The sequence below is a fragment of the Acinetobacter sp. 479375 genome, assembly GCF_000581715.1.
In the GTDB taxonomy this organism is placed as follows: Bacteria; Pseudomonadota; Gammaproteobacteria; order Pseudomonadales; family Moraxellaceae; genus Acinetobacter; species Acinetobacter ursingii.
Genome location: NZ_JEZN01000020.1, coordinates 1 through 51,160, shown reverse-complemented (window position 1 = coordinate 51,160; position 51,160 = coordinate 1). Strand labels below are relative to the sequence as shown.

The window sequence follows — 51,160 nt, the reverse complement described above, 5'->3', positions numbered from 1 at the left end:
CGGATGTAGGTAATATCAGTCACCCACGAGGTATCAGGTGTGTTTACAACAAACTCTCGATTTAAATGGTTAGGTGGCACAATCTGCGGACGACCACGACCATAGCTTTTATGCTTCTTATATCCTCGAACAGCGGCAATGGCATTGTTCTTCATGATCTTCAGCACACGATTAGGCCCACAGTTTTCACCTAGCTCTTTAAGATCCAGTGTGATGCGACGATAACCGTAGATACCATAACAGGCATCATAAGAAGAACGGATGAGCTGTAATAAGCGCTTATCTTCAATAGTCCTGCCTGATTCAGGTTCATGCAACCAGGCGTAATAGCCAGCACGAGCAATCTTCAGAACCCGACACATCGTTTTAATCTTAAATTGATGGCTGTATTCAAGGATAAACTGATACTTTACTCGGGCAGGCTTGCAAAGTACCTTGCGGCCTTTTTTAAGATATCCCGTTCCTCTTCAGTTTGTTTGAGCTGACTTTTAAGGCGTAGAATTTCTTTCTTTGCTTCGAGCAGTTCATGTTCATCAGAGTTATTATGTAAAGGCTGTACTGCCTTTAGCCATTTATAAATGCTGTGCTGTGATACACCTAAACGTTCTGCAACATCGGTGACAGAATATCCACGTTCAGTAATCAATTTGACAGCTTCATCTTTAAATTCTGGGGTGTATCGTTGTCCACTCATAAGGTTCTCTCCTATGCAAAAAGAATAGACGATATTTGTCTAGGAGAATGGTGGCAGTCCAGGATATTTTTAGGCATAAACCATAAAAACTACTGGTTTTTATTATCACATCAGTAGATCAGCCGACTACATTACAAAACAGTGCGAAAATTTCGGAATAAGTGATCTCGCCCTTGCAATGAAAACGGAGCAATTTTGTGAGTCTTATTTTTAAAATATGGCTTGGGCTGCGTAGTTGTACTTGTGAAAGCTGTGCATTGTTGTATGGGTGAAATTAGGGAATAGATAAAATTTAGAGTTACTGTCGTAATAGAAAATGCGTTGTTCAATCATAGTAGTTATGTATTGCTGGGCTTGTTCCTGATTCAGTATGAATTTAACCGTCAAGTCTTGGATTAGGTCATTAGGCTTAACTAGCGCATTTTCAACTGAGCTATTGATTTTGCGTAGGTTACTGCGGTGACGTTCTAAACGGTCAAAATAGGTCTGAATGATTTCATGCTGGACATATGGATCTAAATCATTTCTGGTTGTAGCTGTATGACTCAATATTTCTATGATTTCTGCTTTAAGCGCTTTCATCTTGCGAATATCAGTATCCGTCAAGCGTTCAGCATGATCTAAGCGTAACCGATCAGGGCTAATCAGGTGAATCTCTGTACCTTCAATCCGAACATATTCCAGTAGCTGATATGCTGATTCAAGTTGTACACGGCGTATGATCTGCGGTTTGTATTTACGTAATAGATCGGTTAAATATGCTGGTAAATTCTGTGCATGATGTAGTTTTAAAGTTTGGTGATCTATTAATTCAAGGCTTGCACCATAATGTTGTAGGGCATGATTCAGTAATTGGGCGATATTCATAACGTGTACCATCATTCATAAAAAACCGTATGAATTGGATAATCCATACGGTTGAAATAGGTTTAAATTTCGATGCTTGTGCCAGTGTTTAAGTCATCTATATGAGGATTGGTAGCTTTCTCAATGTCATAACTAAACATTGTGGTGTTGAACACATATAGCCAAACTGGATTTTTACTCTCAGGCGTGCGCTCCTGTTTAGTGGTTTTGCCATTGGCACAATCTAACCAGCCATGTTTTTTCAGCACTTTAGCCACTTTTTTAGGGTCAAAACCTGTGCAAAGTTCTTGTTTAAATTGCTCTTTAAAGAACAAATAACGTAGGGTTTCACGCTGTTGGGCATTCACCACCTTGTAACCGACTCGATAGATCGTTTTTTCTCTAAAACTCTTGGTATCCGTGCTGTTATCATCTGCATGATCTTGGTTGCCATAGCTTGCACGTTTATTACCCTCAATCAAGGTATCAAAACGGCTATTTCCGTTCGCCTCAAAAAATGCCCGGACTTGCTGAAGTATTTGCCGATCCTCAAAATCTCCGACCATCTCAAAATTATTGAGCCATGTTTTAAACACGCTATTTACGGCTTCAAATGCTCGTCCTTTCTTCCAGCCCGTGATATTGGCTTGGGTTGCCAATTCACCAGCCACGGCGACCACGGCAAAACGCGAAGCAACACGGGCAATATGACCTTGTGCATGATCAGGTGTAATTTTAGCTTTGTATTGTTGATACAGCTTTAAAGCGGTTTCAGTAATACGACCTTTATCGCTAGTCAAATATTCAAGCCATGCCTTGCCAGCTACCCCATAAGCATTGATCGCATTTTCATACAGCATATTGGCTTGCTGTGATGCATCAGGGGCAAAGTCCACAAGATCAAAGACACCATATTCACAAGCATCTAAACTGATTTCAGGCAATCGAATCTCTTGACCCAATTTAGCCGTTTGGCCAATCTCGTTGAGAATCTCTTTAAAGGTCTTTTCGCCACTGGATAAGAATAAAACACGCCACTGTTGCGGTGCTTTAGCGGTTAAGCTGCGTCCCATACGTGCTTTACCTTGACCATTGGCAAGCATATACACGGTTTGACCAATATCCTTTGCCGATGCTTCGCCAATTTCATCCAGTACCAAAAAACCATCATTGTGCATGAATGCAGTTTGTTCTAAAGCATTGCCTGTTGATCGCCAAGTACGGTAATACTCTTTAGGGTGTCCCCATACACTACAAGCCAGATAAATAGCCGTACTTTTGCCCTTAGAGGATGTCCCATTAATATGAAAGCCACCACCTTGTTGATTTAATGGTTCAAGTAATTGCCCAGCAAAGGCGCACGCCACGCTAAATACCAGCTTAGAGTGACTTTCTAGCAATAAACTTACGCCATTTTTCCACGTATCTAACTCACCTTTGAATTGAAAACGGTTATCTAGCCCATCTGTACGCTGATAGACAATAACTTCATCGTGTTGGGTAGCTGAATTGCTATAGGTTTCAGTTGGCAATACATAGCGGTGACCATGCCAGCCTACGCTATCCACACATAAGGCAAATTTATCAACTGGATAGCTCATTAAGTAGATTTGAAAAAGCTCTCTGCCTCTACGGTCTGGCGTGATGATTACCCCCTGATTCGATAAGGCTTTTCGTGATTCTGTCCCATCACCTTGAAATAGCTCATTTGGCACTGCCCAATTATGGTGAGTAAATGCGTCATCTTGCCACTGCAATAAACGTCCCCAGTTGTTACTGGTGTTATCTCTTGTTTTAGCAGTCACCAAAATAGGACTAGAGATAAATCGTTCCCGATATTCACCATTTTTGAGTTTTTCGATGTAGAAAACACCTTTATCATGCACCTCAAAACTGCCGTTTTCCCATTCCATAGGCTCGGCTAACATCCCATCAGGTAACGTGCTTTCTGGTGATGGTGGTTGATAGGCTGCTGTGATTAAGGCTGTTATATCCCTTGCTGTGGTGTCTAGTCCGTTTTGCTTGCGTATCTCTACCCAATCCATTACATCGGCTTTCTCAGGCAGATTTAGCCCATCTAGCAAGATATAACGCACGTTACAGCCTAATTTATTTAGTTCACTGGCAATTTCATTGAAAAACTTAGTTCCAGCCTTGTCATTATCTGCCCAGATGACAATATCACGGCGTGCTAGTGGTCTAAGATCGGTTTTATCTGTATTGCCACTACCTCCGCATGTCGTGGCATATAAACCCAAACTATTGAGATAATCAGCTTTTTGTTCACCCTCAACCATGTAGATTGAATGTTTATCAGGGGCAAAAAGTACTCGTTCTAATGCATATAATGGCTTTTTGCCCTGACCTACTGGATGCACCTGGTTAAAATCAGGATCACCAAATTTAAAACCACGTTCGCCACTGGAAAAAACACGAATCCATTTATCACCTGTATGGTGGTTTTTAGCGCGGACTTTCCAATATACGGGCATACCGTGACCATCGGTATAACAGAACAAATATTCAAACTGAAAGCCGTTTTTAACCTCACGTTCCGCCAGCTTTTGGGCATGGGCAAAGGCTTGTTCTTGTACTTCCTGATAATCTAAAAAGTCAGTCATGCGTGATCCTCCCATGCGCCTAAATCCTTACAAGCCTCAATAAATGGCTTACCTGTAAGCAACTGGTGAAATGCAATCAGATCACCGCCTTTGGCATCGCATGCCATACATTTAAAACAACCTTTACGGCTGTTGATACGTAGGCTTGGGGTACTGTCATCATGAAATGGGCAAATCATCTCACGCCATTCACCACGACCTTTGACGGCGTAGCCTCTGGCGGTTAGATATTCGATAGGATCGGGCAATAACGCACGATTTAAGCCAAATTTCTTTGGCTTATCGTTGCGGTTGCCATGCTGTTGATTTCGATATTTCCCTAGCGTAGGGTGCGCTTTTTTCATAGGTCTACACCTCAACTTTAAAGATTGTTGGGTATAGCTGTCCTAGAACATCACACTCGGCGAAAATATCGGATTGTAATTGGATAGTCATGCGTTGGATGGCACTGACCAAAAGTTGAATCACGCTAATTTCAACACCAGCCGTATTAAAATGAGCTGGATTGATCTGTAAAATTTCTTCATTTGCGATTTTGGCAAGGTTTGCTAGATGCTGTACGTCTACATCAAGTTTTTGAAAATCGCTGTAAATTGCGTAAATTAAAGTGGTTGGATCTTCTGTTTCCTCAATACCCATAATGGCATTGGTTTGTTCATCCAACTGTACAATCCACGGGCTGATGATTTGCAATGAGCCATGCAAAACCGAATGTACCGTTTGAATCTCTTTTTTAAATTGTGGATTGCTTTCATTGCCAATGAAGTGAATCACGGCGTTATGTAGTGCATGAATTTCTTTTAGACAAAAGAAATAATCTTTAACAGGTTTATCTAGCTCTGTAAGAACTTGAAAGGCTTTATTTTGAGAAGTTGTAGTTTGATTAGGCATGATTATGCACTCCTTGTAGAAATAGGAGCTTTGCCATTCACTTCCAAATGAGGGTGGCAAAGCTGAAAAGGGTTGGAAGACAGGACTACAAGGTTTCCTGTACGCTCGAAAGCGTCCCTCTCCAGCTTCGCCATAAAATGCGAACGCATAGAGATATTACGCGCAAAAAAAGTCCAGATAACGGACTGTGCGCCTTGTAGTTTATAGCCTTCCACAGCTAATCCAATGATTTTGCATTGGACGGATTCAGAATATAAAGCTTTGAGCTGGATTGCAATGTAATTTTGTAATAGTGCAATGATTGCACACGTCAATAACTGTATGGAAAGCATTAGGTTTGCCCTCCTTGCTGTTGATTTGCAATCGCTTGGCGTATGCTTTCGCTATGGTTGTAACTTTCAATTACCCATGTGGCACTTTCCTTATTCGGTATATCGCCTTTTTCAAAGTCATAAGGTTTTTCTATATCAATCTGTGCTTTTTGATACTCCTGTTCTTGGTTATCTTTACCAATCAAGATACAGCCTTGAACCACCAGAGTTTTAGGATTGATATGCCAATTCATTTCCTTAATATCTTTAAGGGCCTGCTGTGCTTGGGCTTTGGTGTAGTGATTTTGATAGTCAAAACGTGCATGTTCTGTATCACAATAGGTATAAAGCTGATACGTTGCCCAATAATCCCCAGCATGTCCCAATACATCACTGTTGTGGGGCTTTAATAGCTCAACGTGATCAAGACGTTTATTAATCTGATATTTTGCATTCTCTACAGTGGTTTTTTCGACTTTCAAAAAGCCTGTATTTGTGCCGATGGATAGTAGGAAACCCACAACATTTAAAACACACTGTAAATTACTGGTGAAATAAAGGTGACTTGGTGAATATTCAGCTTCATGTGTCACCATTTCAGCTTTTCCGTCCTCATTATCAAAACGATAGGCCGTGACAAAGTAAACATGTTCTCTATCATATTGAAATGGCTGAATTAAATCACTAGACAGGGCAAAATCATTGTTTTCTGCCGTGAAATAGGCAAACTCAGGTAAATTGTCGTAGCCGTCCATTAATAAATTATTTTGGATCATCACCTGTATGGTGCAAGGTTGCTCTAAATCATATTTTAGGTTGGCAAATAACTTATTAGCATCATATAGATGTGCTTGATCTATTTGCTTACATGTAATGCCATGAATAACTTTATCGGATAATTCAGATTTACATGCCTGATAGGTCGCTGTTGAATAAATTGTCATACTTCAATGCTCCGATCCTTTTGTTTCATCCATTCCGCAATATCTGAGGCACGCCATACAGTAATGGTTGGGCTTAGTCGAATTGGCTGGGGAAACTCACCTTTACGCACCCATTCCCATAATGTCTTCTCAGATACTCCAATTAGCCCTTTACTGGCTTGGCGTGCGCCTATGACCCGAACCTTGCCTTTGTTAATCCCTGATTTATACATATGAGTACGTGCTGGACGTTCGGGAATATTGGCAAGGTCTTTCATACGGTAAAATTGTTCTGTCATTGCCTGTGCCTCCGTTTAAACCGTATGTACAGCATTGGTTTGTTTCTGGTTGTTATGCCATTGCACCAGTTCCGCATAGTCGAAATAAACAGGACTTTGCCGTGTGTTGCCAGCCTTATATGACTTTGGAAAGGTTGCATCTTTTGCTATTAGTTTGCGTAATCCCTCTGGTGAGAGGTCTAGCATTTGGCAAGCTGTTTTTTGAGATACCCGTATTGGGATAGGATGGTTAGGTAAATTAGTGTCTTGCATATACTGCCCCTATCATTGTGTTACATGATTAGCTATTGCATGACATTGCAACGCTGATAGGAGCTATTCTTATTTTTCAGTTAATTAAAGTCATTTCATTAGAAAATTTATAATTTCAATGAAATAGAATTCAATACTATTTATTATTTTTCAATTGCTTATAAAAACTATTTGCTACAGCCATAATTTTAGAAGTCTGGCTAAATGATAAACCTGAAATATCACTATTTTCCTCTTCAATATCCTTGAGTGTTTTATCTTGCGTTCGTACTCTTGGTTTTTCTGCTCTATATTTTGCAAACAAGGTAGAAATTAATAACAATTGACTATTAGAATTGATTTCAATGCCTGTTTTTAATTTAGATATTTCACTTTCTAGGTAATTTTTTTCTTGTTGTAGTTTTTCAATCTCTGCTTTTAGTTGTGCATTTTCATCCGCCAAAGCTTGTTGGCTATTATTACGCTCTAATACTGAAACAAGTTGGGCATGACGGTCTTGTTCTAATTTTTCTTTACGCTCTCGTTCTTCTTGCATTGCTATCGAAAATTTTTCAGATTGTTCATTCATTCTATTGATTCTGTTCCTTTCTGATTTTTCAAATTGTTCTGAAAAATTAAAAAAATCAGATTTACCAACCTTTTTCCCATTTAGTTCTAAAGTAGCGTTCATAGATGATAAAAGTGAGGGATATTTTTGCTCTAAATCTAATTTTTCCGCTTCTGTTGATTGTTCATATTTTTCAAGAAGAGCACCGTATGTATTATTAGGATCAGAATCTTTGATTTGTTCTAAAATTTTAAGTGTAAGTTTACCTAAATTCTTTATTTCTTTTTTTTCTGTCATTTTCTGTTACTCACAATAAAATAATTCCGATGCAAATCTTTTGACATAAAAGGCTATTTAGTATTAGCAATACTTTTAACCAATAAAAACAGTCGCAGATCTGAATCACTGGCTGCAAAAAATCCAAACTTTTTATAAAAATCGGCTACATCTGAATTTTTTGCATCAATCACCACGACTGCTATGCCAATCGTATCCGCAAGACGTTTAATCGTGGTCAATGCGTGGGCTAATAGATAACGCCCCACACCTTGCCCTTGATGCGCTTCATTAATCGCTAATCGCCCGATTAACGCTGCTGGGATCGGCTGATATGCTGAAAACTGCTTAAACTGATCAGGGGATTCAGCCCGATGCACCTGAGTCGTAGATAAACTATAAAAACCAGCAATACGCTCATGTTCATCTATGGCTAAATAGGTACGGCTCACCATTCGCTTTTGTAATTGGCTTGCCTGCTGCTGTAAAAAGATATTCAGTAATGGCTCACCACAGTCAAATGCGTTTCGATCATATTTACCGCTTAACGGCTCAACTTTAAAAAGCAATTTAGACAAGTTGTTCACCCAGTGCCATTAATGCTTTTAATTCCTCATTTGCCTCTGCTGGGTTCTCAAGTGCTTGGTTCAATCGTTCCCAATCTGCTGCATTTAGTGTGATCCGTTGTTGTTGTTCAATCAGGTTTAATGCCTTTTCATAAGCGTGCTGCAACATAAAAGCACTGAGTGTAGTCCCTGTAAGGGCTGCTGCTTGCTCAATTACCTGTTTAGCTTCACGGGTTGCACGTAAATTAATACGCTCTATGGCAGTACTCATAAACTTACCCACATGTACATTAATATGAAGTACATTTTAGAACATATCACGGTATAGTGCTATATGTGGGTATATATTGGTTACTTTTTGGCTAAAAATGTTTTGACCAATAACATATTTAAAAAATATATAAAAACAGGAATACTAAAATGTCATTTTGGTCAATCAATTGAGGAATTTCAGAGGCTTTTCTTGCCTATGCTGGATTACACCCCAGCGTAACAGATTCTGATTTTTATCTATTCTCAAGAAATTCATGCAAAAAACAGGTTACAAAAATAGTTACCGCCATAAAATATAAATAATATTTTATAAAACAATAAATTATTAGTATTTTTATAACATTTAAAGATGCTCTATCAGTCTTTTAAAGGTGTTACAGCTTCATCTTGCATCCATATAATTTTTAAAAATATAAATAAAAAACAATGCTGTAACCTATAAAATTAAAGGTGTTACAACTTCTAAAAATTAAATCCTTATAAAACAAAGATGTAACCTGTAACAAGTGTAACACCTAAAAAACCAGCATATCTGCAAAATAAAAAAATAGAGTTATAGGCAAAATAACCAATAAGCACAAATTCTCAATTGAGCCATTTATGCTATATGAGAATTTGTCATTTCAGCCAATTTAAGCTTAATCAACTTCGCATATTTAATATTCAGAATGCCTTGCTTGGCTTGTTCAATTAATGAGAGGCTAAATTCCATCGGGCTGATAAATTTCTCTTGGTTAGCCTCTAGGTAATCGCTCCACCAGCACAGCATCATCCTACGTTCTTCCATAAATTCAGCATGGTGCATATAAGCCAATCTTACGCCGTTGCGCTCTTGGTGGCTCATTTGCTTCTCTACTGCATCCTCAGTAAATAATGTGCTTTCAATTAATGCACCGCATGCCATACCTCTAAAACCATGAATGCATACATCCTCCTGTGTGCTGTACCCCATACGCCGTATCATGTCATTGACTGTGTTCTCACTCAGAAAACCACCCATATCTACGCTATTGGGGAATACATTTAAAGAAATACCGCTATAAACCTGTGTTTCTTTAATAAGTTTCAAGGCTTGTGGGGATAAAGGAATTAGATGCTTTTCTTTCATCTTTGCGCCTCTGTGAGAATCTTTATAACCAGCAATTAATTCCCTTGTTGGCGGTATCGTCCACATCTTTTTATCAAAATTAAACTCGTTCCAGCGTGCAAAGCGTAGTTCGCTGGATCGGGCAAACGTATGTAACGCAAATTCTAAGCACAGCTTGGTAATTGGGTTGCCCCCGTCATTCCTTAAGCGGCTGAAAAACTCAGGTAAGCGTACCAACGGTAATTTAGGATAGTGTTTTGTTTTTCTTGTAATGGTGATTGCATCACCCAATGCCACTGCTGGGCTAAGTTCAATATATCCCTGAGTAATGGCATAAGCGAAAATACCTGAAAACCTTTGACGAGTTTTACTCACAATTTCTAAATAACCTTTTTCCTCAATCTTGCTTAGGACGCTATATAAATCTCGGGTTTTTATCATGTCTATTGGTTTAGTACCAATGATAGGGAAAACATACATTTCAAAGTTGCTTAAGGCTTTTCTAGCGGTATCCTCATTCCATTTACCTGTTGCTTATAAGCTGCATGCCAAGCCCTAGCAATTCGTTCAAAACTAAATTCATCACTGTTTTTCGCTTCTTCAATCTTTATTTGATTGATTGGATCAATATCATTGGCAAGTTGATTTAAGTAAATACCACGCCGTTCTCTGGCTTCCTTAAGTGTAAGTGCTGGATAGTTACCTAATGTCATTAATCCATCTTTACCATTAGGACGTTTATATTTGAATCGCCAGACTTTAGAGCCATTTTTACGGACAAATAAAATCAAACCTTGACCATCGTATAGGCTATAGTCTTTTTCTTTGGGTTTTGCGCTTTCGCATTGAGTTGAAGAAAGTGGCTTAATCTGTTTTGCCATAAGGGTTTCACTCAGAATAAGGATACGGATGTTGACCGCAGTCAATATATCCTCAAATGTATCCTTATTATTCCACGTTGTATAGTGGTATATGTTGGCATATAGAGGTATGAGATTTGGATTAAAGATCTGTATTTAAAAGAGAATTACCGATATGTTAGTGTATATTTTTATTATAGTGGTCCCGAGGGTCGGACTCGAACCGACACGTCATCGCTGACAGTGGATTTTGAGTCCACCGCGTCTACCAATTTCACCACCTCGGGAGAGCTGATGCTTGCTTTGTGTTGCGTATAATAGCGTGTTTTAAAAACTTGTCAACGACAAGACTTTAACTATTGCCTACTTTTGCAGCAAACAAACTTTTATCCGGATAAAATCATCATGACTCCCTTCCAAAAGCCAAAAAGACTATACTAGGCGCAAATTTTGTAATGTCCCGTATTATGCAGCTTTCAGACTTTAACTTTGATCTTCCAGATGAACTTATTGCTCGTTACCCACTAGAATCACGAAGTGCTTCGCGTCTTCTACATTTAGATGCACAAGGTCAATATCACGATCGTATGTTTACCGAGATTGTCGATTTATTAAATGAAGGTGATTTACTGGTTTTAAACGATACCAAAGTCATGAAAGCGCGTTTAAAAGGTAAACGTGCAAGTGGTGGCGCCGTTGAAGTTTTGGTTGAACGTATGCTGGATCAAACCATTGCCCATTGTCACATAAAAGCTAGCAATACCCCCAAAGCGGGCGCAGAGCTATTTATGGGTGAAGATGGAGTCAGGGTCGTTGTACAAGGCCGTCATGAAAATTTATTTGTGGTGGAATTTTCGCAACCTATATTGTCAGTCTTAGATCGTTATGGACAACTTCCCATTCCCCCCTACTTTAATCGCGAAGCGGAAGCCATTGATACAGAACGCTATCAAACCGTATTTCATGATCCCGAAAAAATTGCCAGCGTTGCGGCACCAACTGCAAGTTTGCATTTTGATGAAGATTTACTCAAAAAACTAGAACAAAAAGGCATTCAAAAAACGTTTGTCACTTTGCACGTCGGTGCGGGAACATTTATGCCTGTACGAACGGATGATATTACAAATCATACTATGCATAGTGAATGGTGTGATGTACCAGATGCCACTGTCAAGTTAATTCGTCAAACAAAGGCACGTGGCAATAAAATCATTGCTGTTGGAACGACTGCAACTCGTGCATTGGAAAGCGCAGCACAAGCACATCAGGGTCAGATTGCGGCTTGGACAGGCGATACTCAAATTTTTATCTATCCAGGTTATCAGTTTTGTATGGTAGATCGCTTGATTACCAATTTTCATTTGCCTGAGTCGACCTTATTGATGTTAGTTTCGGCACTCTCAAATCGTGACAATATCCTGAAAGCCTATGCCCATGCAGTCGAATCAAAATACCGTTTCTTTAGTTATGGCGACGCCATGTTGATCGATCAGGCTCAATAAGGTAAATCATTACAATGCCAATTGAGACTGTACAACGCGCATTACATATTCGTCGTAAAAAAAATGCGCATGTATTTCGTAATATTGCACGGCTTTGGGAGATTGGCGAACAAGTCGAAACGCATCAGCAAATTTTGGATCAACTGCATCCGTGGGGAGATCATCCTACACTCCGTTTTGACAATGGTTTACCCAAGTTTCTGATGCTGCTAGGTGCGCTCAGTTTCTTTGCCATGTTTGCTTTGCCCAGCATAGGTTTGCCTTTTATTTTTGGGTTTTTTAGTAGCATTGTTTTATTGTTTTTAGCTTTTATTCTTTATGAAACAGATGATGCTATTCAAGAAGTTGTTCGATATCTGGAAGAAAAGTCGATTGAAACACGCTACCATTTAAAATTTGGGCGAACTCCTGAACATTTACCTTTAGGCATGAGTTCAACCTTATTGATTAATCAACTCAAAAATAGCTTTCCCCTGTTTAATAAAGGTTCCACCTCCAATCAAATTCCGTGGTATGCCAGTGCAAATATTAGTGATGATGAGAACCATCAATATCCTGCTTTTATTTTCCAATATACCTACATCGAAGAAACGCATATTCATGATGCAGATGGAGACAAAGTTACTATTCGTCGTACAGAAAAAAATCAGTGGGGCGTTTTTATCTTTGAGACACGAATACGCGGACTTGCGGTAACTAATTTACGTCGGGACATTGGTTTCCCATACGAAGTCCGCTGGAACAGCAGTGATATCCAGATTAATCAGCAATTACAGATTTATGGGATGGATCAACTACAATTGGTCAAAACACTTAATCCTGCATTATTACTGCGCTTGTCCGATTTTTTTAAATCGCGTAAAGGTGAACTGATTTTTCATTCGCATCAAAATATGATGTGCTTTTTAGGTGAGGCAGATTTATTTGAAGTCAGTTCCAAAGCACGGGAAATTCAGGATATTTCAAGTTTACGTGGACATTTACGTACCTTTCGATTAAAACATTATGAACAACTGTGTTCTGATCTCAGCACTTTTTTAAAATAACAATTTTGGGGAATACGATGGGTTTGTGGATTTTTCTGCTCATTATTTTAGTCATTATTATTTTTGGTATTTTCATTCGCAATAAAATTGTTTTGCATTTTAATGCAACCAAACGCGCATGGGCAGATGTAGCGACTTATGAACGGCAAAAATTAAAAGTATTGGATGAACTTGCACCAATGGTTGAACAATATGCCAGTTTTGAAAAAGGCACTTTGGAAAAAGTCACTGAGTTACGCCAAAGTATTCTTAACCTGAATGTCGATCATACAGATATTGCCCAATTGCAACGTATTGAAAACTTAAATAAAGAATTGATGCATAGTTTGAATGTGGTGGTAGAAAACTACCCTGAACTCAAAGCCAATGAAATCTATCTACGTATGATGAATGAGATTGATGAGCAAAATGATAATGTCAGTGCGGCCATCACCATTTTTAACCGCAATGTCGAACTGTTTAATAATCATATTGAAGTATTTCCCAATAATATGATTAATACTTTAACTTTAGGCAAGAAATCGATTCGTCCATTTCGTGATCATGCTGCTGCGCAAAGTTTTGATTATCGTCCTAATTTTTAAATCCTGGTTTTGAATAAAGTGATCATTGCTCTATCCTGAGTGATGGATCACGCTCTTCAATCTAACCTACAAAGCAATATTAGGTACAGTTGATCGTAGAATTTGGCTTTTTATCGATCTCATAACATTTAGTAGTAGAACTCCCTGCATAAATCTAGGAAAATAGTGCTCTTTATTTTAGCCATCAGCGAACTGTTTTTTCGCCTCGATTTGGAAAGTTGCATGAAGTTTGAAAAATTAGGTCAGTCGGGGCGCGCCCGTCGTGGCCGTTTGACTCTTGAACACGGCATCGTTGAAACTCCTGTATTTATGCCCGTGGGTACTTATGGTACGGTCAAAGGTATGTTGCCACGTGACATTGAAGAAATTCAGGCGCAAATTATTTTGGGCAATACCTTTCATTTGTACTTGCGCCCAGGCCTTGAAGTCATCAAAGAGCATGGTGGATTGCACGATTTCATCAAATGGAATAAGCCAATCTTGACCGATTCTGGTGGTTTTCAGGTGTTTAGTCTCGGCGCAATGCGTAAGATTAAAGAAGAAGGCGTGACGTTCCGTTCACCGATTGATGGCTCAAAAGTATTTTTGTCCCCTGAAATCTCTATGGAAATTCAGCAGGTGCTTAACTCGGATATCGTGATGATATTTGATGAGTGTACGCCTTATCCTGCAACCCATGAAGAAGCACAAAAGTCTTTACAACTTTCGCTACGTTGGGCAAAACGCTGTAAAACCCATCATCATGATGAACTGAAAAATACCAATGCATTATTTGGCATTATTCAGGGTGGCATGTATGAAGATTTGCGTGATGAATCCTTAAATGGCTTGCTTGAAGTTGGTTTTGATGGTTATGCGATTGGTGGTTTATCAGTCGGTGAGCCGAAAGATGAAATGATCAAGGTGCTGGATTATCTGCCAAATAAAATGCCGCATGATAAACCACGTTATCTGATGGGCGTTGGGAAGCCTGAAGATATTGTAGAAGGGATTCGTCGCGGGATTGATATGTTTGACTGCGTGATGCCCACCCGTAATGCGCGGAATGGACACTACTTTGTGACAGACGGTCTGGTTCGCATCCGTAATAGCAAGTATCGTCATGATCAAAGTCCGCTTGATCCGCATTGTGATTGTTATACGTGCAAAAACTTTACTCGTGCCTATCTGTATCATCTTGAAAAATGTGGTGAAATGCTGGCATCGATGTTGGGAACTATCCATAACTTACGTTATTACCAGCGCTTTACCCAAGATATCCGAAATGCTTTGGATCACGGGACTTTCGATGAATTTGTGACAGACTTTTATACCCGTCGTGGTTTAGAAGTTCCCGCTTGTCCTGTAGATTGATGCAACTAGATTTGCGCTCAACAAAAAGACAAGGTAAATTGCAGAACGAACTCGTATTTTGTCAGGATTTGACAATCCTTTTTTAATTTAGGTTTTAAGTTTAGGAAATCGAAATGAGCTTTTTAATTTCTTCTGCTCACGCAGCACCAGCAACGGCACAAGGCCCAAGCATGGTCACCAACTTACTGATGATTGCAGTATTTATTGCGATCTTTTATTTCTTGATCTGGCGTCCTCAATCTAAACGTGCCAAAGAGCATCGTTCCCTCATTGAGAGTCTAGGTGTTGGTAGTGAAGTCGTTTTTGCGGGTGGTTTGATGGGCCGTATCACCAAAATCGAAGGTGATTATGCGGTGGTTGAACTGAATCGTGGTAATGAAGTTAAAATTCAACGCGCAAGTGTGATTTCAGTTCTTCCTGAAGGCACTCTAAATAACCTTTAATCATAAAAACAGTCGTGCATGTTGCACGACTTTTTCATTTTAAGAAGAAAGCGAATGCGTTACCCTGCATGGAAATATGTACTGATTGTGGTTGTACTCATCATCAGTACACTCTACGCGCTGCCAAGTTTGTATCCAGATGAACCTGCTGTTCAGATTTCAGGTGCCAAAGCCGGTACTCAAATTGATCAGAGCATTGTACAAAAAGCAGAGCAAATTTTAAAAACTGCCCATATTCCTAGCCATGACAATACCTTCAGTGCCAATGCGGCCTTGTTGCGTTTAAGTTCATCTGAAGATCAGCTGAAAGCGCAGGATGTCTTACGTCGTGATTTAGGTGAAAACTACGTGGTGGCACTCAATCTTGCACCCACAACCCCAGAATGGTTGCAAAAGATTGGGGCGAAGCCGATGAAGCTTGGTCTTGACTTACGCGGTGGTGTCCACTTCCTGCTTGAAGTTGATATGGACAAAGCCATTGCGCAACGTATGGAAACATCGGCAAGTGATATTCGTCGTCAATTCCGTGACAACAACATCAAATTCAATAGTCTTTCACTCAATAACAATGCGATTAACGTTCAGTTTGCCAACAATACTGATCGTGATACGGCGATGGATTTCTTACGTCGTAATGGCAATGAATTCACCCAACAGGCTGTGGCAACGGATAACGGTTCAAGCTTGCGTTTGACTTATACCGATGCTCGTCGTCAGGAAATTCAGTCTTATGCGGTAAATCAGAACTTAACCACACTGCGTAACCGTATTAATGAGTTAGGGGTGGCAGAAGCACTGGTACAAACTCAGGGTAATAACCGCATCGTGGTGGAATTACCGGGCGTACAGGATACTGCCGAAGCGAAACGTGTTTTAGGCCGTACAGCGAATCTGGAATTCCGTTTGGTTTCAGATCAGAACGATCAATATATTGACCGTTACACAGGTAAATATAATGGTCAGCCATTACCTCCAGGTACAGAAGTATTTGCGTATGAATCATTGGATAGTGGTCGTCAGTTATTACTGAATCGTAATCGCATTTTGACAGGTGAACGTGTACAAAATGCAAGTTCTGGCTTTAGTCAGGATACAGGTGGTGCAGAAGTGAACATCACACTGGACAGTGCGGGTGGTAAACTCATGGCGGATGCTACACGTAATTCTGTCGGCAAGCGTATGGCGGTATTGTTTATTGAAAATAAACAACGCATTAGCTATGTGGCTGATCCTGTGACAGGTGCGCAAACTGAAGTTCGTACGCCTTATACAGAGTCGGTAGTCATTAATGCCGCAACCATTCAAGCCGTTTTGGGTTCACAATTCCGTATTACGGGACTTGCATCTCCACAAGAAGCTTCTGAACTTGCCTTGATGTTACGTGCAGGCGCATTGGCAGCCCCAATGTACTTTGTTGAAGAACGCGTCGTCGGCCCAAGCTTAGGTCAGGAAAATATCGACAAAGGGATATTATCGACCGAAGTCGGCTTTATTTTAGTCGCCATCTGGATGATCGTATTCTTCCGTCTGTTTGGTTTGATTGCCAACTTCGCCTTAGTGTTTAACCTTGCCATGATTTTAACCGTCATGTCGTGGATTGGCGCTTCCCTCACCCTACCAGGTATTGCAGGGATCGTGATCACCATCGGTATGGCAGTTGATGCCAACGTTCTGATCTGTGAGCGAATACGAGAAGAAATGAAATGGGGTGCTTCGCCCAAACAGGCGATTGTGGCAGGTTATGATCGAGCTTATAACACCATTTTTGACTCGAACCTCACTACGTTCCTTGTTGCATTTATTCTATTTGCGATTGGGACAGGCCCAATTAAAGGCTTTGCTGTCACCTTAATGATTGGTATCGTCTGCTCGATGTTTACTGCAATTACAGTAACTCGTGCGATTGTCCAGCTCATTTATGGCAAACGTCGTAATTTGAAAAAGTTGAGCATATAAGGAGATCGATGATGACTGATGTGACTCAACCTAAACAATACGGCCGTCCAGACAACGAACGCATTATCCCATTCATGAAGATCGCCAAACCAGCGGCAATCTTCTCGATTCTACTGACCCTTGCCAGTATTTTCTTTATCGTGACCAAAGGTTTAAATCTTGGTCTTGATTTTACGGGTGGTATCTCAGCAGAAATTAATTACTCGCAGCCTGTCAATCAAGCTGCGGTAAGTCAGGCTTTGGAAAAAGCAGGCTTTAAAGATGCTGTAGTGCAAACTTTAGGCAGTAATAAAGACCTGCTGGTGCGCATGCCTGTACAAGAAATTAAAGTAGATGACTTAGGTAAAGCGATTTCTCAAGCGGCTCAACTTCCAAACAATACTGCGATGGTTCACAAAGTCGATGCAGTTGGTGGACAAGTCGGGAATGAGCTTTATATCCGTTCTGCGGGTGCTGTGGCTTTGGCACTTTTGCTCATGCTCATCTATGTCACCATCCGCTTTGAGTTCAAACTGGCACTCGGTGCGATCATGTCATTATTCCATGACATTCTGATCATCATTGGGGCGTTTGCATTGTTCCAATGGCCATTTGACCTGACTGTTCTTGCAGCAGTATTGGCGGTGATTGGCTTCTCACTAAACGATAATATCGTCGTGTCAGACCGTATCCGTGAAAACTTCCGTAAGATTCGCGGTGCCACTCCACGCGAGATCGTTGATATTGCACTGACTGAAACCTTACGTCGTACTATCCACACCTCTATGACATTACTCCTTGTGGTAGTGTCGATGATGTTCTTGGGTGGAGATGGCTTAAAATGGTTCTCTGTCGCGATGTGTGTCGGGGTATTTGTCGGAACTTATTCTTCGATTTATATCGGAACAGCCTTTGCCTTATGGCGCGGCCTAAACCGTCAGGACTTCATCGTTCAGGTTAAACCTGAGTTTGAAGATGATATTCCTTAAATATCTTTGAAAAGTTAAGACGTAAAAATGCCAGTGAAATACTGGCATTTTTTTGATGATCCATTTGATCAAAGCTCTTTATTTTCTAGTTCTTTCTCTCTATCTAATTGTCTTTGACGCTCTTGCTGATTGATACCCTCAAGCTTTATGAGCAAATAAACAATCGCATAGTAGTATCGAGTTAATAAGGCGAAAAATAAGAACGTATAAAATGAAGATAAGTCCATCGTTCGTTTCGCAATAAAAAATTTCTCATAAAGTTCACTACCTAATGAACAAAAAGCACAAATTAAAAATAAGTAATAAAGACAACTGATATCCCGATCAGTGATTTTTAATTTCATATGGTTTTCCAATTTATTCTCTAAAAGTTTTATGTATGCATATTTATAATCTGAATGTTAGGCACAATAAACTGACCGCATCCCATGCCCGAACGCCAAGCCACACTCAGCATAGCATGTCCTAAATCAAAGCATTGATACGCAAAGATACCTAAACGTTCATCGATAATCTGACCATTGTCGTGTGTTGGATGCATCTGAGTATTTAAGGTATTTAAATCCAGACGAATCCCCATACCATGCGCTTTTAATAATGCCTCTTTGGTGGTCCAGACCTTAAACCAATAATTGATGTCTTCCCCTAAAGCTTTCCAACATTGGTATTCTTGCGGATGAAAAGCATGTTGAGCCAGTGCTTCAAAGCGGATTTTGCGATCTAGGCTTTCTATATCCACACCCAAATCCTGAACATTTAAACTCAGTGCCAATGCATAGTCATTCTGGCTATGCGAATGATTAAAATTCAAGTGTTGATTTTCTAAGAAGGGTTTTCCCTGTTCAGCCGTTGCATACTGCAATTGTAAAATAGGCACATGTAAAAATTTTGAAATTAATTCATCACGATACTGATAAATTTTGTTTTTTTTATAAGCTTGATACTCGGCACGATTAGCAAAATCCTGAACGGATAATTCAAGAAGATCAGCCAATGATCGAATATACACTTGAATGTTTTTCATGCTCATTGGCTCACTTCGGGATAAAATTATTTTAGACTGAGTTAAAACTTAACAATATCCCCTTTTAGCGCCACACTTGTCACCGCCATGCCTTTATAGCATTGGTAAGTCGTGCGACTTTTCGCTTCATTGGATTTGAAATAGCTCACAATATTGGTGACTGCATTGCCACCTTTAGCCTTTGCTGCACTTTGTAACTGAATCAGAGCTGAACGTAATACTCGATCACAAGAGCTTTCAGCAGACTTGGCAAAGCCATTGGTTTTTTTATTGGTAACAGCCCCCTGTTGTAAAACCTTACCACCTGATTTTGTTCCACTCAAATAAAACTTTACAGAACCATCTAATGTTCCATCAGCGACTGCACGATCCACAGCCGCTTTAAAATCTAGATCATGCACTTGATCTGCTGCCTGTACAGTTCCCATTAATCCCATACACAGTACAGCAAAGCTGAGTTGTTTCTTAAGTGACATTGTTGTATTCCTCTTATTTCAGGTTTTTAAAAATCAAGGAGGTATTAATTCCCCCAAAAGCAAAATTGTTACTCATGATAATATTGGCATTTAAAGGTCTTGCCTGCCCTGTAATATAATCCAGATCACCGCAAAGCGGATCAACCTCATCCAGATTTAGGGTTGGAATGAATTGCTTCCGATGCATCATCTCGATGCTTAGCCAAGCTTCAATCGCGCCACAAGCGCCAAGCGTATGACCAAAATAACTTTTCAGTGAGCTAATCGGTTTTTTACCAAGCACTTGCGCGGTCGCTTGAGTTTCAGCAATATCTCCCTGATCAGTCGAGGTACCATGTGCACTAACATAATCAATCTGATCCGCCATTAATCCTGCATCTTTTAAAGAGAGTTGCATACAGCGCGCCATCACCTCCTGATCAGGACGGGTGACGTGTTGTCCATCGGTATTACTGCCATAACCCAAAATTTCTGCATAAATTTTTGCGCCCCGTGCTTTGGCATGCTCATATTCTTCTAAAATTAAGCAACCAGCTCCCTCACCAATCACTAACCCATCACGTTTTTGATCAAATGGCCGCGGGGTTCGTTCAGGCTGATCATTCATGCCACTGGTGGCCAATAACACATCAAAAACCGCAGCCCCAGCCGCGCTGAGTTCTTCTGCACCGCCAGCCAGCATCACGGTTTGTTTGCCGTACTTAATCGCTTCAAAAGCCTGACCAATCGCCATAGAACCTGAAGTACAGGCACTCGATGTCGGTAAGGTTAGACCTTTTAAACCGAAATAAACGGTCATATTCACCGCACTGGTATGTGACATCATTCGGATATACGTGGTCGCATTCATTTGGCTCATGTCGTTATCAATCAACATACAACCAAACTCACGTACGGCATCGACACTTCCCGCAGATGAACCAAATGCCACACCTGCATCGCCACTTTTTAAAATGGGATCATTTAATAAACCTGCATCTGTCAGCGCAGTTTCAGCGCAGACCACCGACATCAAGGCTACTCGGCCCATTCCGCGTGTGACTTTGCGATTAAAATGTTTGGGAACCGTAAAGCTTTCGACAGGCCCACCCAGCTTGGTGCGCAAATCAGTATATTTCTCCCAATCGGGCATATAACGAATGCCACTTTTAGCCTGAGCAAATTGTTCAAAAATCGTATCTGCAGTTTCACCAAGCGAAGTAATGCCTGCCATACCTGTGACCACAACACGCTTCATTAGATCAGCCCTCCATTGACTGAAATCACTTGTCGTGTGATATACGATGCATCATCGGAACACAAAAATTTCACGACACTGGCGACTTCATCCACATTTCCCATACGTTGTAATGGAATCATTTTTAAGGCATGTTGCTTGACTTCTTCAGTCACCATTTCAGTTTCAATTAGACCTGGAGCGACACAATTGACCGTAATTTTCCGCTTTGCCAACTCTAGTGATAAAGCTTTGGTCGCCCCAATTAAGCCTGCTTTTGCTGCACTATAATTCACTTGACCACGATTACCCATCACCCCAGAAACCGAAGATAAGGTTACAATGCGTCCCCCTTTTCTCAAATGAATCATCGGCATAATTAACGGTTTAAGCACATTATAAAAACCATCCAGAGAGGTCGAAATCACGTCATCCCATTCATGATCACTTAATGCTGGAAAAGCAGCATCATGAGTCAAACCCGCATTTAAGACGACACCATAAAATGCACCATGAGTTTCAACATCTTGCTCAAGCATCTGACGCACAACTTCACGCTCAGTCACATCAAACATCAATACGTGGCTGTTTCGTCCCAAATCTTGAATTTGCTGTGCTACAGCCTGCGCTTCTTCAATACGCGAACGCGCATGAACCGTAACATCAAAACCTGCCTGTGCTAATTGCAAAGCAATCGCTTTACCAATCCCCCGACTTGAGCCAGTGACTAAAATTCGTCTATTCACACATTTTCCTTATTATCTTGATCGCCTGTCGGCTCATAAACACTTAAGAGGGCTGAGATTTTATGATTTTTATACGCAATCTCACAGGCAAATTGTCCCAAACCTTCATGTAAATATTGCTGCTCGACTCGAATGATCAAGGTACTTCCCATTTCAAAAAAAGGCATGGGCAGATTTAATTTACGAGTTCCCAATAAAAAACCAACTTTGGGAGTATGACCTTGCTGTTGCCCTTTCCATCCTGAATAGGCACTAATGGTTTGTGCCATCAGTTCGATACTCGACCATGTAGGTAAACCCTCTGCCTCACAAAATAAGAGTGCTGGACGAATGTTCAGATTGGCAACGGCAGATTGTTCAGATATCTCCACTAAATCATCGATAAATACCATCGGTTCTTGATGAGGAATATATTGAATTGCCTTTTCCTGAATATTCATGGCAAAGTTCTTCCAAAAATTAAGCTGACATTACTGCCACCAAAGGCAAATGAATTACTCATAACATAATTTAAAGGTCGATCAACAATTGTTTGTGGACTGACCTTACTGTGATTAACAAAATGTTGATCTGCAAGCTCAGGATCAATTTCACCTTGTTGATGCAATGGCAACCATGTCTGATCCAGCAAAACCTGTTGGCAAATATAAGCTTCAACGGCACCCGCAGCCCCCAGACAATGTCCTGTTTTGTGTTTGGTGCTACTCATCGGCACACGATCATCTGCAAAAACCTGCCGTACCGCCTTAATTTCCATCGCATCATTTTGTGGCGTGGCTGTACCATGTAAATTCAAATAAGCAATCTGACTGGCATTCAACTGAGCATTTGCCAAAGCACGTTGCATGGCTTGAGCCGCCCCTAGTCCTTCTGGATGCGGTGCAGAAATATGCCATGCATCCATCGATTCACCACCACCAAGAAACATTACTGGAGCAGAATCTTTGGTTAATAGAAACAAACTAGCGGCTTCGCCAATGTTAATCCCATCTCGTTCAAGACCGCATGGCTGACAAATATCCTCAGATAAACTTTCCAGACTATTAAAACCATTTAAAGTTAAACGACATAATGTATCAACGCCGCCCACCAAAACAGCATCAGCCAGATTTGCATTGAGTAACCGTTGCCCAGCAATAAATGCTTTGGCGCTGGATGAACATGCGGTTGAAACTGTGTAAGCGGCCCCCTGCCAACCCAAATAGGCCTGTAGACCTTTGGCCAGTGCATTCATTTCCTGTTTATGATGATCAATCATTAGCTCGGTTTTGCCATGAAAATATGCTGCTAGAAGCGGTTCATTATCGCCAATACCCGAAGTCGATGTTCCCATGACAATCGCTAAACGATTAGGATGGATGTTGGCTGTTAAATCTCGCAAAGGGATTTCAATTTGTTGTAAAGCCGTCACAGCAAAACGTAAATTACGAGATGACCAAGCTTCACAGTCATTTGGTAAGTTTTCTATCAAATGTCCTGTATATGCCCCTACCCAAACTGAACGCTCAGGCAGCCATTCAGATTGTATAGATAAGCTGGTTTCTGGCAGGTTTAAACGCTGATGCAACTGTTCAGGACAATTGCCTAAAGCCGAAAGGCTACTGCTCAGTTGAATACCAACAGCAGAAGAATGTTGTTTTTGTTGCATCATTTTATCTATTCATTGGACTGTAAAGTATTTTCAATCGGTGAAAACGTCATTTGATAAGGCACCTGTACATTTTCGAGTTCCATCTTATCTTTTGATAGATATTGAATCTTCAAAACCAATTTTTTTTGAATATAAATTTCGCCACCTGCTGCATAGATTTGATCCTGAATAAGCTCAGGATGGATCATGGCTTGTTGTTGGGCAAAATCAGGATAGGTTGCCAGCAAAATATCCCGAATTAAAAATTCAAACGGTAATAAACGCATTTGCTCGATACGCTGTTTCACCTGAATATGCTGACCATTATATTCAACCTGAAATAATTGCTGTCCCGTTAAACTTAAAGCAATGAGCTCTAATACCTGTCCTTGTTGCTGCTGATAGAGTAGAAAACTAAAACTCTTTCCATGCCATTGCACATCTACCTGATCCTGACGCTGATACGCTTGCTGTTGCCATGTCGCATTTTCAAGACCTACAGCTTTTGGCATGAGCTGTTGACAAGCTGTACATGCCGTAAATATACAACTCAATAACAGCAAGCGAATCGATGACATCTTAAATTTCCGATAACTTTGCTGGAGAAGCATCTTCACGACAGTATTCAGCCAGAGTGGTGAGGCGACGTTTGGCATTTTTATACATCGGATTACGTTCGTCCCATGCATAACCTGCCAGAAGTGACGCGATCATCCGTTCAATCTCAGGATTTTTATGTGTGGAAAATACTACATCCTGAAACTCGCCCGTATACCATGCTTCCACATAGGCACGAAAAACGTTGATTCCCTGACGAAGGGGTTGCTCATATTCTGTTAGCCAGTCGATTTGTTCACCCTTGATTGCACGTTCCACCAGTGGAACCGCCAAACTAGAAGATTTCAACGCAATGGTTACACCTGATGAAAATACTGGATCTAAAAACTCTCCAGCATTACCTAACAAGGCATAATTGGGCTGTGCCAGATGTTTAACATCAGCCGAATAACCGACCAACGTTCGTACAGGTGTATCAAATTTAGCCTGTGCTAGAATTTTAGATAGACTGGTATCGTCTGCCAAAATTCGTTTCAGTAAAACTTCATTTTGATCCTGCTCGGCATTGCCAGTCAGATAGTCATTAAAAAAATCCTGCTCGGCAACCACACCAAATGAACTTCGTCCATCTGCAAAAGGAATCAACCAAAACCATGCCCGATGATTTTTATCATGCACAGTAATCAGGATTTTATGACGATCAAATTCAGGATTGTTAGCAATACCATCTTCAATATGGGTAAACAATGCACGGCGTACAGGAAAACTCGAAGGCGCTTCTAAATCTAAAAATTTAGGTAAGATTCGTCCAAAACCACTGGCATCCAATAAAAATTTTGCCTGTAGTTGATAGGAGTCACCCTGTTCAGGTTGAATCGTTAAAATCGGCTGTGCTGTTTCAACATCGACCGCAATGACTTCGTGCCCAAATCGAATATCTGTACCTAAAGCTTGCGCCTGCTCGGCCAATAAGCGATCAAAATCAGCGCGGCGAACTTGCCATGTCGTGCCAGGCCCTTCGCTAAACTTTTGGGTAAAATCATAAAAGCTACGTTGTTTTCCACGTAAAAATGCTGCACCATTTTTAAATTGAAAGGCGCATTTTTCAACATGGTCGCGTACAGTATCTAATAAACCCGCTTCTTCTAAAAAGACCATACATTGAGGCAATAAAGATTCTCCTATCGAAAAACGCGGAAAATGCTGTTTCTCAATAATGCAGACTTTAAAACCTTTTTGACGTAATAAAGCGGCTGCTGAACTGCCAGATGGTCCTGCCCCAATAATCATGACATCTGTTTGTTGTATCGTATTTTGTTGCAAATTTTGCATGGCACATTGACCTTTTTAATCTCAGCTCTTTGACTGATAACGTGAAATCACCACATGTTGCTCATCCGATGGCGTAAACAACGTGGCATAAATAAATGAAAAAATGACCCCAAAAAGTACCGTTAAACCAAAACAATGAATCGCATAAGTATGACTTAATGATAATAAACCAAAGCCGAGCAAAGTTGACATCATACATAAGAATAATGCCATCCCAACCACTTGCGGATGATCATGACCATGTCGATAAAAAATCGCATAATCCACACCAATCCCCACAATCAGAAAAGTCCCCATGATACTAAATAAATTGAGTTCAACGCCCAACCAAGCCTGTATCGCAAAAGTCGTAAGTAATGCCAGACTCACTGGCATCACCAACGGCACAATAGAGCGCCAGCCATAAATCACACCTAGACCGATCGCCAGTGCAATCAAGGCATAGACAAATAAAGACTGTGCCTGTAAACGATGTTGTTTAAATAAATCGGATAACTGCATCATCGGTTGTTGCAAAATTACTTGCTCGTTTTGCAACTGTTTTAAGGCACTGACATCCTTAACTCCATTTAAAAGCACCAAACGCTCGTTAGAACGAACCTGTAAAAAGGCCAATGGATGCTGCTTAAAATCCTGTAGTGACAATAACGGTAAAGTAGCTAATTGTTGCTGCCATGTTTTTACGTCATTTACGGATAAGCCCATATTTTGCGCATACTGCTCTAACACAGATTCTGGAATCGACTGAAGCTGGGCAATATGTTGTTGCTGTTGTTGCTGCGTAGGAATCCATTGTCCTAAAGCCTGAAAACTTGTGAGTTGATCTTGATGTTGTAAATGCTGTAACTTTTGAATCAACACTTGTTCATTGGCTTGCATTTGTTCTGGCGTATGCCCCCGCACCACAAAATAATCGCTACCCTGCTGCCCCATAAAGCGTTCGCGCACATACTGGTCTTCCTGCTTTAAGGATTTATCCATACTTTGCAAATTGCGAATATCATCATTGGTTTTTAAGAAAAATAAACTACTCACTCCAATGCACACAATACTCAACAAAGTGACATAGCGAATTAGTCGATGCTGCTGAAACCAGATTCTAAATTCACCAATCCACTTTAATCGTTGAATGGCAGGCTCAGCATTTAAAGCAGGTAAACGCGGCAATAATAAAATACTGGTCAACCATGCCGAAGCCAAACCCACAATGGAAAACACAGCGATTTGTTTAAAGCCCGGAAATGGCGTAAAACTCAAAAACACATAGGCCACGATGGTGGTCATCAATCCCATAAACAAGCTCGGCAATAGCGGACGTAGAACATCAAAACCACTCAGCTTACGGTGCTGAGATTGCATTGCCATAAAGTAAAAGGAAAAATCGACACAGACACCAATTAGACTTGCCCCAAACACCAAGGTCATCAGATGAATTTCACCAAAGATCCAGTGGGTGGCGGCAAAAGCCACTAAACACCCTGTCGAAACAGCAACAAACTCAGTCAATAAAGGGCGTAACGAACGGAAACCAAACCAGACCAATAGCATTAGCCCCAGACTTGAACCCACACCGATGGTCGAAATCTCCTGTTTTGCCGACTGCGTACCATAGTTGGAAAATAATAAAGTGCCCGTCCAGTGACTTTGAACATTCATCTGAGCAAGGTGTTGTTGCGTCGTATCAATCCACGCTGAAGCTTGCTCCTGATAATCAATGTTATAAGGGCTTTGTTTTAATTTTAGGCTAAACAACCGTGAAATTTTGTCATGATCATGAATCGTAGCAAATCCGTTTTCCAGTTCAACATTGTCATGTTGTACTTGTTGACTCTCTCCAAGCAAATAACGGCTAAATAGCATCAACGGATCTTGTTTTAAGCTCTCTGCGCTAATCGGCAAACCCGGTGTAAACAATTGCATCAGGCTTTTTTCAGTTAAACTTGCATAATCTTTTTGATCAAGTAACTGTTGATCTTCTGCACTCAATAAACCTGCACGATGCTGATATAAAATTCGCCCGAGTTGTTCCGTATCTACTTGTGGCTGTAACGGTTCAAACAACGAACTTTGGCTCACAGCACGTTGTAAATCATCCGTTGCTTGTTGTAGCTGCTGACTATTTTGAGCATCAATCACGACAAAAATATTACTATTTAACTGTTCACTGACATAGTGCTGCGTCTCAGCTAAATCTGCATCCTGATTCAGTTTAGGCAGTAAAGCAAAAATATTGGTCTGAATATGAATCTCTTTTTTGAGCCATGCCACACCCATGATCAAACTGATCACCATGAGCATGACCAGCCAGACCACGCTACATTTATTTTGCCAATTGGAAAAGTGCTTGTTCATCAGTCGTGAGTGCCGCTGGTTGTGAATGTTGCTGACTAAAATGAATCGTGGTTATATTACGACCTTGTTCTGCAATCACAATTTGATTGACATATTGTTGTCCCTGTACATCGACCTGTACAAATAACTTTTTAAATAAGCTGCTTTTAGGACGCAAACTGATTGACCAGCCTTGGGCGGTGATACTGGTTTTATTGACGGTAAAATGTTGATCTAAAAGTGCTGAGTTACCCGACATCAATTGCAAAAATAAAGTCGCAACTGAACCATAGGGTGACTTGCTGACATCAAGCTGACTCATGGTTTTTGCTGTTTTCTGAACCAGTTTTTTAGGTGTTACCACAAGGTCTGCTTGGACTGGACGCTGTAACTGCCACAACACACCATTACTTTTAGCAAAAACCACATCACCGTTGGAAACAAAAGTTTTTTGGAGAGATGCCAGTTTTTTTTGCTGTTCAAATTTGGCTCGTACCAGCGTAGTTTGTGAAAGCTGTTTAAAAATCTGTTCAGCTTGTGGCGAAGCTGCCTGCACAGTAACCGAAAGACTTAAAACCCAAAATACGAAAGTTGTGAGTAGAACAAAATTAAATCTTTTTTTATGTTGATTTAAAATAGCAGCCATCATGGTTTTTGCTCCTGCGCGGGTTGAAACTCAGACCATGCATTCAGACAATCAAATAACACTTGCGGAGACTGAAAACACATTTCCCGTGTTTGAATTTCAACGGCGACCTGCGTGGTATAACCTTTGGTCAGTCGTTTTCCAGTCGCTTCATCAAAAATCACATAATCAATTTTTAAACGATTTTCCCACTCTTTTAAAATCGCACGTACCCGAATTTTTTGCTCAAACTGAATGCCCTGTACATAGCGTACATGGCTTTCAATCACAGGCCACGCATAACCTGAAGCCTGCATTTGCATATAGTTATAATGAAACTGATCCAAAAGCTTACAGCGCGCGATTTCAAAATACTTGAGATAATGCCCATGCCAAACCACATTCATAATATCGACATCATGAAAAGGAACCTCAATAACGACTTCAGCTTGCATAAGCTTGCTCCTGTTGCAGCATCCAATCCGTATTAGACAGTTCAAAGTTGGCAAAACGATCCATTATTTGTTGTAATTCAGTTTGTAATGGTCGGTCTTCCACCACCAATGCAAAACTGTGTAAAGTCCAGTCCATAAATGCTCGCAGCACTGGCGAAAGCTGTTGGTTTAAGCCTTTTAAATGAATCGCCTGCACACTGGCACAACATAAGGCAGCGACCACTTGTTCAGTCAATACAATCACACGTTCGGCATCTCGTGCCGCAATTGTGCCCATGCTGACTTTATCCTGATTGTGACATTCCGTTGAACGCGAAAAAATGGAGGCCGATAAGGTTTGTTTCAATGCTTCGGCCGTCCATGCCGATACGCCAATTTGTACCGCTTTAAAACCATGATTTAAAGGTAAACGGTCTGCTGTTGCACCCGTTAAATTACGCGGTAAGCCATGGTTCATTTTATGATCGACCAATTGCGCTAATTGCCGATCCAGTAAATCGGCAATATTGGCAATCATGATTTTTAAACTATCCATCGCTTGGGCAATATGTCCGCCATAAAAATGCCCACCATGTAAAACCCGTAGATTGATCGGATCAATCAAAGGATTGTCATTACTCGAATTCAATTCATTTTCAATAAATTGACGTAACCAAACTTTAGAATCTTCAAAAACACCAATAATATGCGGTGCACAACGTAATGAGTAACGATCCTGCAAACGTGGACTTTGGTGGGCTGTCTGTACTTCGCTTTCTAGCCAGTCACGTAATTGTGCTGCAACTTTCTGCTGTCCTGCATGTGGCTTTTGAGCAAACAGCACTTCATCAAAATGTGTTGGATTGCCTTCTAATGCCAAAACATTTAAAGCAGTAATTAATGTTGCAGCATGGGCAACTTGCTCAGCACGTTTATAATTTAAACATGCCATTGCTGTCATGACGGCTGTTCCATTCATTAAAGCCAGCCCCTCTTTAGGGCGCAAAATCAAAGGCTCAATACCTTTTGCTGTATACACCTGTTGGACAGGTACAATTTGACCTTGGTAATAGACCTCTCGCTCACCGACCAATACCCCCGCAATATAAGAAAGCGGAGTTAAATCGCCGCTCGCGCCCACAGAACCTTCGGATGGAATGACAGGAATTACATTTTGATTGATTAACCAGACTAGACGCTCTAATAACGCCAGTGAAACCCCAGAATAACCTCTTGCCAAAGAACATAATCGTGTAACGACTACCGCACGCGCAGCCACCAGTTCCAGATTTTTACCTAAGCCACAGCCATGAAAACGAGAAAGATGTAAAGGCAGTTCATTCACCTGATGCGCAGGCACTTCAACTAAACAAGAATCTCCATAGCCTGTTGTAACCCCGTAAATAACCCCTTCCTGCTCTAATAATTCATCCAGAAAGTCTGCGCCTTTTTGAATAAAATCACGCCACGTTTGTTGTTGGGGTAATGAAACCTGACAATTCCCATGTGCAACACGTACTACATCTTCAATAGTTAATGGCTCTATTCCTACGGTAATGAATTGTTCTATGCCCGTATTTAATATACTGTTATTCAATTTACTTCGTCCAAAAATGATAAAAATTAAACCATTGATATGGTGCGCGTAAGCAATGCTGTTCAAGCAAAGCCACATATTGTCGAGTCAACGTTTGCATGGCTTGCATACGGGTCTTTCGCGGTAAATCGATGACATCTGCAATTTTATGAATATGCACTTCAAAATGTTGCTGCTGTCGATAACAAAACACCGCCAAAACAGGCACTTTGAGTAAACTTGCCAGTATCCACGCACCCTGTGGCCATAGTGCATCTTTACCAAAAAATTCAATCTGTTGAACGCGACTAGACTGCACAGGCGCACGATCTGCCGCGACAATCACCCATTCGCCTTGCTGCATTTTTTCTTCTAATAAAATAGCTGTTTCTAGCCCCAACTCATCGACAGAAATCAGATTCACGTCAGCTTGATCATTGAGTTTTTTCAGAAAAGCATTAAATTGTGTGGCGTGTTTTTGATAGACCAACACATTAATTTTCTGCGGATGCTCTGATTTAACAGCACGTAACAGTTCAATATTGCCAAAATGCGATACGACTAATAATGCACCTTTCTGGTAAGCCTGTTGAAAATGCTGATGACCAAACAACTGTAACTGTTGTTCAGGGATATTCCCAAGCCAGCCTTCCATTTTATCCAAAATACTGATTCCGAACTGGACAAAATGCTGATAGCTATTTGCCCAAGACGGTAAAACCGAAAATGGTGAATGACCACCTGCAAATACATGTAATTGACGCAAATAATCAAGTGACGCCTGTCGTGCAGAAACTGCAAATAGCCAATACCACAGAATAATAAAGTACAATACGACCTTACATAACCAACGCCCACCCAAACGATAAAAATAGAGCACTAGCGTGAGTAGCCCCAGTCCACCTCGCTCTTTATGATTGCTCCAGTTCGAAGATTGGCGCTGCATGTTTAGCCTTGTATTTTTTGTTTAATGAGTTTGGGCAAACGCCATAGCATACCAGCAAATAAGCGCGCATGTGCCTGACTCATTCCCAGATTATCGCGCCAAACATCAAAATGAGAAATCCCATGTTCAGGATAAATCACAGGCGTTGGGACATTGATAAATTTGGCATTTTCCCACTTTAGACGGACTAAGATTTCACTGTCGAAGCCCATACGTGGTTGGAACTTTGCTTGTTTTAAAATTTTTAATGTTGGTGCTAAAGGATAGATCCGGAAACCACACATGCTGTCTTTAATATCAAAAGACAAACTATTAATCCAAACCCAGACATGCGTGACATATCGCCCATACAAGCGTTTTTTGGGGACGGATAAATCAAATACAGGCTGTCCAATCACCACAGCATCAGGATGTTGCTGCGATAACTGCAAAAACTGATCAATATCTGTCCATTGATGTTGTCCATCCGCATCTAATTGCAAAGCATGGCTGAGTCCCATTTGCCCTGCATAGTTCAATCCCGTGATGACCGCCTGACCTTTACCCTGATTATGATCATGCTCAATCAAATGAAGCTGCGCATAAGCCTGATCCAATGCCCTCAATCGCATGGTACATTCATCATGACTACCATCATTCACCACAATTATAGGTAAATGATACTGGCTTAGAGCTGCCATTAATTCATCAAGATAATGCGGATGATTAAACACAGGAATAACGAAACCATAAGTTTGCATCAAACTGTCTCCTCATCCGAATCTTTCAATGCAAATAACAAACGCCCTGATGCCAAAGTTTGCTGTACACCAGATAGCTCAAAACTCACTTTATGCTGTTTGCGCGTCAGTTTTAACTCAATAACATGATAAGGCTGGATTAAATGTTGAAATTTAAGTTGTTCATAACCATTGCACCAGTCTAAATCCCCCCAGATTTGTCTGGCAAATGTCTGAATAAATCCAATCTGCCCCACACCAGGATAGATCGGTTGAGTTGGAAAATGACCTTTAAAACACAGTAGTTCGGGCGTAAATTCCAGTTTCAGTTGATGGCATTCATCTACTTGCAAACGCGACAAAACCACAGGTTGCAGCATTGGCTGAAACAAACTTTTTAAATAATGTTTATCCAATTTTGACTGCGTGTTTTGGGGTAGTTCTGTCAAAAAACGCCATAACCGGGGAGTTGCGATATTTTCCAAGCCACTACGTAATTGTTGTTTTATTTCAGATACAAATGCGTGTTTACCTTTGCATTGTAACTGTTGACGTGCGGCATCGTGCAAAACCACAATACATGCCAAAAACTGACGCTGTTCCTGCTCGATCAATAAAGCATGACATTGTTTTACCGCTGCTAAGGCTTGAATCGTTTGTTCAATCGCATCCAAACTCAGACGTTTTTCTTCCAGCTTGATCAAACGATCGGCACGACCCAATAATTTAAATCCAGTTTTTGGGTTATTGGCATTTTCCCATTCTGCCAGATCCCCAGTTTCAATCCAGTCAGAACAAAAGGCGTGTTCCGTTTGTACATTTAAAAGCTGTTGCTGGATGTTAATATTCACATCTGCAAAGGCTTGCCATGCACTTTCATCTTCAATTCGATAGGCAATTCCACCCGTTTCTGAGCTGCCTAAAATCTCAGTAATCGTATAATTGAGTAAGGGTCGAACACCATTTTCCAATTTTCCGCCAGAAGAAAATACCGCCTGACTATCTACGAGTTTTAGATCTAACGTCCATCGTTTGAGTAAAGCTGGACTAGAAATCACATAGTTTTGCAGTCTAAATTCAGCAAACTGTTTTTGGATGGCAATCACATCTTCTGGGAAAGCCAATTGCGGGATATAAAAACTTCGTCCCGTAAATAATGGCCAGAGCAGTTTAAACAATAAACCGTAAATATGCTGATGGCTAACCGTCGCCAATGCAATGACTTGTTCAGTTAAGCAAAATGTCTGATCGAGTCCCTGCACTTCCTTAAACAATTGCGCTAAAGTGCGTTCAATCCGTTTCGGTTCACCGGTTGAACCAGAAGTGTAAAAATCGATCTGCGCTTGATCAAGAAAAGTTTGACTCAAATCAAGTGAGAAATTCGAGTTCACGTCAGTAAAAGTTTGGCGTGATAAAAAATAAATATGTTGTGAAGCTAAATTTTGTTCAAGCTGTGCCACCCGATGTGGAGGCAACACAATCCTTTTCTTTGCTTGAAGTGCTGCAAACAATAACACCAGAAACTCATAGCTGTCTTGATGCCAAAGTGCCCAGATGGATTCAGGTCGCAAAGAAAGTAATTGCGCCTGCTGTGATACATCTTGCCAAAATGCAGCAAAAGAAATTTGCTGTTGGTCAAAGGTAATCGCTAAAGTCTGTTGTGACTGAATAAATGGATTAAAGGAATTGTTCATCATTATTGTTTAAACGCTGATGGCGTTTTCTTAAAATAAATTCACCAAGTAAAAGAATGCCCATGAGGACATAAGAAATAAAGCCGTTATATAACACCCAAATCTGAGTCGGTGCATAAACAATCGTACACCAAGCCATAGCAGCATTGAATATAAAAAAACCACACCAGACTATGGTGACTTTTCGCGTCCAATTTACTCCCGACTCAGGTAAATCGGGCTGCATGATTCGTGCGAAACGCTCAATCATGGAAGGTGGTCGCCATAAGGTCGATGCAAATATACCCAAAGCTCCCAGACTCATCAGAACTGGATAAAATTTAAGCCATGCATGATCATTCAACATCACGCTTAAACCACCACATAAAATGGCAAACATAGAAAGTGGCCATAATAATGCATTGGATTTAAACACAAGGCGTGACATCCCCACCATCACCAACAATATACTGACGGCAAAAAAATGACCGTTGGATAAACTCCAACCCACAATAAAAGGATAAGCAATGAAAAAAATCGCTGTTATCCATTTCAAAAAGTGATTCATTAAGCGGTCATATTCTGAATAACAGTCACAACATCGTGTACTGTTCTGACATTTTTAAAGTCCTCAGGTTTGACCTGCTTCCCTGTCAATTCTTTAATTTTGACGATTAGATCTACTGCATCAATACTATCAACATCCAGATCCGAATATAGATTGGATTCTAATTGGATTGTTTCAGGCTCAATTTCAAATAAATCCTGCATCCATTCACGTAAGGTCGAAAGAATGTGTTCCTGACTTAACATAGCTACCTCTTATACTTCTTGTTGAGCTTCAACCAAAGTCACTAGACTTTGAATTGAGCGAAAATGCTGTTTGGTCTCATCCGATTCAGCATTTAAATGAATGTTGTAACGTTTTTTGAGGGCAAGCCCTAATTCCAAAGCATCTATTGAATCTAGCCCTAGCCCCTCTCCAAATAATGGCGCCTGATCATCAATATCCTGAACGGTGATGTCTTCAAGTGCTAAAACATCAATAATCATTTGTTTTAATTCGTTGGCCAAATTGCTCATTTAGATAACTCTTGCTTAAAAAATTGCTGTAAATACTGATTGAGGGCACGGACATTTTTAGGACTGACCGTCAAATCAGAAAGTACCTCTGAAATATGAATGGCATCCAAAATTTTAATCTCAATATGAAAGGGCTTCGCAGGAATGTGATACCACTTTTCGTTTTTGGTTAAAGTCGTGGGTGTGCAACGAATTAACACAGGTCGAATCGGAACATCGGCACGAATTGCAATATTGGCAGCGCCACGCTGAAACTCATTAATCTGTTCATCTTTTTGTGTCCTCGTTCCTTCAGGAAAAATAATGAGTGATGCAGCATTATGTTGCTGTAAGCTTGTCACGCAATCATGGATAAATTGATTAGATCCTGCATTTAAAACGTAACCTGCGCTGCGCACAGGACCTCGTGTAAATGGATTTGACCAGAGCGACTGCTTTACTACGCAATTGGCTTGTTGCATCAGCCCAATTAAAACCACGACATCAATTAAAGTCGGATGATTAGCGATCACTAGTTCTTGTCGACTTTGCTGTAGTTTTTCCAGACCTTCCACCGAATAAGTCATGATGCCCAACTTGACCATCATTTCGGTAAAGCCTTTAAAACTGATACAAATCACCTGTTGAGCACGTTGTCGACGAGTCGCCTGATCCTGTGCAGTTAAATTTACCAAAGGTGCAACCACAGTCGCGATTGCCACGCCCCCAATACCAAAACTGGCAAAACTGAAACCGGTTGCTGCAACACGCCAAATATAATTGATCTTATTGTTTAATAATGCCCGATTTAACATTTTTGCCATCCTAGCCATGCTGTTTGATGCTGATCTTGCCAGAAGGAATAAAAACTGAGCGCATCAATATCCTGAGTCTGCTCAACTGCGCTCAACTCGACATTGGCATGTTCCAAGCTCAGTAAAGTCGATAGTGCAAATGGCTCAAAAGCTTGTCGATCCTGATAAATTTCAGGTAATGGCGCGTCATAATAAACCACTAAAACGCTTTTAATCTGAGGCTGAGTTTTTAAAATCGCATAGGCTTCGATCATTGCTTCTGACCAGCCGCAACTTAAACTGGTCGAAATGGTCTCGTCTTTACACAAAATAGAATAAAGACCCGCAATGGCATTATGAACCGAAGTTGAAAACTGTGTAGGTGATGGCGTTTGATGGGTCAATACATCTTGTAAAATACCCAATGTTTTGGCTTCATCGCCATACTGAGAAGCCCATACAATATAGTCAGCAGATTGCTGCGCCAGAGTTTGCATGGCGGCATTTATCGCCAATTTTGCCAAAGGCGAAAGTCGTCTGCGCTGCATTGCAGGCAAAGACTCTAATGCTGTACAGTCATGTTGTGTACAACACAGTCGAAGCGCAGAAAGATGAAATCTGATCATGCTGAATGCGAGCCCATGGCAAAGGTGTTAGAAATTGGTGCAAAATTATAGCACCAGTCTTCAAATTAACAAAAAATTACATTTTAGCTGAAATAACAAAAAGATGCAGTGTCTTTAAATGCAAAAAACCCCGAAATGGGATCGGGGTTTTTTATTAAGGACAATTTAACGCTTAAATTTTTTCTCAGCTTTCTTAAATTTTTGAATATAACGACGTTTACGCGCAGCGACGCGTTCATCGATTTGCGACTTACGTCCTTCAAATGGATTTTCTGAGGTTTTAAAGTCAATTCGTACAGGCGTGCCTTCAAGCTTATACACTTTACGAAATACGTTTTCTAGGTAACGACGATAATCCGCTGGGGTTTTATCGACTTTATTACCATGAATGACAATTGTCGGAGGATTTTGTCCACCCATATGTGCATAACGCATTTTAATACGCTTCCCGCTAATCATCGGCGGTTGATGCGCATCTGTTGCATCATTTAAAATTTGAGTTAATTTCGCAGGTGAAACTTTTAAATGCGAAGAATCATAAGCACGGTGAATCGATGGATATAACTCACCTACGCCTGTGCCATGCAAGGCAGAAATCAGATGTACTTTTGCCCACGGAATAAAGTCAAAACGACGATCAACATCCAGTTTACATTGCTTGCGATCGTACTCAGTCATGTTGTCCCATTTATTAATAGCAACCACCATGGCACGACCCGCTTCAAGCGCATAGCCAATCAGATGTAGATCTTGCTCAACCACACCTTCACGAGCATCCAAAACCACAACAATCACATGCGCATCTTTAATCGCCTGTAGTGTCTTTACGATTGAAAATTTTTCAATCATTTCATCCACTTTACCTTTACGGCGCACCCCTGCGGTATCGATCAAGGTATATTGGCGACCATCACGCTCATAGGGGATATAAATCGAATCACGTGTCGTTCCAGGCTCATCAAATGCCACAACACGTTCTTCGCCTAACAAACGGTTGACGAGTGTTGATTTACCGACATTTGGACGACCAATAATCGCAAGTCTTAGTCCTGTATTTTTGTCATGTTCTTCTGGATTTTCATCTTCAGGAACATCTTCAAGCACATCTTCAAGCATCTGTGCCACACCGCGACCATGGCTGGCTGCAACATGAATCGGTTCACCAAAGCCTAGTTTATAAAACTCGACTACGGCTGCTTCAGCGTGTACACCATCCACTTTATTAGCAACTAAATAAATTTTCTTACCTAGACTGCGTATTTCACGGGCAATTTGTTCATCTGAAGCAAGTAAGCCTGCACGAGCGTCCACCACAAAAATAATAATGTCAGCTTCGTTGATGGCAGTTTTTGACTGTTCTGCCATGTAAGCATCGATCCCCGCTTCGCTTTCGCCGATACCGCCTGTATCTACCACAATAAAGGATTTATTTTGGTAAACGGCATCACCATATTTACGGTCACGCGTAAGCCCCGCAAAATCGGCAACAAGTGCATCACGACTCTTGGTAATCTGGTTAAATAGCGTTGATTTTCCGACGTTGGGACGACCAATGAGCGCAATAACGGGTTTCATAAAGTAACCTACATTCAAGATCAGCCATTTGGCATGAACAAGGAAATAATAAGGAAGATTTTAGGTCATAGACCTGAATAAAAAACAACGGGGCTTTGAATATTATATACTCAAACACCCCGACGAATTTGAAGCAAAGAATTCGCGAATGGCTAGTTTAACACAAGCCCGTCTAAAATTAACGGTTTTGCCAAACAGTAAATTCACCTTTGCGTGTGGAAACATAAAGCTGATTATCCACTACACGTAAAGTTCTCACTTCACCACTGGTTTTTGATCGACCCACAAGTTGTCCATTGTTTGGATCAATCAGGTGCAAATAACCATCTAAATCACCGACCACCAGATCAGAACCTAATACCACTGGGTTACTCAACTGACGGTGCATCAAAGCATCACTTTCCCACGCTTTTTCGCCTGTGGTCAGATTATAAGCCACAAGTTTACCATCAGTTTGTGCTACGAATACTTTGTCGTTACTGACCTCAGCACGTTTATTGCTACTAGCGTCTTCACTCCAAACCACTTGCTGTGCAGCGACATCAATCACGGTGACTTGTCCCTGATAACTGGTGGTGACCAAAAACTGTCCCACCACTACCGGATCACCATCGATATCAATCAGACGTTGTACATCTGAGCGACCTTCACTGACTGCAACGCGACGCTGGAAGCGTGGTACACCACTGATCACATCAATGCCGTACACATAAGCATTGGCCGATGCCACGATCACGGTATGATCGTCCAGCATCACTGGAGAAGGCTGTCCACGCAAGCTAAATTGTACATTTGGCATTTTATACGCCCAAAGCTGCTGTCCAGTCTGTAAATCATGCGCAAAGACTGTACCGTCATTGGCAATGGTCACTGCACGTCCATCTTTGATTAAAGATGGACTCAGCAAAGCACCACTTAATTGTGCCTGCCATTTTTTTTGACCTGTGCTTTCATCCAGTGCAAACAACTCACCTTTGGCACTACCCACTAAGACCACGCCTTCTTTGGCTTCGACACCTGAAGTCAATCCGTGTTTATTGACACGAGTTTCCCATAGACGTTGTTTACCACGATAGGCAGCAACTTCACCTTTTGGATTTACAATAAAATTCACACCATTATCAGAGTCAAGCTGTAAACGTAGTGGATCGGCTTTGTCTGTTGAAGAAACGCTTTGTGAAAAAACGGGAACCAGTGTTTTGGCCTGTGCTAATTTTGGCAAAGGATTTGGTTTCGGTTCTTCTACTTTAAGTTTATTCGTGGAGCAACCAACTAAAGCTGCTGCAACCAAAGCAAGCGCAAACGGGAGTGTAAATTTTCTATCCATTAAGACTTATCCACCTGTGTGTCTATAATCGGGCGTTCAATCTCAGGATCATCTACTAAAACGCCAACACTTTCGAGTTTAATTTGTAAAATTTGGCGCTCTTGCTTGCGCTTTGCCAAATCATCCCACGCACTTTGATAGACTTTTTTCGCAGAAGCAATATCTTTCTTCGCGACATAAATGTCACCACGCGCTTCTTCAGCCGTGGCCTTAAATGCAGGATCTGTGACCAATGCCAATGTTTTTAAGGCATCGTCATATTTATTTTGTGCAAGTTGAGCATATGCCAAACGAAGTTTAACCAGTTGCAATAGACCATCATCATTAAGTTTTGAGTTTTCAACTTTCTTCAATGACTTTTCTGCTGCGGCATAATCGGCTTTGTCATACGCCACTTTTGCCAACATCAGTTCAGTTTGAATGGCTTGTACTGAATCTGGCGCATCTTTGGTAATTTTATCTGCTGAGGCATATAAGTTACTAAGTGCATCTGGATTTGATTCAGCGCCTTGTGCCTGATCCATAAGTTGTTGCACTTTTGCAGTACGCACCTGATTTTCAGCCAGTATTTTTTTCTGCCAATATTGCCATCCAAAAAAGGCGATGAGCGCAATCAAAATACCGCTAATGATGGCAGAGCCATATTTTTTACCGAACGACTTTAGATTATCCAGTTGTTCTTCTTCAGTTAACGCACTCATCTACGTTCCTTTTCCTTCAGCTTTTTCGCTTATTTTGCCAATTTTTCAGTTAAAAATGAAACCAGTTGCTCGATCGCGACAGTGGATTGTTCAGCAGTTGCTAACTCTTTTATGGTCAATTCACCCGCATTCCATTCACGCTCACCCAAAATCATGGCATAGACAGCGCCAGACTGATCGGCTTTTTTCATCTGGCTTTTCATGCTGCCCTGTGAACCAGTTTTGATACGCAGTGAACTATTGCTTGTTTCAAGCTGATCACGTAACTGTTCTGCCAAAATCAGTGCACGACCCTGATAAGCAGGTTCAGCCACTAAAAAAACATCACAATCACGGACGACCTGCGCTTGTTCAATCTGCTCAAGAAGCAGCAATAAACGCTCCATTCCCATCGCAAAACCAACAGCAGGAACAGATTGATCTGCTTTCCCTTTCAACTGCCCCACTAAACCATCATAACGTCCACCTGCACAAACGGTGCCCTGTGAACCCAATGCTGTAGTCGTCCACTCAAAAACAGTTTTGTTGTAATAATCCAGACCACGTACCAGCTTTTGGTTGATCACAAAAGAAATACCAGCATCCGTTAAATACTGTTGCAGTTGTTTAAAGTGATTCATGCTGTCTTCTTGAATGAAGTCATGCAATTTCGGCGCATTTTCTAAAATTTTCTGGGTCGATTCAATTTTTGAATCTAAAATTCGTAGAGGATTTGTGGTTAAACGGCGCTGTGAATCTTCATCCAAAGCATCTTTATGCTGAGTCAAAAACTCAACCAAGGCTGCACGATATTCTGCCCGTTCGTCCATTTCGCCTAAAGTATTCAATTCAAGCTGGACTTTATCCGCCATTCCTAGACGTTTCCATAAACGCGCAGTCAATAAAATCACTTCAGCATCAATATCAGGGCTTGCCACACCAAAGGTTTCCACTCCAAACTGATGGAATTGACGATAACGCCCTTTTTGTGGTTTTTCATAACGGAACATCGGCCCAAGATACCAGACACGTGGTGTAGCCCCACGCAATAAATTATGCTCTAGCAACGCACGAACACAACCAGCCGTACCTTCAGGACGTAAAGTTAATGATTCTGGCGGCGTTCCCTTGTCAAAAAAGGTATACATTTCTTTTTCAACAATATCCGTCGCATCACCAATCGCACGTTTAAATAAACCTGTTTGCTCAACAATTGGCAATCGAATTTGTTGATAGCCATAAGTATCCATTAAAGATGCTAGATGTTGTTCTAAACGTCTCCATGCAGCCGTTTTGCTCGGAAGAATATCGTTAAAACCCTTGATTGCAACAATTGAACTCATGACTTACTCAAAACTTGTACGAATAATTTCTTTAGATTTTGCTTCTTCAATCGCTTTTACACGATCACGCACCATTGACTCGATTTCCTCAACCAGTTGATCTGTATCAATTAAATGGCTTTTTTCACCATTACGATAGACCAATGAACGAGGAGATGCCCCAACAACTCCAATATCAGCTTCTTTAGCCTCACCAGGCCCATTGACCTTACAGCCAATCACGGAAACATCCATGGGGGTACGTATATCTTCCAGACGTTCTTCTAGCATCTGCATCACTTTAATCACGTTAAATTCCTGACGTGAACAGCTTGGGCAAGCAATAAAGTTAATGCCGTTAGAACGTAATCCCAATGATTTTAAAATATCAAAGCCGATTTTAATTTCATCTTCGGGTTCTGCTGCCAGTGAAATACGCATGGTATCGCCAATGCCTTCCATCAGCAAACCACCCAATGCAATCGCAGACTTCACTGTACCTGTACGGTAAATCCCTGCCTCAGTCACCCCTAGATGTAATGGGTTATCAATCTGTTGGGAGAGCAGACGATAGGCATCCATGGTCAAAAATACGTTAGATGCTTTAACGCTGACTTTAAATTCGTGAAAATCCAGTCGATCTAAAATATCAATATGACGTAGCGCAGATTCAAGCAAGGCTTGACCTGTCGGTTCGCCATATTTTTTCTGCAAATCTTTTTCCAAAGAACCCGCATTGACCCCAATACGAATCGAAATACCATGGTGACGCGCTGCCGCTACGACCTCACGTACTTTTTGATCAGAACCGATATTCCCCGGATTAATCCTTAGGCAATCTGCACCATAGTCTGCCACAGCCAGTGCAATTCTATGATCGAAGTGAATGTCGGCAACCAAAGGAACCGTAACGCGCTTACGAATTGCTCCAAAAGCCTCCGCCGCTTCCATCGATGGAACAGACACGCGCATGATATCCGCGCCTGCATCAGCACAACGTTGAATTTGCGCAACTGTCGCATCGACATCACAGGTTTCAGTATTGGTCATGCTTTGCACGCTAATCGGGGCATCACCACCGACATAGACTGAACCCACACGAATTTTTCGTGTTGGGCGACGCTTGATTGGATTTTCGATCATGGTTTCACTCTCATTTAATCTTCATTAACGAGATAAACGGAAATCTGCTTTTCCATTTACCGTATATGGAGACAATGAAATCGGTTCTTGGTTTAGACTTAATGACACAGCAGTTGCATCATCCAGACGAATTTGAAACGGTGATTGGCCATTTAAAGTTAAAGTTGATGCCTGACGACCGGTTGCCAACACTTTACCCGTCGAATCAACAATATGTATCGAAGTTGGACGATTAAAATTAAGCACCAACTCATCTCCAGAAGTTGCTGCTCCATTATTTAATGGCAAGACTTCAACATTCGAATTTTGCGGTGCGACCATATTCGTTTTCTTGGCAGACCAATTTTGCAGCATCGTCACAATGACGCCAATTACAATCAGAGCTAAAATCAGGATCAGACTACGTTTTAACCACTTTCTATTACGATCACTTTTTGAACCTGGGAGTTTCCCCATGATTTTAATCGGTGAATTAGTTAAGGCATGATTCGGTAATAAACCTGTATCGTTCGCATAAATTTCATCGAAGCGCTGAATAATCGCAGTTGCATCCGTCTTTAAGTATTTCGCATAAGAGCGATAATAGCCTTTGATAAATGCAGGTTCTGGCAGGCTTTTATAGTCATCTTGCTCTAAAGCAGTTAAGGCTTTAAGTGGCATATTTAAATCAGATGCCACATCATTTAACTCAAGCTTCTGGGCAAGACGAATCTGACGTAAGTACTCACCTGGACGTTGAACATTTCCTAATGCTGAAGTAGGTGAACTTGAGCCAGTTGGCTGCTGTGAATTAGGATTTATTTCCATACGGCCTCAGTACTATACTGTAATTGCAAATAACGTTTATATTCTGAACTATCTGGGAATAAAGCACGCAGTTGATTGATCAGTGCCTGCATTCCCATTCGATCACCATTGGCTCGTGCAACACGAATCCCTACCCAAAGTGCACGTGCACCCTGATTGGTTTGCCCCACTGTACGCACATATTGTTCATACATTTGAGTCGCCGCTGGCATTTGCTGTTGCAAATAAAAAATCTCTGACAACTCTAACATAGATACATAAGAGTCGCGGTTTGCCTGTAAAGCTTGTTTGAATGACTTTTCAGCATTCACACGATCGCCAAGCAATACGTAGATACGCCCCAGATTTTCAAGGGCACGATAACGCTGATCATACCCAAGTGTTGCCCCTGCAATCGTAAATTGTTCAATCGCGTCATTATAACGTTTCAATTGGTATAAGTACGTACCATAATTATTACGAGCTTGTGCATTGGTAGGTTCTTCCGAGATTGCACGTTTAAAATACGTGTCTGCTTTCTCGAGATTTGTTGCACTACCTTCTTGTTGTAAGAGTACACCCATCATCATATTGGCCATGGAGTCACGCGAGTTCACTTCCAAAGCCTGATCCAATGCGCGTTTAGCAGCATCCAGATCACCAGACTTGATATATTCAGCTGCAAGTTGTGTACGGACTTGCACCGCTTTTTTAGGGTCTTTGGTTGTTTTTTGAGATTGGCATCCCGTTAACAGCAACGCCATCAAACATGCTGAAATCCAGACTGTGGAACGTGAAGTGAATCTACTCAACAACTCTACCCCCAATATATTATCCCTGTGAACGAATAATCTCTTGTCGCTCTGCGACTTTCTTTTTCCATTGTTCAGAACGACGGGTACGATCCGCGACCTGTCCTACCAGTTGACCACACGCCGCATCAATATCATCGCCACGTGTCTGTCGAATCGTACACACAAATCCAGCATCAGACAAAGTTTTTTGAAAGGCAATAATCCGATTTCGGCTAGAACGACCATATGGCGCATGCGGAAATGGATTAAATGGAATCAAATTTATTTTACTTGGTAAATTTTTTAATAGTTTAATCATTTGTTGTGCATGTTCAGGGTGGTCATTGACACCATCGAGCATCACATATTCAATCGTGACATGTTTACGCGTACTTTCATTGCCACCTTTGGCCAAATAACGCTGACAAGCAGCAATCAATTGCTCAAGTGGATATTTTTTATTGATTGGAACTAACTCATTACGCAACTCGTTATTAGGTGCATGCAAAGAAATTGCCAGTGCGACATCAATATCCTGTGCCAGTTGATCAATCTTGGGAACCACGCCAGAGGTAGATAGCGTTACGCGGCGCTTGGACATCCCATAAGCAAAATCATCCAACATCAACTGCATCGAACTCAGGACTGCATCGTAATTTAGCAATGGCTCACCCATGCCCATCATCACGACATTGGTCACAGAACGACTACGCTCTGCTACAGGCACATCTTCCATATAAGACTGATTGGCGACCCAAAGCTGTCCAATAATTTCATCAGGGTTTAAATCACGTTGGAAACCTTGCTTACCCGTAGAACAAAAAGAACAATCCAGTGCACAACCCACTTGGGATGAAATACACAATGTTTTACGGGATCCTGTCTTGTCTTCAGCAGGAATCAAAACAGTTTCAACCAGTGAACCTGCACCATCCCCGACACGGAACACCCATTTACGGGTTCCATCTTTGGAATAATGACGATGTACCACTTCAGGTGCTGTAATTTCACAGACCTGTTCAAGTTTGGTGCGCAATTTTCCTGAAATATTGGTCATTTCAGCAAAATCAGTGACAAAATACTGATGAATCCACTTCATCACTTGTCCTGCACGAAACTTTTTCTCTCCTAATTGTTCAAAAAATCCTTCTAGTTCTGCGCGGGACATACCCAATAGATTAACTTTGGCACGGACAGCATTTTGCACCGCATCAGCAGGCTGTGCAGGTTCTGTTGGTGCTGGGAGATCTATTACAGAAGCCATGAGATTACCTAAACCATAGAAGTGACGAAGAAATATTGCCTAATATTTCAGCAAATTCATTCAGAGAAAAATAAAAAACCAGATAAGTATAATACCACTTATCTGGTTTGGATGCTCTCGATTAACGAGTGCGTGGGAAGATCTCTTCAGCAGCGAAGAAATACGCAATTTCACGCTCAGCAGATGCTACAGAGTCAGAACCATGTGCAGCATTTTCATCGATGCTGGTTGCGAAGTCAGCGCGGATTGTACCTGGTGCTGCTTCTTTCGGATTCGTTGCGCCCAAAATTTCACGGTGTGCAAGAACTGCATTTTCGCCTTCAAGTGCAGAAACAACCACTGGACCAGAAGTCATGAATGCCACTAGGTCAGCAAAGAAACCGCGCTCTTTGTGCTCTGCATAGAAGCCTTCAGCCTCTGCTTGAGACAAATGCTTGTATTTGATCGCAACTGGTTTTAAACCCGCTTTTTCAAAACGTGCAATGATTTCGCCAATGTGGTTTTTACCAACAGCATCTGGTTTGATGATTGATAAAGTACGTTCGATTGCCATGAGTGGCTCCTCGCTTAAAATTTTAAACGTAAAAAATTGGGCGCATTATACCGAGGTCAACGGTAATAATCAGCCTTGATTGTGTAAAAGTTATCAATTTCCGATGATTTTTTAGCGAACTTCGTCAATCCATGCCATTTGAATGGCTTCTAACAGCCCTTCAGTCGATTTAGTCGGGTCATCTGAAAAATCTGGCAAAGCACAAATCCATGCGTGTAAATCAGTAAAACGAATCCATTGTGGATCAACATCTGGGTGTGCATCACTCAGTTCAATTGCAATATCAATGGTATCCGTCCAGCGTAAGCCCATGGTCTATCCTGTTGCATCAATCAAGTAAAGGCTACTTTAGCAAATTTCAGGCAAAGCGAACATGTGAACTGTTGGATTTATTAAAGGGCAATCCACATGCAAACTTATAAATGAATATTCATCAAAGGTGCTGCAAAAATAATTCCACACCCGACCACAGTCCCAATCACAGCCCCCACGATCACATCACTTGGATAATGTAATCCCAATACCATACGCGACAATGCCACCAAAATGGTAAAAGGAAGCATGATTATAATCAAAATTGGCTGGATATAACCTAATGCGATGCTCGCCATGACCGCATGTAAGGTATGACCTGATGGAAAACTAAAATGATCCAGTGGACGTTCACCCAGTACAATGACCTGATGCACCTGATAAGGGCGCGGGCGTGTGGTTTTATGTTTTAGAAATTTATAAATTCCAGTTCCTACAGAACCACCTAATAATAAGTAAATGATTTGTAGACCATAAAACAACCCTTGAGATAGCCAAACCATAAACAGCATGACGTACCAAAATAGACCATCACCCAGCCGACTGATGATTTTAAAGAAATGCGCAATTCGCTGTGAATGCGAAAAATGGTTCAGGTACAAACAACCTTTTAAATCTAAATCCAGTATTCTAATTTTAGCGTTTTTAAAATTCATGGTGACACTCCTCTCACTTAAACGGAGATTTATACTCGGTAGAACTCTTTGACCACCTGATATAAGGCTTGTTCCATTTGATACACAGGTTGTTGCCAACCGCTTTGTTTAACATGCTGAAGTGCATGTATTCCCATCTGTTTTAACTGTAATCTTGCAGGCAATTGATATAAGGTTTGAATAAATGTATTGACTTGACCTAAAGGACTCAGCCAACCACTTACCCCATGCTCTACATACTGACTGGCACAAGCATAATCATAAGCCACTACAGGCAACCCACTTGCCATTGCCTCAAGAACCACGTTACCAAAAGTTTCTACCTGACTAGCAAATACAAAGACATCAGCACTTGCATAAGCAGTTGCAAGATTCTTGCCAGTTAAACTTCCTGTAAAAACAACCTCACAATTCTCTGCCATCTGTTCTAGGCGTGTGCGATCTGGCCCGTCCCCCACAATCACCAGTTTAAATTTTCGATGCTGCATCCGTTGCATGGCTGCATAACTTTGAATTAATAGCTGGATTTCTTTTTCGGGAGATAAACGTCCGACATACAACATGACGGTCGTGTCATCGCCAGCATGCCAACTTTCTCTTAATTTCTGACAACGATACTGCGGAGAAAATTTTTCAGTATCCACACCCCGCCCTACGATACTTAAAGGACAGGTAATCCCGAAACCACGCAAGGCTTTTTCAGTATCCTTACTCGGCACACAGGTCATATCCGTGCTGTTATGAAACCAGCGTAAATAGCCCTGAATCGGTTTAAGTAAAAAGGCCAGATCAAAGAATCGACTAAAATCCTGAAAAGGCGAATGAAACCCGCTAGACACAGGAATATTTCGAGCTTTTGCTGCTTGCAGTGCCGTCAACCCTAGTGGCCCCTCTGTCACGATATGCACCACATCTGGTGAAAATCCAGCTAAAGCCTTACTTACCTTCAAATATTGAGGCCAGCCAAACTGCAAACCAGGATACTTGGGTAAAGTTTGTGCGATCACCAGACATTCTTTATTGGGTGAAAATTCTTCACATTTTAGACTTTGCTGTGGTCGTACCAGTAAAATTTTGTGTCCCTGCTGCTGTAAACCCTTGCACAGTTGTAATAAAGATAAAGCCACGCCATTAATTTCGGGTGGCCATGTCTCAGTGACAATGGCAATTTTGAGTTTGGGACGTACCAATTTATCCAGTTCATGCCAATTTTGTTGAATTTGCGCATGTCTGTTTTTAAAATAGAATTTAAAACTGTCTGGGAAATTTTCTTGTTTTAGCAGCGTTGTAGCGAATGAACCTTGCATACAACTATCCATTTGATTTATTTTCATAGCTCAAATATTAGACAATCGTTTTTACATTTTGATGATATCCAGATGACAGTTTTTTGACAAAAAAAGCATATCGAAATATGCTTTTTTTTGCTCACTCAAAATCAATCAATGCTTTTGTAATTTGGCATAATCTAATAATACATTCGCCGCTTCATTCACAAAGGTTTCTTCCTCTGGTAATGGCGGACGTGCATTGATCTTCATTTTGGCACGAGATTCGCTCAATGCATCTAATGATGCCTGATAACTTTCCCAATTACTAAAAGGTTTTAATCCTGTCGCTGCACGACGCTGATTTTCGGCATCGAGTGTTTGTTTTTCCAGTCTTAAAATTTCCGCCTTACGCTGATCAATATCTAACACAATACGTTTTTGATCTTTGGTTTCATCCGCAATTGCACGGCGCGCTTCAAGATATTTAAATTGAGGATCAACCGCAACACGGGCTTTAGATTCCTGAGACAGCTTTTCTACGTAAGGCTGGATTGAACCTTCACGCTTAAATGGAGCCGTTGGAATGGTATCCCACTTCAATGCATTTTTAGCTTTACGTTCACCAAACTCCTCATCATAAATATCCACGAGCTTGATGTCTGGAATAACGCCTTTATTTTGAGTACTTCCACCTGTAATACGATAGAACTTACGTTGCGTTAAAGTCGCCTGACCATGTGCCAAGGTATCAAGTTGAACTTGGGCTGTCCCCTTACCTGTGGTGGTACTTCCAATCACGATCCCGCGCTCGTAATCCTGAATAGCAGCCGAGTAGATTTCGCTGGCAGAAGCTGAAGCCAGATTCACTAATATGGCCAATGGACCTGCATAAGTTTGTGCGCCGCCATCGTTATCTTCAAACACACTGACATTGCCATTACCATCGCGAATTTGCACCACTGGCCCAGATTTGATGACCTGTCCGAGCATACGTGCCACTTCTTCAAGTGAACCACCTGGGTTATTACGCAAATCAATCAAAATACCATCCACTTTTTTAGCAGAAAGTGATTTCAAAGCATTGTTGGTATCTTCAGACACTGAACGATATTCTGTTCCCGCACGGCGCGCACGATAGTTTAAGTAGAACGAAGGAATTTCAATCACACCAAAGGTATGTTTTTTGCCATCACGCATAATATCAACGGTACGTGAACGAACACCTGCATCTTCTTCCTGAATCACATCACGCACCAAACTTACAGTACGCGCCTGACTCATGGAGGCACCTGGCCCGAGTAACTTGATCGTGACTTTGGTTCCGCGTTTACCACGAATCAACCCGACAATCTCAGCACTCGACCAGCCGACCACTTCGACCATTTTGTCGCCATCCTGAGCAACCCCAACAATGCGATCGCCAGATTTGACCTGACCTGACTTACTTGCAGGACCACCTTCTACAATGGTTTCAATTTTAATATAGTCTTCATTACCGCGTTCAGGACGGATCGAAACCCCAATTCCTTCCAGTTGCAGCGTAGTCTGACGATTCAACTCCATTGCATCAATCGGTGGATAGTAATTACTGTGCGGATCGTAAGTTGCCATCATGGCGTTTAAGGTTTTGTCCAACACATCATCACTCTTCACGCGACTAATACGCTCAAGCTGACGGGTATAACGCTTGGTGAGTGTTTGAACAGGCGTTAGATCTTCTGGACTGGTTAAATCCTGACCATTTGCCAGCTCTGGATTGTCTTTCAAGGCTTTTTGTTTAGCCAGATCTTCTTCTTTACTAATGGTGAGGTTAATCAGCTGCGACACCAACATTTTACGCCAGTAATCTTGCTGTTCAGCGGTATTTTTAAAATAGGCTGCTTTCTCACGATCAGTATCAATGAAAACATTCGGCTGATGTAAATTTTGTGGCTTTTTCAGTTCAGATAACATGTACTCATAAAAGGCACGTAGGCGTTTACGGTACTGATCATGTATCGCATACGGACCAGTCAAATTCCCTGCTTTCAGCGCCGCGCCAAAAGTCGAGCCATATTTTGTTTTATAGTCCTGTACTTCAGAAGCCAAAAATAATGAATGATCAGGATCCAGACTATCCAGATACATATCTAAAATACGATTGGAAGTATTGGCATCCAGACGCATATTTAAATAATGCTGACGGTCGACCAATGTCGCTAACTGGCGAGAAACCAGTGCTTGTTCCTGAGTCGGTTGAATGGTTTGAGAGATGGCCGCAGGTGCAGTATCAGTTGCCGCAATTGCTTCGTTTATCGCATGTGTGAAGAACAATCCACCAGTCGCGACTGCAACTGCACAAGCTATCGTTTGAAGTTTCATAAATTTTTAATACTTCCTTGGATTTTCCAATATTACCCGCTGTGCCATCGACCCCGAATGTCACAGATTCAACATCTTAACCAACTTAATTTGTGTATGTCGTGTAGTTTTATCATATTCTATGCTGGCAGAATGTAGCAAATCATTGCAAAATTCCGCTATTGTTTTATCCAAAAATTAGACGAGCAACCTTTATGATCGGCGCTTTGATGCTAGACATTGCTGGCACAGAACTTACACAAGAAGATATTGAACTCTTACGCGCTCCGCAAGTCGGTGGCATGATTTTATTTGCACGAAATATTGAATCGCCACAACAAGTGCGTGCATTAACAGATCACATGCGCCAAATCCGCCCAGATATTTTAATTGCTGTCGATCAGGAAGGCGGACGTGTCCAGCGTTTAAAAACCGGATTCACCTTATTGCCTGCAATGGGACGTTTTGGTGAGTTATATCAACACCAACCAGAACAAGCGATTCAATTGGCTGAGCAATGTGGCTGGCTCATGGCAACTGAGGTTTTAGCGGTTGGTATTGATTTTAGCTTTGCACCCGTTTTGGATATCAATGACCTAAGTGATGTGATTGGCGATCGTGGTTTTGCCAAAAATCCACAGGATATCGTGCCATTAGCATCAGCCTTTATGAAAGGTATGCAACAAGCAGGTATGGCAAATACGGGCAAACATTTTCCCGGTCATGGCTCTGTGCAGGCAGACTCGCATGTTGCCGCAGCGATTGACCATCGTAGTTACGATGAAATCTATCAAAAAGACATGCAGACGTTTATCCAATTGATGCCACAACTGGATGCACTCATGCCGGCCCATGTGATTTATGAACAGGTCGATCCTAACCCTGCTGGTTTTTCACCATTTTGGGTTCAAGAAATTTTGCGTAAGCAGTTAGGTTTTGATGGCGTGTTATTTTCAGATGACCTGAGCATGCAAGCAGCTTGTGTTGCGGGTGGAGCTGATGCACGTTTACAGGCGGCACTTTCCGCAGGCTGTGACATGGGACTGGTGTGTAATGACCGCTCATCGGCTT

General features: G+C 41.3%; 53 protein-coding genes, 1 tRNA gene and 2 pseudogenes. 8 read left to right on the top strand and 48 right to left on the bottom strand.

The features are described 5' to 3' along the window. From J500_RS17735 to J500_RS13670, 14 genes and pseudogenes are all read right to left on the bottom strand, one after another. Positions 1–694, bottom strand: a pseudogene (locus tag J500_RS17735) (IS3 family transposase); the annotation flags it as partial. A 210-nt stretch (positions 695–904) separates the two neighbouring features. Continuing rightward, positions 905–1,561: a hypothetical protein gene (locus J500_RS13730; RefSeq protein WP_004994757.1), complete on the bottom strand. Its 657-nt coding sequence runs from the start codon at positions 1,559–1,561 to the stop codon at positions 905–907. A gap of 62 nt (positions 1,562–1,623) precedes the next feature. After that, positions 1,624–4,161 (bottom strand): DUF927 domain-containing protein, encoded by a 2,538-nt coding sequence (locus J500_RS13725; RefSeq protein WP_004994761.1) that lies wholly within the window; start codon positions 4,159–4,161, stop codon positions 1,624–1,626. Then, on the bottom strand, positions 4,158–4,505 hold the full coding sequence (locus tag J500_RS13720) for a CHC2 zinc finger domain-containing protein (RefSeq protein ID WP_004994762.1): 348 nt from the start codon (positions 4,503–4,505) through the stop codon (positions 4,158–4,160). Before J500_RS13720 ends, J500_RS13725 begins: the two co-directional genes overlap by 4 nt. Before the next feature lie 4 nt (positions 4,506–4,509). Next, positions 4,510–5,052 carry a hypothetical protein gene (locus J500_RS13715; RefSeq protein ID WP_004994763.1) on the bottom strand — a complete coding sequence of 181 codons (543 nt, stop codon included), beginning with the start codon at positions 5,050–5,052 and terminating at the stop codon, positions 4,510–4,512. Positions 5,053–5,054: 2 nt separating this feature from the next. After that, a complete protein-coding gene (locus J500_RS13710) occupies positions 5,055–5,384 on the bottom strand; it encodes a hypothetical protein (RefSeq protein WP_004994764.1) in 330 nt (109 codons plus the stop codon). After that, positions 5,384–6,307, bottom strand: a complete 924-nt coding sequence (locus J500_RS13705) for a hypothetical protein (RefSeq protein WP_004994767.1) — start codon at positions 6,305–6,307, stop codon at positions 5,384–5,386. Before J500_RS13705 ends, J500_RS13710 begins: the two co-directional genes overlap by 1 nt. Then, positions 6,304–6,585, bottom strand: coding sequence for a helix-turn-helix transcriptional regulator (locus tag J500_RS13700; RefSeq protein ID WP_004994769.1), 282 nt, complete (start codon positions 6,583–6,585; stop codon positions 6,304–6,306). Before J500_RS13700 ends, J500_RS13705 begins: the two co-directional genes overlap by 4 nt. Positions 6,586–6,600: 15 nt before the next feature. Next, on the bottom strand, positions 6,601–6,837 hold the full coding sequence (locus J500_RS13695) for a hypothetical protein (RefSeq protein WP_004994770.1): 237 nt from the start codon (positions 6,835–6,837) through the stop codon (positions 6,601–6,603). Between the two features lie 136 nt (positions 6,838–6,973). Next, the gene (locus J500_RS13690) at positions 6,974–7,681 is read right to left on the bottom strand and encodes a hypothetical protein (RefSeq protein ID WP_004994773.1); all 708 of its coding nucleotides are present in this window, start codon (positions 7,679–7,681) and stop codon (positions 6,974–6,976) included. A 53-nt stretch (positions 7,682–7,734) separates the two neighbouring features. Further along, entirely contained in the window at positions 7,735–8,247 is a 513-nt protein-coding gene (locus J500_RS13685; protein ID WP_004994780.1) for a GNAT family N-acetyltransferase, read from the bottom strand. Then, positions 8,231–8,497, bottom strand: a complete 267-nt coding sequence (locus tag J500_RS13680; RefSeq protein ID WP_004994782.1) for a DUF1778 domain-containing protein — start codon at positions 8,495–8,497, stop codon at positions 8,231–8,233. Before J500_RS13680 ends, J500_RS13685 begins: the two co-directional genes overlap by 17 nt. Before the next feature lie 600 nt (positions 8,498–9,097). Continuing rightward, positions 9,098–10,467 (bottom strand): annotated as a pseudogene (locus tag J500_RS13675) (tyrosine-type recombinase/integrase). A gap of 179 nt (positions 10,468–10,646) precedes the next feature. Further along, a tRNA-Leu gene (locus J500_RS13670) sits at positions 10,647–10,733 on the bottom strand. 180 nt (positions 10,734–10,913) lie between these two features. On the opposite strand from J500_RS13670, the gene queA reads away from it, so the two are divergent. From queA to secF, 7 genes are all read left to right on the top strand, one after another. Next, positions 10,914–11,948, top strand: a complete 1,035-nt coding sequence (gene queA, locus J500_RS13665) for a tRNA preQ1(34) S-adenosylmethionine ribosyltransferase-isomerase QueA (RefSeq protein ID WP_034700107.1) — start codon at positions 10,914–10,916, stop codon at positions 11,946–11,948. 14 nt (positions 11,949–11,962) lie between these two features. After that, complete coding sequence (locus J500_RS13660; RefSeq protein WP_004994787.1) at positions 11,963–12,994, top strand: hypothetical protein; 1,032 nt, start codon at positions 11,963–11,965, stop codon at positions 12,992–12,994. A gap of 17 nt (positions 12,995–13,011) precedes the next feature. Next, entirely contained in the window at positions 13,012–13,578 is a 567-nt protein-coding gene (locus tag J500_RS13655) for a LemA family protein (protein WP_004994789.1), read from the top strand. Positions 13,579–13,800: 222 nt separating this feature from the next. After that, positions 13,801–14,931, top strand: coding sequence for a tRNA guanosine(34) transglycosylase Tgt (gene tgt / locus J500_RS13650; protein ID WP_034700095.1), 1,131 nt, complete (start codon positions 13,801–13,803; stop codon positions 14,929–14,931). Between the two features lie 113 nt (positions 14,932–15,044). Beyond that, positions 15,045–15,374, top strand: coding sequence for a preprotein translocase subunit YajC (gene yajC, locus J500_RS13645; protein WP_004994792.1), 330 nt, complete (start codon positions 15,045–15,047; stop codon positions 15,372–15,374). 54 nt (positions 15,375–15,428) lie between these two features. Beyond that, positions 15,429–17,330: a protein translocase subunit SecD gene (gene secD / locus J500_RS13640; protein WP_004994794.1), complete on the top strand. Its 1,902-nt coding sequence runs from the start codon at positions 15,429–15,431 to the stop codon at positions 17,328–17,330. 8 nt (positions 17,331–17,338) lie between these two features. Next, positions 17,339–18,298: a protein translocase subunit SecF gene (gene secF / locus J500_RS13635; protein WP_010588618.1), complete on the top strand. Its 960-nt coding sequence runs from the start codon at positions 17,339–17,341 to the stop codon at positions 18,296–18,298. A gap of 68 nt (positions 18,299–18,366) precedes the next feature. Here the strand turns inward: secF and J500_RS13630 are convergent, their stop codons facing one another. From J500_RS13630 to J500_RS13465, 34 genes are all read right to left on the bottom strand, one after another. Next, the gene (locus J500_RS13630; protein ID WP_004994797.1) at positions 18,367–18,642 is read right to left on the bottom strand and encodes a hypothetical protein; all 276 of its coding nucleotides are present in this window, start codon (positions 18,640–18,642) and stop codon (positions 18,367–18,369) included. 29 nt (positions 18,643–18,671) lie between these two features. Then, entirely contained in the window at positions 18,672–19,328 is a 657-nt protein-coding gene (locus J500_RS13625; RefSeq protein ID WP_034700092.1) for a 4'-phosphopantetheinyl transferase family protein, read from the bottom strand. A gap of 35 nt (positions 19,329–19,363) precedes the next feature. Continuing rightward, entirely contained in the window at positions 19,364–19,798 is a 435-nt protein-coding gene (locus J500_RS13620) for a hypothetical protein (protein ID WP_004994802.1), read from the bottom strand. 13 nt (positions 19,799–19,811) lie between these two features. Beyond that, positions 19,812–21,035: a beta-ketoacyl-ACP synthase gene (locus J500_RS13615; RefSeq protein WP_004994804.1), complete on the bottom strand. Its 1,224-nt coding sequence runs from the start codon at positions 21,033–21,035 to the stop codon at positions 19,812–19,814. Beyond that, positions 21,035–21,760 (bottom strand): 3-ketoacyl-ACP reductase FabG2, encoded by a 726-nt coding sequence (locus J500_RS13610; RefSeq protein ID WP_004994807.1) that lies wholly within the window; start codon positions 21,758–21,760, stop codon positions 21,035–21,037. The genes J500_RS13615 and J500_RS13610 overlap by 1 nt, the downstream gene beginning before the upstream one ends. Then, positions 21,757–22,194, bottom strand: a complete 438-nt coding sequence (locus tag J500_RS13605; protein ID WP_227613812.1) for a hotdog family protein — start codon at positions 22,192–22,194, stop codon at positions 21,757–21,759. Before J500_RS13605 ends, J500_RS13610 begins: the two co-directional genes overlap by 4 nt. Positions 22,195–22,196: 2 nt before the next feature. After that, positions 22,197–23,411, bottom strand: a complete 1,215-nt coding sequence (locus J500_RS13600) for a beta-ketoacyl-[acyl-carrier-protein] synthase family protein (RefSeq protein ID WP_004994811.1) — start codon at positions 23,409–23,411, stop codon at positions 22,197–22,199. 5 nt (positions 23,412–23,416) lie between these two features. Beyond that, positions 23,417–23,968, bottom strand: coding sequence for a DUF3261 domain-containing protein (locus tag J500_RS13595; protein ID WP_004994814.1), 552 nt, complete (start codon positions 23,966–23,968; stop codon positions 23,417–23,419). Position 23,969: 1 nt separating this feature from the next. Beyond that, entirely contained in the window at positions 23,970–25,280 is a 1,311-nt protein-coding gene (locus tag J500_RS13590; protein ID WP_004994815.1) for an NAD(P)/FAD-dependent oxidoreductase, read from the bottom strand. A gap of 21 nt (positions 25,281–25,301) precedes the next feature. Then, positions 25,302–27,632, bottom strand: coding sequence for an MMPL family transporter (locus tag J500_RS13585; RefSeq protein WP_034700087.1), 2,331 nt, complete (start codon positions 27,630–27,632; stop codon positions 25,302–25,304). After that, complete coding sequence (locus tag J500_RS13580) at positions 27,601–28,260, bottom strand: LolA family protein (protein ID WP_004994818.1); 660 nt, start codon at positions 28,258–28,260, stop codon at positions 27,601–27,603. Before J500_RS13580 ends, J500_RS13585 begins: the two co-directional genes overlap by 32 nt. Continuing rightward, complete coding sequence (locus tag J500_RS13575) at positions 28,257–28,691, bottom strand: acyl-CoA thioesterase (protein WP_004994820.1); 435 nt, start codon at positions 28,689–28,691, stop codon at positions 28,257–28,259. The genes J500_RS13580 and J500_RS13575 overlap by 4 nt, the downstream gene beginning before the upstream one ends. Next, the gene (locus tag J500_RS13570; protein WP_004994826.1) at positions 28,681–30,267 is read right to left on the bottom strand and encodes an HAL/PAL/TAL family ammonia-lyase; all 1,587 of its coding nucleotides are present in this window, start codon (positions 30,265–30,267) and stop codon (positions 28,681–28,683) included. The genes J500_RS13575 and J500_RS13570 overlap by 11 nt, the downstream gene beginning before the upstream one ends. 1 nt (position 30,268) lies before the next feature. After that, complete coding sequence (locus J500_RS13565; RefSeq protein ID WP_004994828.1) at positions 30,269–31,192, bottom strand: hypothetical protein; 924 nt, start codon at positions 31,190–31,192, stop codon at positions 30,269–30,271. A 2-nt stretch (positions 31,193–31,194) separates the two neighbouring features. Next, positions 31,195–31,932, bottom strand: a complete 738-nt coding sequence (locus J500_RS13560) for a glycosyltransferase family 2 protein (protein WP_004994830.1) — start codon at positions 31,930–31,932, stop codon at positions 31,195–31,197. After that, positions 31,932–33,608 carry an AMP-binding protein gene (locus J500_RS13555; RefSeq protein WP_034700084.1) on the bottom strand — a complete coding sequence of 559 codons (1,677 nt, stop codon included), beginning with the start codon at positions 33,606–33,608 and terminating at the stop codon, positions 31,932–31,934. Before J500_RS13555 ends, J500_RS13560 begins: the two co-directional genes overlap by 1 nt. Next, the gene (locus J500_RS13550) at positions 33,589–34,152 is read right to left on the bottom strand and encodes a septation protein IspZ (protein ID WP_004994834.1); all 564 of its coding nucleotides are present in this window, start codon (positions 34,150–34,152) and stop codon (positions 33,589–33,591) included. Before J500_RS13550 ends, J500_RS13555 begins: the two co-directional genes overlap by 20 nt. Beyond that, a complete protein-coding gene (locus J500_RS13545) occupies positions 34,152–34,397 on the bottom strand; it encodes an acyl carrier protein (protein WP_004992699.1) in 246 nt (81 codons plus the stop codon). Before J500_RS13545 ends, J500_RS13550 begins: the two co-directional genes overlap by 1 nt. Positions 34,398–34,406: 9 nt before the next feature. After that, positions 34,407–34,667, bottom strand: coding sequence for a phosphopantetheine-binding protein (locus J500_RS13540; protein WP_004992697.1), 261 nt, complete (start codon positions 34,665–34,667; stop codon positions 34,407–34,409). After that, positions 34,664–35,461, bottom strand: coding sequence for a lysophospholipid acyltransferase family protein (locus J500_RS13535; RefSeq protein ID WP_004994837.1), 798 nt, complete (start codon positions 35,459–35,461; stop codon positions 34,664–34,666). The genes J500_RS13540 and J500_RS13535 overlap by 4 nt, the downstream gene beginning before the upstream one ends. Continuing rightward, on the bottom strand, positions 35,455–36,066 hold the full coding sequence (locus tag J500_RS13530) for a beta-ketoacyl synthase chain length factor (protein ID WP_034700080.1): 612 nt from the start codon (positions 36,064–36,066) through the stop codon (positions 35,455–35,457). Before J500_RS13530 ends, J500_RS13535 begins: the two co-directional genes overlap by 7 nt. 165 nt (positions 36,067–36,231) lie before the next feature. Further along, a complete protein-coding gene (der, locus tag J500_RS13525) occupies positions 36,232–37,641 on the bottom strand; it encodes a ribosome biogenesis GTPase Der (protein WP_004992690.1) in 1,410 nt (469 codons plus the stop codon). A 178-nt stretch (positions 37,642–37,819) separates the two neighbouring features. Next, complete coding sequence (bamB, locus tag J500_RS13520) at positions 37,820–38,968, bottom strand: outer membrane protein assembly factor BamB (protein ID WP_004994841.1); 1,149 nt, start codon at positions 38,966–38,968, stop codon at positions 37,820–37,822. Continuing rightward, a complete protein-coding gene (locus J500_RS13515) occupies positions 38,968–39,669 on the bottom strand; it encodes a YfgM family protein (RefSeq protein WP_004994846.1) in 702 nt (233 codons plus the stop codon). Before J500_RS13515 ends, bamB begins: the two co-directional genes overlap by 1 nt. A 29-nt stretch (positions 39,670–39,698) precedes the next feature. Then, complete coding sequence (hisS, locus tag J500_RS13510; RefSeq protein WP_034700078.1) at positions 39,699–40,991, bottom strand: histidine--tRNA ligase; 1,293 nt, start codon at positions 40,989–40,991, stop codon at positions 39,699–39,701. A 3-nt stretch (positions 40,992–40,994) separates the two neighbouring features. Continuing rightward, positions 40,995–42,113, bottom strand: a complete 1,119-nt coding sequence (ispG, locus tag J500_RS13505) for a flavodoxin-dependent (E)-4-hydroxy-3-methylbut-2-enyl-diphosphate synthase (protein ID WP_004992682.1) — start codon at positions 42,111–42,113, stop codon at positions 40,995–40,997. 24 nt (positions 42,114–42,137) lie between these two features. Next, complete coding sequence (locus tag J500_RS13500) at positions 42,138–42,920, bottom strand: helix-turn-helix domain-containing protein (RefSeq protein WP_034700075.1); 783 nt, start codon at positions 42,918–42,920, stop codon at positions 42,138–42,140. Then, on the bottom strand, positions 42,911–43,663 hold the full coding sequence (pilW, locus tag J500_RS13495; RefSeq protein ID WP_004994852.1) for a type IV pilus biogenesis/stability protein PilW: 753 nt from the start codon (positions 43,661–43,663) through the stop codon (positions 42,911–42,913). The genes J500_RS13500 and pilW overlap by 10 nt, the downstream gene beginning before the upstream one ends. Positions 43,664–43,730: 67 nt before the next feature. Continuing rightward, positions 43,731–44,957: a 23S rRNA (adenine(2503)-C(2))-methyltransferase RlmN gene (gene rlmN, locus J500_RS13490; RefSeq protein ID WP_034700071.1), complete on the bottom strand. Its 1,227-nt coding sequence runs from the start codon at positions 44,955–44,957 to the stop codon at positions 43,731–43,733. 121 nt (positions 44,958–45,078) lie between these two features. Beyond that, positions 45,079–45,510: a nucleoside-diphosphate kinase gene (gene ndk / locus J500_RS13485; RefSeq protein ID WP_004994861.1), complete on the bottom strand. Its 432-nt coding sequence runs from the start codon at positions 45,508–45,510 to the stop codon at positions 45,079–45,081. Positions 45,511–45,621: 111 nt separating this feature from the next. Next, a complete protein-coding gene (iscX, locus tag J500_RS13480; protein ID WP_004994862.1) occupies positions 45,622–45,822 on the bottom strand; it encodes a Fe-S cluster assembly protein IscX in 201 nt (66 codons plus the stop codon). 104 nt (positions 45,823–45,926) lie between these two features. Then, positions 45,927–46,478, bottom strand: a complete 552-nt coding sequence (locus J500_RS13475) for a phosphatase PAP2 family protein (protein ID WP_004992665.1) — start codon at positions 46,476–46,478, stop codon at positions 45,927–45,929. Positions 46,479–46,507: 29 nt separating this feature from the next. Beyond that, on the bottom strand, positions 46,508–47,785 hold the full coding sequence (locus tag J500_RS13470) for a glycosyltransferase family 4 protein (RefSeq protein ID WP_004994863.1): 1,278 nt from the start codon (positions 47,783–47,785) through the stop codon (positions 46,508–46,510). Between the two features lie 135 nt (positions 47,786–47,920). Beyond that, positions 47,921–50,110 carry a carboxy terminal-processing peptidase gene (locus J500_RS13465; protein ID WP_004994865.1) on the bottom strand — a complete coding sequence of 730 codons (2,190 nt, stop codon included), beginning with the start codon at positions 50,108–50,110 and terminating at the stop codon, positions 47,921–47,923. 194 nt (positions 50,111–50,304) lie between these two features. On the opposite strand from J500_RS13465, the gene nagZ reads away from it, so the two are divergent. Continuing rightward, positions 50,305–51,160: beta-N-acetylhexosaminidase (gene nagZ / locus J500_RS13460; RefSeq protein WP_034700068.1), on the top strand; the 856-nt coding region annotated here is incomplete at its 3' end.

Coding starts and splice junctions, on each gene's coding strand:
- J500_RS13625 (WP_034700092.1), bottom strand. CDS start 19,328: ATGAGCATGAAAAACATTCAAGTGTATATTCGATCATTGGCTGATCTT.
- J500_RS13575 (WP_004994820.1), bottom strand. CDS start 28,691: ATGCAAGCTGAAGTCGTTATTGAGGTTCCTTTTCATGATGTCGATATT.
- der (WP_004992690.1), bottom strand. CDS start 37,641: ATGAAACCCGTTATTGCGCTCATTGGTCGTCCCAACGTCGGAAAATCA.
- queA (WP_034700107.1), top strand. CDS start 10,914: ATGCAGCTTTCAGACTTTAACTTTGATCTTCCAGATGAACTTATTGCT.
- pilW (WP_004994852.1), bottom strand. CDS start 43,663: ATGGCGTTGCTGTTAACGGGATGCCAATCTCAAAAAACAACCAAAGAC.
- J500_RS13700 (WP_004994769.1), bottom strand. CDS start 6,585: ATGACAGAACAATTTTACCGTATGAAAGACCTTGCCAATATTCCCGAA.
- J500_RS13710 (WP_004994764.1), bottom strand. CDS start 5,384: ATGCTTTCCATACAGTTATTGACGTGTGCAATCATTGCACTATTACAA.
- ispG (WP_004992682.1), bottom strand. CDS start 42,113: ATGATCGAAAATCCAATCAAGCGTCGCCCAACACGAAAAATTCGTGTG.
- ndk (WP_004994861.1), bottom strand. CDS start 45,510: ATGGCAATCGAACGTACTTTATCAATCATCAAACCAGATGCTGTTGGT.
- J500_RS13555 (WP_034700084.1), bottom strand. CDS start 33,608: ATGATGAACAATTCCTTTAATCCATTTATTCAGTCACAACAGACTTTA.
- secF (WP_010588618.1), top strand. CDS start 17,339: ATGATGACTGATGTGACTCAACCTAAACAATACGGCCGTCCAGACAAC.
- J500_RS13530 (WP_034700080.1), bottom strand. CDS start 36,066: ATGATCAGATTTCATCTTTCTGCGCTTCGACTGTGTTGTACACAACAT.
- J500_RS13550 (WP_004994834.1), bottom strand. CDS start 34,152: ATGAATCACTTTTTGAAATGGATAACAGCGATTTTTTTCATTGCTTAT.
- J500_RS13590 (WP_004994815.1), bottom strand. CDS start 25,280: ATGCAAAATTTGCAACAAAATACGATACAACAAACAGATGTCATGATT.
- J500_RS13715 (WP_004994763.1), bottom strand. CDS start 5,052: ATGCCTAATCAAACTACAACTTCTCAAAATAAAGCCTTTCAAGTTCTT.
- J500_RS13475 (WP_004992665.1), bottom strand. CDS start 46,478: ATGAATTTTAAAAACGCTAAAATTAGAATACTGGATTTAGATTTAAAA.
- J500_RS13500 (WP_034700075.1), bottom strand. CDS start 42,920: ATGGAAATAAATCCTAATTCACAGCAGCCAACTGGCTCAAGTTCACCT.
- J500_RS13730 (WP_004994757.1), bottom strand. CDS start 1,561: ATGAATATCGCCCAATTACTGAATCATGCCCTACAACATTATGGTGCA.
- J500_RS13660 (WP_004994787.1), top strand. CDS start 11,963: ATGCCAATTGAGACTGTACAACGCGCATTACATATTCGTCGTAAAAAA.
- J500_RS13705 (WP_004994767.1), bottom strand. CDS start 6,307: ATGACAATTTATTCAACAGCGACCTATCAGGCATGTAAATCTGAATTA.
- J500_RS13465 (WP_004994865.1), bottom strand. CDS start 50,110: ATGAAACTTCAAACGATAGCTTGTGCAGTTGCAGTCGCGACTGGTGGA.
- J500_RS13630 (WP_004994797.1), bottom strand. CDS start 18,642: ATGAAATTAAAAATCACTGATCGGGATATCAGTTGTCTTTATTACTTA.
- J500_RS13515 (WP_004994846.1), bottom strand. CDS start 39,669: ATGAGTGCGTTAACTGAAGAAGAACAACTGGATAATCTAAAGTCGTTC.
- J500_RS13620 (WP_004994802.1), bottom strand. CDS start 19,798: ATGTCACTTAAGAAACAACTCAGCTTTGCTGTACTGTGTATGGGATTA.
- J500_RS13580 (WP_004994818.1), bottom strand. CDS start 28,260: ATGATGGCTGCTATTTTAAATCAACATAAAAAAAGATTTAATTTTGTT.
- J500_RS13655 (WP_004994789.1), top strand. CDS start 13,012: ATGGGTTTGTGGATTTTTCTGCTCATTATTTTAGTCATTATTATTTTT.
- J500_RS13725 (WP_004994761.1), bottom strand. CDS start 4,161: ATGACTGACTTTTTAGATTATCAGGAAGTACAAGAACAAGCCTTTGCC.
- hisS (WP_034700078.1), bottom strand. CDS start 40,991: ATGAGTTCAATTGTTGCAATCAAGGGTTTTAACGATATTCTTCCGAGC.
- secD (WP_004994794.1), top strand. CDS start 15,429: ATGCGTTACCCTGCATGGAAATATGTACTGATTGTGGTTGTACTCATC.
- J500_RS13545 (WP_004992699.1), bottom strand. CDS start 34,397: ATGTTAAGTCAGGAACACATTCTTTCGACCTTACGTGAATGGATGCAG.
- J500_RS13540 (WP_004992697.1), bottom strand. CDS start 34,667: ATGAGCAATTTGGCCAACGAATTAAAACAAATGATTATTGATGTTTTA.
- J500_RS13720 (WP_004994762.1), bottom strand. CDS start 4,505: ATGAAAAAAGCGCACCCTACGCTAGGGAAATATCGAAATCAACAGCAT.
- J500_RS13615 (WP_004994804.1), bottom strand. CDS start 21,035: ATGAAGCGTGTTGTGGTCACAGGTATGGCAGGCATTACTTCGCTTGGT.
- tgt (WP_034700095.1), top strand. CDS start 13,801: ATGAAGTTTGAAAAATTAGGTCAGTCGGGGCGCGCCCGTCGTGGCCGT.
- J500_RS13585 (WP_034700087.1), bottom strand. CDS start 27,632: ATGAACAAGCACTTTTCCAATTGGCAAAATAAATGTAGCGTGGTCTGG.
- J500_RS13690 (WP_004994773.1), bottom strand. CDS start 7,681: ATGACAGAAAAAAAAGAAATAAAGAATTTAGGTAAACTTACACTTAAA.
- J500_RS13600 (WP_004994811.1), bottom strand. CDS start 23,411: ATGATGCAACAAAAACAACATTCTTCTGCTGTTGGTATTCAACTGAGC.
- J500_RS13535 (WP_004994837.1), bottom strand. CDS start 35,461: ATGTTAAATCGGGCATTATTAAACAATAAGATCAATTATATTTGGCGT.
- bamB (WP_004994841.1), bottom strand. CDS start 38,968: ATGGATAGAAAATTTACACTCCCGTTTGCGCTTGCTTTGGTTGCAGCA.
- J500_RS13695 (WP_004994770.1), bottom strand. CDS start 6,837: ATGCAAGACACTAATTTACCTAACCATCCTATCCCAATACGGGTATCT.
- iscX (WP_004994862.1), bottom strand. CDS start 45,822: ATGGGCTTACGCTGGACGGATACCATTGATATTGCAATTGAACTGAGT.
- J500_RS13680 (WP_004994782.1), bottom strand. CDS start 8,497: ATGAGTACTGCCATAGAGCGTATTAATTTACGTGCAACCCGTGAAGCT.
- J500_RS13565 (WP_004994828.1), bottom strand. CDS start 31,192: ATGCAGCGCCAATCTTCGAACTGGAGCAATCATAAAGAGCGAGGTGGA.
- rlmN (WP_034700071.1), bottom strand. CDS start 44,957: ATGGCTTCTGTAATAGATCTCCCAGCACCAACAGAACCTGCACAGCCT.
- J500_RS13595 (WP_004994814.1), bottom strand. CDS start 23,968: ATGTCATCGATTCGCTTGCTGTTATTGAGTTGTATATTTACGGCATGT.
- J500_RS13560 (WP_004994830.1), bottom strand. CDS start 31,932: ATGCAAACTTATGGTTTCGTTATTCCTGTGTTTAATCATCCGCATTAT.
- yajC (WP_004994792.1), top strand. CDS start 15,045: ATGAGCTTTTTAATTTCTTCTGCTCACGCAGCACCAGCAACGGCACAA.
- J500_RS13470 (WP_004994863.1), bottom strand. CDS start 47,785: ATGCAAGGTTCATTCGCTACAACGCTGCTAAAACAAGAAAATTTCCCA.